The organism is Lactobacillus sp. ESL0785 (assembly GCF_029395455.1).
GTDB lineage: Bacteria > Bacillota > Bacilli > Lactobacillales > Lactobacillaceae > Lactobacillus.
The window spans coordinates 1,614,490-1,672,160 of record NZ_CP113916.1 but is presented as its reverse complement, the minus strand read 5'-3'; the positions used below and the strand labels follow the sequence as shown (position 1 = coordinate 1,672,160).

General features: G+C 36.5%; 53 protein-coding genes, 2 tRNA genes, 1 riboswitch and 1 other annotated feature (1 of these 57 running past the window's edge). Of the genes, 31 read left to right on the top strand and 24 right to left on the bottom strand.

Going from position 1 to position 57,671, the window contains the following annotated elements; translation table 11 throughout:
* Positions 1-432 precede the first annotated feature (432 nt).
* The 7 genes from OZY43_RS07915 to OZY43_RS07885 form a co-directional block, all read right to left on the bottom strand.
* Positions 433-912: an Asp23/Gls24 family envelope stress response protein gene (locus tag OZY43_RS07915; protein ID WP_277164748.1), complete on the bottom strand. Its 480-nt coding sequence runs from the start codon at positions 910-912 to the stop codon at positions 433-435.
* A 20-nt stretch (positions 913-932) separates the two neighbouring features.
* Entirely contained in the window at positions 933-1,112 is a 180-nt protein-coding gene (locus tag OZY43_RS07910) for a DUF2273 domain-containing protein (protein ID WP_277164746.1), read from the bottom strand.
* Between the two features lie 11 nt (positions 1,113-1,123).
* A complete protein-coding gene (amaP, locus tag OZY43_RS07905) occupies positions 1,124-1,678 on the bottom strand; it encodes an alkaline shock response membrane anchor protein AmaP (RefSeq protein ID WP_277164744.1) in 555 nt (184 codons plus the stop codon).
* Positions 1,679-1,830: 152 nt separating this feature from the next.
* Complete coding sequence (locus OZY43_RS07900; RefSeq protein ID WP_277164742.1) at positions 1,831-2,547, bottom strand: glucosamine-6-phosphate deaminase; 717 nt, start codon at positions 2,545-2,547, stop codon at positions 1,831-1,833.
* 163 nt (positions 2,548-2,710) lie between these two features.
* Entirely contained in the window at positions 2,711-5,038 is a 2,328-nt protein-coding gene (locus OZY43_RS07895) for an ABC transporter ATP-binding protein/permease (RefSeq protein WP_277164740.1), read from the bottom strand.
* Between the two features lie 138 nt (positions 5,039-5,176).
* Positions 5,177-7,516 (bottom strand): ABC transporter ATP-binding protein/permease, encoded by a 2,340-nt coding sequence (locus OZY43_RS07890; protein ID WP_277164738.1) that lies wholly within the window; start codon positions 7,514-7,516, stop codon positions 5,177-5,179.
* A gap of 139 nt (positions 7,517-7,655) precedes the next feature.
* Positions 7,656-8,744 carry a YdcF family protein gene (locus tag OZY43_RS07885; protein WP_277164736.1) on the bottom strand — a complete coding sequence of 363 codons (1,089 nt, stop codon included), beginning with the start codon at positions 8,742-8,744 and terminating at the stop codon, positions 7,656-7,658.
* Positions 8,745-8,831: 87 nt separating this feature from the next.
* Here OZY43_RS07885 and OZY43_RS07880 point away from each other — a divergent pair, with 87 nt between their 5' ends.
* The gene (locus tag OZY43_RS07880; protein ID WP_277164734.1) at positions 8,832-9,536 is read left to right on the top strand and encodes a CPBP family intramembrane glutamic endopeptidase; all 705 of its coding nucleotides are present in this window, start codon (positions 8,832-8,834) and stop codon (positions 9,534-9,536) included.
* Here the strand turns inward: OZY43_RS07880 and OZY43_RS07875 are convergent.
* From OZY43_RS07875 to cbpB, 4 genes are all read right to left on the bottom strand, one after another.
* Positions 9,500-10,660 carry a cation:proton antiporter gene (locus OZY43_RS07875; RefSeq protein WP_277164732.1) on the bottom strand — a complete coding sequence of 387 codons (1,161 nt, stop codon included), beginning with the start codon at positions 10,658-10,660 and terminating at the stop codon, positions 9,500-9,502. The genes OZY43_RS07880 and OZY43_RS07875 overlap by 37 nt on opposite strands.
* A gap of 40 nt (positions 10,661-10,700) precedes the next feature.
* Positions 10,701-10,760: a sequence feature (sodium ion sensor (DUF1646 type); this cis-regulatory element may regulate processes involved in with the transportation of sodium ions), on the bottom strand.
* A 50-nt stretch (positions 10,761-10,810) separates the two neighbouring features.
* Complete coding sequence (locus tag OZY43_RS07870) at positions 10,811-12,679, bottom strand: heavy metal translocating P-type ATPase (protein WP_277164731.1); 1,869 nt, start codon at positions 12,677-12,679, stop codon at positions 10,811-10,813.
* Between the two features lie 165 nt (positions 12,680-12,844).
* The gene (locus OZY43_RS07865; RefSeq protein WP_277164729.1) at positions 12,845-13,414 is read right to left on the bottom strand and encodes a hypothetical protein; all 570 of its coding nucleotides are present in this window, start codon (positions 13,412-13,414) and stop codon (positions 12,845-12,847) included.
* 296 nt (positions 13,415-13,710) lie between these two features.
* The gene (cbpB, locus tag OZY43_RS07860) at positions 13,711-14,196 is read right to left on the bottom strand and encodes a cyclic-di-AMP-binding protein CbpB (RefSeq protein WP_277164728.1); all 486 of its coding nucleotides are present in this window, start codon (positions 14,194-14,196) and stop codon (positions 13,711-13,713) included.
* A 555-nt stretch (positions 14,197-14,751) separates the two neighbouring features.
* Between cbpB and OZY43_RS07855 the strand changes: the two genes are divergently transcribed.
* From OZY43_RS07855 to OZY43_RS07820, 8 genes are all read left to right on the top strand, one after another.
* Positions 14,752-15,090: a hypothetical protein gene (locus OZY43_RS07855; RefSeq protein WP_277164726.1), complete on the top strand. Its 339-nt coding sequence runs from the start codon at positions 14,752-14,754 to the stop codon at positions 15,088-15,090.
* A 99-nt stretch (positions 15,091-15,189) separates the two neighbouring features.
* Positions 15,190-15,342 carry a teichoic acid D-Ala incorporation-associated protein DltX gene (locus OZY43_RS07850; protein WP_277164724.1) on the top strand — a complete coding sequence of 51 codons (153 nt, stop codon included), beginning with the start codon at positions 15,190-15,192 and terminating at the stop codon, positions 15,340-15,342.
* A gap of 14 nt (positions 15,343-15,356) precedes the next feature.
* A complete protein-coding gene (gene dltA / locus OZY43_RS07845; protein WP_277164722.1) occupies positions 15,357-16,871 on the top strand; it encodes a D-alanine--poly(phosphoribitol) ligase subunit DltA in 1,515 nt (504 codons plus the stop codon).
* Positions 16,871-18,109, top strand: a complete 1,239-nt coding sequence (gene dltB, locus OZY43_RS07840) for a D-alanyl-lipoteichoic acid biosynthesis protein DltB (protein WP_277164720.1) — start codon at positions 16,871-16,873, stop codon at positions 18,107-18,109. The genes dltA and dltB overlap by 1 nt, the downstream gene beginning before the upstream one ends.
* Before the next feature lie 28 nt (positions 18,110-18,137).
* Positions 18,138-18,377, top strand: a complete 240-nt coding sequence (dltC, locus tag OZY43_RS07835) for a D-alanine--poly(phosphoribitol) ligase subunit DltC (RefSeq protein WP_277164718.1) — start codon at positions 18,138-18,140, stop codon at positions 18,375-18,377.
* Positions 18,370-19,677, top strand: a complete 1,308-nt coding sequence (gene dltD, locus OZY43_RS07830; RefSeq protein ID WP_277164716.1) for a D-alanyl-lipoteichoic acid biosynthesis protein DltD — start codon at positions 18,370-18,372, stop codon at positions 19,675-19,677. The genes dltC and dltD overlap by 8 nt, the downstream gene beginning before the upstream one ends.
* Positions 19,677-20,651: a serine hydrolase domain-containing protein gene (locus OZY43_RS07825; protein ID WP_277164714.1), complete on the top strand. Its 975-nt coding sequence runs from the start codon at positions 19,677-19,679 to the stop codon at positions 20,649-20,651. The genes dltD and OZY43_RS07825 overlap by 1 nt, the downstream gene beginning before the upstream one ends.
* A gap of 240 nt (positions 20,652-20,891) precedes the next feature.
* Positions 20,892-21,635 (top strand): DUF975 family protein, encoded by a 744-nt coding sequence (locus OZY43_RS07820; RefSeq protein ID WP_277164712.1) that lies wholly within the window; start codon positions 20,892-20,894, stop codon positions 21,633-21,635.
* Between the two features lie 54 nt (positions 21,636-21,689).
* Here OZY43_RS07820 and OZY43_RS07815 read toward each other — a convergent pair whose 3' ends face one another.
* A complete protein-coding gene (locus OZY43_RS07815) occupies positions 21,690-21,932 on the bottom strand; it encodes a hypothetical protein (RefSeq protein WP_277164710.1) in 243 nt (80 codons plus the stop codon).
* Between the two features lie 138 nt (positions 21,933-22,070).
* Here OZY43_RS07815 and OZY43_RS07810 point away from each other — a divergent pair, with 138 nt between their 5' ends.
* The 6 genes from OZY43_RS07810 (at position 22,071) to OZY43_RS07785 (ending at position 32,507) form a co-directional block, all read left to right on the top strand.
* Positions 22,071-23,384 (top strand): PTS sugar transporter subunit IIC, encoded by a 1,314-nt coding sequence (locus OZY43_RS07810; RefSeq protein ID WP_277164708.1) that lies wholly within the window; start codon positions 22,071-22,073, stop codon positions 23,382-23,384.
* Positions 23,371-24,234 carry an alpha/beta hydrolase gene (locus OZY43_RS07805; protein WP_277164705.1) on the top strand — a complete coding sequence of 288 codons (864 nt, stop codon included), beginning with the start codon at positions 23,371-23,373 and terminating at the stop codon, positions 24,232-24,234. The genes OZY43_RS07810 and OZY43_RS07805 overlap by 14 nt, the downstream gene beginning before the upstream one ends.
* A complete protein-coding gene (locus OZY43_RS07800) occupies positions 24,234-26,765 on the top strand; it encodes an AAA family ATPase (protein WP_277164703.1) in 2,532 nt (843 codons plus the stop codon). Before OZY43_RS07805 ends, OZY43_RS07800 begins: the two co-directional genes overlap by 1 nt.
* 196 nt (positions 26,766-26,961) lie before the next feature.
* Positions 26,962-29,070: an ATP-dependent Clp protease ATP-binding subunit gene (locus OZY43_RS07795; protein WP_277164701.1), complete on the top strand. Its 2,109-nt coding sequence runs from the start codon at positions 26,962-26,964 to the stop codon at positions 29,068-29,070.
* 446 nt (positions 29,071-29,516) lie between these two features.
* Positions 29,517-30,539 carry a branched-chain amino acid aminotransferase gene (locus tag OZY43_RS07790; RefSeq protein WP_277164699.1) on the top strand — a complete coding sequence of 341 codons (1,023 nt, stop codon included), beginning with the start codon at positions 29,517-29,519 and terminating at the stop codon, positions 30,537-30,539.
* Between the two features lie 570 nt (positions 30,540-31,109).
* Positions 31,110-32,507 carry an APC family permease gene (locus tag OZY43_RS07785; protein WP_277164697.1) on the top strand — a complete coding sequence of 466 codons (1,398 nt, stop codon included), beginning with the start codon at positions 31,110-31,112 and terminating at the stop codon, positions 32,505-32,507.
* Positions 32,508-32,570: 63 nt separating this feature from the next.
* Here OZY43_RS07785 and OZY43_RS07780 read toward each other — a convergent pair whose 3' ends face one another.
* The 4 genes from OZY43_RS07780 to OZY43_RS07765 form a co-directional block, all read right to left on the bottom strand.
* On the bottom strand, positions 32,571-33,188 hold the full coding sequence (locus tag OZY43_RS07780; protein ID WP_277164695.1) for a hypothetical protein: 618 nt from the start codon (positions 33,186-33,188) through the stop codon (positions 32,571-32,573).
* A 296-nt stretch (positions 33,189-33,484) separates the two neighbouring features.
* Positions 33,485-33,558: transfer RNA gene (locus OZY43_RS07775), tRNA-Pro, on the bottom strand.
* Between the two features lie 5 nt (positions 33,559-33,563).
* Positions 33,564-33,637: transfer RNA gene (locus tag OZY43_RS07770), tRNA-Arg, on the bottom strand.
* A gap of 145 nt (positions 33,638-33,782) precedes the next feature.
* Positions 33,783-34,775, bottom strand: a complete 993-nt coding sequence (locus OZY43_RS07765; protein ID WP_277164693.1) for a GMP reductase — start codon at positions 34,773-34,775, stop codon at positions 33,783-33,785.
* 195 nt (positions 34,776-34,970) lie between these two features.
* On the opposite strand from OZY43_RS07765, the gene OZY43_RS07760 reads away from it, so the two are divergent.
* The 9 genes from OZY43_RS07760 to OZY43_RS07720 all read left to right on the top strand — a co-directional run bounded on the left by OZY43_RS07760 (position 34,971) and on the right by OZY43_RS07720 (position 44,483).
* On the top strand, positions 34,971-36,263 hold the full coding sequence (locus tag OZY43_RS07760) for an adenylosuccinate synthase (protein WP_277164691.1): 1,293 nt from the start codon (positions 34,971-34,973) through the stop codon (positions 36,261-36,263).
* Positions 36,263-37,558 carry an adenylosuccinate lyase gene (purB, locus tag OZY43_RS07755; RefSeq protein WP_277164689.1) on the top strand — a complete coding sequence of 432 codons (1,296 nt, stop codon included), beginning with the start codon at positions 36,263-36,265 and terminating at the stop codon, positions 37,556-37,558. Before OZY43_RS07760 ends, purB begins: the two co-directional genes overlap by 1 nt.
* A 151-nt stretch (positions 37,559-37,709) precedes the next feature.
* Positions 37,710-38,165: a LytTR family DNA-binding domain-containing protein gene (locus tag OZY43_RS07750; RefSeq protein WP_277164687.1), complete on the top strand. Its 456-nt coding sequence runs from the start codon at positions 37,710-37,712 to the stop codon at positions 38,163-38,165.
* The gene (locus tag OZY43_RS07745; RefSeq protein ID WP_277164685.1) at positions 38,165-38,926 is read left to right on the top strand and encodes a LiaF domain-containing protein; all 762 of its coding nucleotides are present in this window, start codon (positions 38,165-38,167) and stop codon (positions 38,924-38,926) included. The genes OZY43_RS07750 and OZY43_RS07745 overlap by 1 nt, the downstream gene beginning before the upstream one ends.
* A gap of 129 nt (positions 38,927-39,055) precedes the next feature.
* The gene (locus tag OZY43_RS07740) at positions 39,056-39,265 is read left to right on the top strand and encodes a helix-turn-helix transcriptional regulator (RefSeq protein ID WP_277164683.1); all 210 of its coding nucleotides are present in this window, start codon (positions 39,056-39,058) and stop codon (positions 39,263-39,265) included.
* On the top strand, positions 39,265-39,687 hold the full coding sequence (locus OZY43_RS07735; RefSeq protein ID WP_277164681.1) for a hypothetical protein: 423 nt from the start codon (positions 39,265-39,267) through the stop codon (positions 39,685-39,687). The genes OZY43_RS07740 and OZY43_RS07735 overlap by 1 nt, the downstream gene beginning before the upstream one ends.
* A 170-nt stretch (positions 39,688-39,857) precedes the next feature.
* A complete protein-coding gene (locus OZY43_RS07730) occupies positions 39,858-40,979 on the top strand; it encodes an NAD(P)-dependent alcohol dehydrogenase (RefSeq protein WP_277164679.1) in 1,122 nt (373 codons plus the stop codon).
* Between the two features lie 25 nt (positions 40,980-41,004).
* Positions 41,005-42,648 carry an FAD-dependent oxidoreductase gene (locus OZY43_RS07725; protein ID WP_277164677.1) on the top strand — a complete coding sequence of 548 codons (1,644 nt, stop codon included), beginning with the start codon at positions 41,005-41,007 and terminating at the stop codon, positions 42,646-42,648.
* A gap of 17 nt (positions 42,649-42,665) precedes the next feature.
* Positions 42,666-44,483 carry an FAD-binding protein gene (locus OZY43_RS07720; protein WP_277164675.1) on the top strand — a complete coding sequence of 606 codons (1,818 nt, stop codon included), beginning with the start codon at positions 42,666-42,668 and terminating at the stop codon, positions 44,481-44,483.
* A 130-nt stretch (positions 44,484-44,613) separates the two neighbouring features.
* On the opposite strand, the gene thiE is transcribed toward OZY43_RS07720, so the two are convergent.
* From thiE to OZY43_RS07700, 4 genes are all read right to left on the bottom strand, one after another.
* The gene (gene thiE / locus OZY43_RS07715; RefSeq protein ID WP_277164674.1) at positions 44,614-45,270 is read right to left on the bottom strand and encodes a thiamine phosphate synthase; all 657 of its coding nucleotides are present in this window, start codon (positions 45,268-45,270) and stop codon (positions 44,614-44,616) included.
* 14 nt (positions 45,271-45,284) lie between these two features.
* A complete protein-coding gene (gene thiD, locus OZY43_RS07710) occupies positions 45,285-46,088 on the bottom strand; it encodes a bifunctional hydroxymethylpyrimidine kinase/phosphomethylpyrimidine kinase (protein ID WP_277164672.1) in 804 nt (267 codons plus the stop codon).
* A gap of 12 nt (positions 46,089-46,100) precedes the next feature.
* The gene (thiM, locus tag OZY43_RS07705; RefSeq protein WP_277164670.1) at positions 46,101-46,889 is read right to left on the bottom strand and encodes a hydroxyethylthiazole kinase; all 789 of its coding nucleotides are present in this window, start codon (positions 46,887-46,889) and stop codon (positions 46,101-46,103) included.
* 84 nt (positions 46,890-46,973) lie between these two features.
* Positions 46,974-47,075, bottom strand: a riboswitch (TPP riboswitch).
* 103 nt (positions 47,076-47,178) lie between these two features.
* Complete coding sequence (locus OZY43_RS07700) at positions 47,179-48,144, bottom strand: AEC family transporter (RefSeq protein ID WP_277164668.1); 966 nt, start codon at positions 48,142-48,144, stop codon at positions 47,179-47,181.
* Positions 48,145-48,462: 318 nt separating this feature from the next.
* Here OZY43_RS07700 and tenA point away from each other — a divergent pair, with 318 nt between their 5' ends.
* Both tenA and OZY43_RS07690 read left to right on the top strand, forming a co-directional pair.
* The gene (tenA, locus tag OZY43_RS07695) at positions 48,463-49,125 is read left to right on the top strand and encodes a thiaminase II (protein ID WP_277164665.1); all 663 of its coding nucleotides are present in this window, start codon (positions 48,463-48,465) and stop codon (positions 49,123-49,125) included.
* A gap of 89 nt (positions 49,126-49,214) precedes the next feature.
* The gene (locus OZY43_RS07690) at positions 49,215-50,126 is read left to right on the top strand and encodes a DMT family transporter (RefSeq protein WP_277164663.1); all 912 of its coding nucleotides are present in this window, start codon (positions 49,215-49,217) and stop codon (positions 50,124-50,126) included.
* Positions 50,127-50,467: 341 nt separating this feature from the next.
* Here OZY43_RS07690 and OZY43_RS07685 read toward each other — a convergent pair whose 3' ends face one another.
* Entirely contained in the window at positions 50,468-50,968 is a 501-nt protein-coding gene (locus OZY43_RS07685; RefSeq protein WP_277164661.1) for a hypothetical protein, read from the bottom strand.
* A 607-nt stretch (positions 50,969-51,575) separates the two neighbouring features.
* Here OZY43_RS07685 and lepB point away from each other — a divergent pair.
* Entirely contained in the window at positions 51,576-52,151 is a 576-nt protein-coding gene (gene lepB, locus OZY43_RS07680) for a signal peptidase I (RefSeq protein ID WP_277164659.1), read from the top strand.
* 39 nt (positions 52,152-52,190) lie between these two features.
* Here the strand turns inward: lepB and OZY43_RS07675 are convergent, their stop codons facing one another.
* Complete coding sequence (locus tag OZY43_RS07675) at positions 52,191-52,856, bottom strand: cobalamin biosynthesis protein CobQ (RefSeq protein WP_277164657.1); 666 nt, start codon at positions 52,854-52,856, stop codon at positions 52,191-52,193.
* Positions 52,857-53,014: 158 nt separating this feature from the next.
* On the opposite strand from OZY43_RS07675, the gene OZY43_RS07670 reads away from it, so the two are divergent.
* A complete protein-coding gene (locus OZY43_RS07670) occupies positions 53,015-53,608 on the top strand; it encodes a hypothetical protein (protein WP_277164655.1) in 594 nt (197 codons plus the stop codon).
* A gap of 58 nt (positions 53,609-53,666) precedes the next feature.
* Here the strand turns inward: OZY43_RS07670 and thiD (OZY43_RS07665) are convergent, their stop codons facing one another.
* Complete coding sequence (thiD, locus tag OZY43_RS07665; protein ID WP_277166396.1) at positions 53,667-54,482, bottom strand: bifunctional hydroxymethylpyrimidine kinase/phosphomethylpyrimidine kinase; 816 nt, start codon at positions 54,480-54,482, stop codon at positions 53,667-53,669.
* Positions 54,483-54,618: 136 nt separating this feature from the next.
* Between thiD (OZY43_RS07665) and glpK the strand changes: the two genes are divergently transcribed.
* The 3 genes from glpK to OZY43_RS07650 are packed head-to-tail and all read left to right on the top strand — an operon-like array spanning position 54,619 to position 57,429.
* Complete coding sequence (glpK, locus tag OZY43_RS07660; protein WP_277164653.1) at positions 54,619-56,121, top strand: glycerol kinase GlpK; 1,503 nt, start codon at positions 54,619-54,621, stop codon at positions 56,119-56,121.
* Positions 56,122-56,155: 34 nt separating this feature from the next.
* Positions 56,156-56,929 carry a tyrosine-protein phosphatase gene (locus OZY43_RS07655; RefSeq protein WP_277164651.1) on the top strand — a complete coding sequence of 258 codons (774 nt, stop codon included), beginning with the start codon at positions 56,156-56,158 and terminating at the stop codon, positions 56,927-56,929.
* Positions 56,929-57,429 carry an O-acetyl-ADP-ribose deacetylase gene (locus OZY43_RS07650; RefSeq protein ID WP_277164649.1) on the top strand — a complete coding sequence of 167 codons (501 nt, stop codon included), beginning with the start codon at positions 56,929-56,931 and terminating at the stop codon, positions 57,427-57,429. Before OZY43_RS07655 ends, OZY43_RS07650 begins: the two co-directional genes overlap by 1 nt.
* Positions 57,430-57,484: 55 nt before the next feature.
* Here the strand turns inward: OZY43_RS07650 and OZY43_RS07645 are convergent, their stop codons facing one another.
* Positions 57,485-57,671, bottom strand: the end of a protein-coding gene (locus OZY43_RS07645) for a P1 family peptidase (protein WP_277164647.1). The gene runs 887 nt beyond the window's last position; only the last 187 of its 1,074 coding nucleotides appear in the window; its start codon lies off the right edge, out of view; the stop codon is at positions 57,485-57,487.

Below are 57,671 nucleotides of genomic sequence, written 5' to 3'. Positions count from 1 at the left end.
GTTGTTTCATGTGGAACAAAGCTTAATCAACAATAAAAACTAATTGTTTAATTAGATAAAACCAAATTTAATAATTATCCAACTGTAAAAATTCATTTGTTTTTGATAAAAATAAATAATAAATCCAATTAAAAGATAGATGCAGAAAATTATACTCAAAGCCAATCTTAAAGAATAACTACTTATATTTTTATTTAACAAATCATTTTTTACTTTGAGAATGATGATCCCAAAAGGAAAAATAAATGTCAAGGCAGTAATTATCTGTCAGGTTACAAACAATTTTTAATATTAATATGGTGAAAATAATTTTAGAGGACAAGCAGAAAAATTATATTATGTGGAAAAATAAATTATTTCCTAGGAAATAATTTGAGTTATAAAAGCAGGACAGTGAAATGCTCACTGTCCTGTTAAAAAGCCAATCAATAATTATTTAACTCTTTTTGGTTCTTTCTTTTCGTCTGGTTTTTGTTCACTGATTTTATCTTTGGTATCTTTAGTGGCACCAGTGATGCGGTCTTGTAGACTAACAGAATCTTTTTGGTGCTGTTGCTTTGTCTTGATATCAACAACGGTAACGCTAACTTCAACTGTATCTAATCCCGTCATTTCTTTGACTTTATTAAAAATCCGTTCTTTGATTTCATCATATAGTTTAGTGATTTGAACACCATATTCTGCGACAATATCAATATCAACAGCTACTTGTTTTTTACCAACTTCAACGTTGATACCGGTTGTAACATCGCTACTATTAACGATTTTATCAGTTAAATTGGAGAAAAATCCACCATCTACGGTTAATAAACCCGTAACATCAGATAGTGCGATGCCAATGATCTTTTGAATAACTTTAGAATCATATTTCAAATTACCTTTAACTTCTTGTTTTGGATTTGCTTGTGTCATTTTAAAGACTCCTTTGATACTTACTTATTCATTAATCTTTTAACTACTGGCCAGTAATGACCAATTATAAGACCACATATTAGCATTACGATTACAAAAACTGTTTTGAAGAAACCTAGTCCTAAAAAGCAAAATGCTAAAAGAAGGCCGCTGAGAGCACCACTTAACTCGGAAAAGTGTTTTTGTAAAAATTTGTTCATGATTGCCTCCTTTATTGCACACGCTGTTCAGACTTAGTTGCTTCTTGAAAGTTATTAAATTTGATTTTGATTTTAGGCTTTTGTTCAATCCCTAAAGTCTGTTTAAGATTACCCTTGAGTTCTTCAAGATAAGTTTTAAGAAGGGCAGCAACATTTTCACCGGCTCCTAAATCACCACTGATTTTTATTTTGATATGGTGCTTAGTTAACCTAGAATTAACCTTAGGATTATTTAAATATGGTAAATCTGTCAAGGAACTCAGAATATAACCATTAATTGCTTTACTAGTAACTTTAACTTGTCCGCTATTTTTATGAATTAAGTTAAAGCTTTTTTGGGTAGGCCAAAATATCAAGGTAATGAAGCTAAAAATAAGAACTATAATAACAATTGTACTAATAATAATTAAATACCAGGTAAAGATAGGATTGATTTTTTTGATTTGTGGTAAAGACAATTTTAAATATTTTTGCCAAAAATTGCTATTTTCCCATAATAAATAGATTGGTGGCGGCATTAGTAGTAATGTGCTTAATACTAACAACCATTTTTTGCTACGTTTCAATTGATCACGTCCTCTCGTAATTACACTTTAATCATAATACGGAGGGATACAAGAACTTAATGATATGCACTGATAAGTATATACTTTTTTATTAATACACATTATCAAAAAAGCAATGCATACATGCATTGCTTTAGGGGGTTTATTGAATTCTATTTTTGCTTTAATTTACTTGCAGCTTCTTTATCGATAATCACTGTAACATCAGGATGCTTTTGTAAAATAGATGCTGGAACCTTTTCTGTAACAGGTCCTTCAATCATTTTTTGAATAGCATCAGCCTTGTTAGCCCCGAAGGCCATAATGACGATCTTTTTAGCTGACATAATGTTTGCTATGCCCGTACAAATTGCGGATTTTGGCACATCATCAATGTTACTAAAGAAACGTGAATTTGCCTTGATTGTGTTAGCAGTTAATTTAACCTCATGTGTAACAGAATTAAATGATGTACCAGGTTCGTTGAAAGCAATATGACCGTTTTGTCCGATACCTAAAAGTTGAACGTCAATTGGATTTTCTTTAATAATCTGATTGTAATCGCTCGCTGCACCTTCAGGATCTTTGATCGCTTTAATTCCGTCAGGAACATATGATTTTTTGAATGGTTTTTTGGCAAATAAATTTTTTTGCATGAAGTAATGATAACTTTGATCGTTGTCAGGGGTTAGGCCAACGTATTCATCTAGGTTAATGCTGATTAAATTGTGAGTATCAACATCACTTTCAGTCCATTCTTTATATAGGGTTAGTGGTGTAGATCCAGTAGCTAAACCAAATACTTTGCCGCCGTGATCAATACTGTTTTTAAAGATTTTAAATGCTTCAGTACCACCTTGGGCATTATTATTGGTAATGATAATTTTCATAATTACTCCTCCTTAATTTATTAAATTAATTATAAATTGGTATATGCCAATTTGTCAATAAGTAAATTAGGTAAGTTACAATATAATGCTTTTGTTAAATAAAAAGCCTAATTAGTGTTACACATGAAACACTAATTAGGCTTTATGAATTATTATTTAGTTATTATTCACTTCTTAAGGCAATTGCAGCATCTTTTTTGGCAGCCATACGAGCAGGAAGATGACCACCGAGCAAAGTTAAAATTGTTGAAATAACAATTAAAATCAGTGCATGTATCGGATCAAGTTGTGCAATATTACTTAAGTCAGTTAAATTGTAGAGTATGCTATTAATTGGGAAGGTAAGTAGATAGGCAATAACTACGCCAAGGACACCGGAGAAAATTCCTAAAATAAAAGTTTCAGCGTCAAAGACACGGGTTATATCTTTCTTACGAGCACCTAACGCCTTAAGAACCCCAATTTCTTTGGTTCGTTCAAGCACCGAGGTATAAGTTAGGATACCAATCATAATCATTGAAGTGACTAGCGAAATTGCGGCAAAGGCAACTAAAACGGTTGTAATACCGTTAAGTAGGCCACCGGTCATTGATGTAACAGCGCTAGACATATCTGTGTAAATAATCTTGTCTTTTTTATTCTTGCCCTTGTTCCACTTGTCAAGATAATCTAAGACTTTGTCTTTAGAATCAAAATTGTTGGGATAAATCATGATGCCCATCGGTAAAGTTGAACCACCAATGGTTTGCATTAGTTGCTTCTTTTCAGTTGAGTTCATGTTTTGTCCGGTCATTACGTTTTGGCTGGACTTCTTCTGGGCCTTAACAATTGCCGAATTTTGATTAGCTTTAATGATATTTTGAGTTAGTTGGTCACTGTAAGTAATTCCGGGTGAAAGTAAGGATAGTGAATTCTTATTTTTAGGACGGATGATACCAACAATGAGCAAAGTAGTTTTACTATTATTATACATTGCAGTATCAGCTTTTTGGGGGACAAACATTCCTGTTGGTAGCTCTTGGTAGTAATCATCATTGTTAATAACCTTATATTTTTTACCAATTAATTGCTTAAATGATAATTTATCACCGGTTTTAATTTTATAACCTAAATTCTTGAAGACGTTGATATTGATCGTGTTCCTGTTGTTAGTTACTAAGATCAGGTCAGTTGCTTTTTTAGGCCAAGTACCATTGAGTAACTGATAATTGTCCTTTAAGAATGAAGTCTTACCAGATTTAAGTGTTGTCGGGAAAACTGCTGAACCAAAACCACTACTTTGCTGAGCTTTTTCTAGAGCTGTTTCTTGGCCGCTGGTAGCACTGGCTGAAAATTTAACCTGTTTGACTTTATTGCCATCTTTGGCAAGTAAGTTAAGGTTGACGCCGCGTTGATAAGAAATATTGTTGGCATAATCAGGATTGATTCGCTTAATGTAATCAATATATTTGGGCGTAATTTTGTTTTGGTGTGTAGATGATTGCAGTTCACTTTCTTTAGCAGTGATGTAGCCGCGATTTTTGACATTTTTGTCAGAATCATCATCTTTAGTACTTGTTTCATTAGTTGCCGTTTGACTGATTGAAACAGGATATTTAGCTAATGCCTTACTCATAGTAGAGTCAATTTGTTTTTGGAAACCGTTGGATAACGACAAAACAACTGCAATTGAAATAATACCAATACTTGAGGCAAAGGCGGTTAAAGTAGTACGGCCTTTTTTGGTCATAATATTGGTAAAGCTAAGTTTGATAGCATTCCAATAAGACATTTTGGTTCGCTTAAGCTTAAAAGCATCTTGCTTGTCTTTTGGATTATAGGGGGCGGAATCGTTAAGAATCTTACCGTCTTGGAAATTGACAATTCGTGAAGCATATTCTTTTGCTAGTTCGGGATTGTGCGTCACCATGATTACTAAGCGATCCTTAGAAACGCGCTTAATTAGCTGCATGATTTGCTCAGAAGTTTCAGTATCAAGCGCACCAGTAGGTTCATCACATAGCAAAATATCTGGATTATTGGCTAAAGCACGCGCAATGGCAACCCGCTGCATTTGACCGCCAGATAATTGGTTGGGGCGTTTGTTAAGATGCTCTTTTAGACCAACTTCAGTTAAAGCATCAATTGCGCGCTTATGGCGTTCAGCCGCCGCAACTCCAGATAAATTCATTCCTAATTCAACATTGGCAATGATCGATAAGTGTGAGATTAAATTATAATTTTGAAAAACAAAACCGACAGAATTATTGCGGTAAGCATCCCAGTCGGTTTCTTTGAAGTTTTTAGTTGACTTACCATTAATGATTAAATCGCCTGAATCATAGCGGTCAAGGCCACCAATCACATTTAGCATTGTTGTTTTACCAGAACCACTTGGACCTAAAATTGCAACAAATTCTTGATCACGAAATGAAATCGAAACATCATTTAACGCGTGTGTGATTGTATCACCTACATGGTAAGATTTGCGTAAATTTTTTAATTGAAGCATACTGTTATCCTTTTCTGTAATAAAGTAATGATTAATAATTTAGTTTAACATTGATAAAAAGAGTAATCTAGAAAAAGTTAATACAAAAAAGGTCTTGATTACAATTCTAGTAATTAAGACCTTTGTATACTAATAAAATTATTCGCTGCGTAAAGCAATTGCCGCATCTTTTTTAGCAGCAATTCGTGCAGGGATGTGGCCCCCTAGTAAGGTTAAGACTGTTGATATAATGATTAGACTAAGAATATGTAGTGGGTTAGGCTGAGCAACATTGGTCAGACCCGTAATTTTGAGGAAAATATTGTTAATTGGGAAGGTAAGGATATAGGCGATAGCAATTCCTAGAATTCCTGAAAAAATGCCTAAGATAAAAGTTTCGGCATCAAAAACGCGGGTAATATCTTTTTTACGTGCACCCAAAGCCTTGAGAATACCAATTTCTTTGGTTCTTTCAAGAACAGATGTATAAGTTAAAATCCCGATCATAATCATTGAAGTAACTAAGGAAATAGCTGCGAAAGCAATTAAAACTGTGGTAATACCATTGATAATACCACCTGTCATTGAAGTTACAACACTAGACATATCCGTGTAAATAATTTTGTTAGCTTTTGACTTACCTTTGTTCCAATTATCAAGATAATCAAGTACTTGATCCTTTGACTTAAAATTATTTGGATAAATCATAAAGCCACTAGGCAAAGTTGAGCTACCTAAGGATTCTAAGACACGCTTTTTGCCGTAATAATTAACACTTTGACCAGTTAAGACATTATGGCTAGAGTGTTTTTGGGCCTTAATAATATCTGAGTTTTGATTAATTTTGATAACCTTTTGTGCCAAATTGTCACTATAGGCAATACCATCAGATAGAAGTGACATTGCATTTTCACTTTTAGGTCGAATAATTCCTTTAACTCGTAAAGTGAGGGCACTATTATTATACATATCATCGCTGACTTCTTGAGGAACAAAAATACCAGTAGGTGTTTGCTCATAATAGTCATTGTTTGAAACAATTTTAAATTTTTGACCAAGTAATTGCTTAAATTTTATTTTGTCGCCGATTTTTAGTTTATAACCTAAATTTTTAAGGGCATTAATATTTACTGTATCTTTATTGTTAGTAACTATGACCAAGTCTGTAGCTTTATGTGGCCAATTTCCGGATAACAATTCATAATTACTCTTTAAAAATCCCTGCTTGTCAGAGCTAAGAGTAGTTGGAAAAACAGAAGATCCAAGTCCAGTTACGTTAACAGTTTGCGCTCTAACTGCATCACTGTTTTGCGCATTATGAGTATCGTTAGGTGAGAATGAGACACGTTCGACTTTTCCTTTAACCTTGGCGATTAAATTCAGGTTAGTTCCACGCTGGTAAGAAATATTATTTGCATAGTCAGGATTTATCTTTTTGATATAGTTGGTATATTTAGAAGTAATCTTGTTGATATGCAGTGATTGCACCATTTTATCTTTTTCTGCTTGAATGTAACCACGACTTTTGACATTCTTTTGTGATGCTTTGCGGTTAGTGACTTCATTTAGATTGGTAACTGATTCATTGACAATAACAGGATATTTTGCAAGTGATTTACTCATTGTCATGTCAATCTGTTTTTGAAAGCCATTAGAAATTGCTAGGACAATCGCAATTGAAATAATACCAATACTAGCAGCAAAAGCGGTTAAGGCAGTTCGGCCCTTTTTAGTCATAATATTGGTAAAACTAAGCTTAATTGCGTTCCAATATGACATCTTAGTGCGTTTTAGTTTAAAATTATCTTCTTGTTCAGTATGATTATAGGGATTAGAATCTTTAATAATTTTCCCGTCTTGAAAATTAACAATTCTAGTTGCGTATTTTTGGGCAATTTCAGGATTATGTGTAACCATAATAACGAGCCGCTTTTTTGATAAGCGCTTGATTAATTTCATAATTTGTTCAGAAGTTTTAGTATCGAGCGCACCGGTAGGCTCATCACAAAGTAAAATATCTGGATTGTTAGCTAGTGCTCGAGCAATCGCAACGCGTTGCATTTGTCCACCCGATAATTGCTCGGGGCGTTTATTAAGATGCTTTTTAAGACCAACTTCTGTTAACATGTCAATTGCTCGTTGATGCTTTTCTTTTGCAGGAAGACCAGAGAGGGTCATGCCTAGCTCAACGTTGGCAATAATTGATAGGTGAGAAATCAAATTGTAATTTTGAAAAACAAAACCAATAGAGTTATTACGGTAGGCATCCCAATCAGTATCTGTAAAATTTTGGGTAGATGTACCGTTAATAATCATGTTTCCCTTGTCGTAACGATCAAGTCCGCCAATGATATTTAGTAAGGTTGTTTTGCCAGAACCACTAGGCCCTAAAATCGCAACAAATTCATTATTACGAAATGAAACAGTAACATTATCTAGCGCGTGAGTGGTAGAGTCGCTAACATGGTATGATTTGTAGATATTTTTTAATTGCAACATATCCTATTCCTTCTATTAATGTGTAACCTATTTTTATATTTATCCTGTGTTCAATAATATTTATAACACAATATATAGTTTAGCATTTGTATAAATTATAATCTAGAGGCAATATATGGATACAATAATATTCAAAAAATTATAATATTATAACTCCCATGGCGGTAAGAATTGATGCAATAACAAATAATATTAAAATTAATGAAATAATAGTAAGATGACGTTTTTTGTTCATAACAAAAATACCAGCAAATTCTCTAACAATTGCATTAGGAAGAAAATAAAACCTAGTATAGCAGCCTATACCATTGGCATTGAGTCCAGCAGACTTAGCAAATAGGGATGCTCGAAAAATATGGTAATTGTTACTAAAGAATTTTGCCCGAAAATCTTTACTGCCATAATCTTTGGTAGCTATTTTGGCAGAAAATAACATGTTTTGATATGTGTTCTGTGACTTGTTTTCTTGCAGAATATTGTTAGGGTTGATACCGCGAGCAATAGCATATTCAGTCATTGCTTGCGCTTCTGCAACTTTTTCGTCGCTACCTTGGCCACCAGACATAATAAACTTCGGCATTTTTCGCCCCTTGGCAACTTGTTTTTGTGCAAATTGAATGGCGCGGTTAATGCGGCTGGCTAAGAGTGGGGTCACAGTTTCTCCATTGTATAAGCCAGCTCCTAGAACAATGAGGTAATCTTGATTATATTGTCGAGGTACTAATTGATACAATGCTAGATTAATGAGAAAGTTGTAGGCTACTAATAGTAAATAAAGGACAACAGCTGGTGTTGCGTAAAGCAAGACTTTAAGCCAATTCGGTGCAGCTGTGAACGGTCCAGTTAAGACAATTAGCCACATAATAATTAATGCTAGGCCAATAAAAAGGGTTAGTAGATTAGGTAATGTGTGACTTTCTTTCTGCCAAACAAAATAAGCATTCCAGAGAAAGAATAACCACGAAAAAGCAACAATTAAAGCGACAGCTACCACTATCAGGCCCAGTAAAGTAGCATAAATGATAAGTAAAGCATGTAAATTAGTTGCTATAACAAGTACGGTCAGCCAAATTCCTAATAATAGAATAAAAATAGTAAATAAAATTCCATTTAGTAATCGCCGAGGCTCCTTGAACCATGCAGCTAAGAAAATGATCAGTGAAATTAGCAGTATAACCGATATTATTGTAAATGGTCCGTTTGAACTAAGTAATCGAAAAAAGTGCATAATGATTTCTCCAATTTAGGTAATACGAGATAAATCTATTATAATAAAAACAAGCATGAAAGTCATAGTAGATTAGGGTGGAGCAAAATGAAAAAAATATTTTATTACATGAGTTGTGCAGCCAGTATTATTTTGGCTTTTGCAGCATATCAATTTTTGCAGTGTTTTTATTTTTTTCCTAAGCAAGTGCAAAAATTACTGCATCTTAATCAGACAGGGCTGGTGCTAGTAACAAGTGGAGTAACATTCTTGGTTTTGGGCTTCATTTTTTACTTGTATAAGCGTCAGCTGGATGAAGAAAATACTTGGGGCTTCAACCAAAAACCGCATTGGGATTATCGTCGGTTATTAATTATGATTGTTGGTGTCATTTTAATCTTACTTGTAAATTTTATAATGGTTATCATCCTCGGAATCACGAGTACGAAAACGTCGGCTAATCAGGCAAGTTTAAACAAAATTTCACTGCAAGCGGGTGTGTTTTATGCTCCAATGGTTTGCTTAATTGCACCGATTTGTGAGGAAACGATTTTTCGCGGATTATTTTTTAATACTTTTTTTATACAAAAAACGCAATTAAATAAGTGGGTAGGGATTATTTGTAGCGGCTTTTTGTTTGCTTACATGCACGATCCCAAGGTTACTAAATATATTTTACTTTACTGGGCTTTGGGCTGTGTATTAGCGTGGGTTTATATGACAACTAAAGATCTTCGGTATTCAATTATGACCCATGCACTATATAATTCTATGCCCTATTTATTGGGCGCTGCTTGTATCTTGATAAAGTGATTAAGAATAAATGGTGACAAAATAGTCGAGATAATAATTACAAAGATGAGGCTAGAATAAACATCTTGGGAAAATAAATGCTGGCTCTGTCCTAATTGAGAAACTATAAGGGCTACTTCACCACGTGAAATCATACCGGCACCGACAATGTTACCCTCATTTTTACTAAAGCCAAAGAGTAGACTACTGTATTTACCAGCCCAAAATTTAGAAACAATGGCCAAAATAGTCATGATACAGATGAAAATCAAATCATGACCTAAGCTATTGAAGGTAATCGCTAAACCGATATTAGTAAAGAAAAAAGGAATAAAAATCGAATAACCGATTGTGCTAATTGTATGAGAGATTTTTTTATGTTGCGGTGTTTGTCTGAGTGCTAGGCCGCCAAAGAAGGCACCAATTACTGCCGATAAACCAACATATTCAGCGCACCAAACTAAAGTAAAAACAAGAATTAGGGCAATGATATTGGGCGCATGAGCAATGGTCATTTTATTAGCCAGATGCATAAGTTGAGGAGTTAGCCGGTAAATCAGCCAGAGAAAACCCAAGAAACCAATTTCTAGACTAAAATTTAAAATTGGGTTGTTAGTAGGGCCGCTAGTTTTACCTTTTTGACTGCAAGCTGTGAATAAGCTGAGAGCAATGACAGCTAAGATGTCATCGACAACGGCTGCACCTAAGATTGCTGTACCTGCACGGCTATGAAGTTGCCCTTGTTCTTGTAAGACAACAACGGAAATAGAAACACTAGTTGCTGCAAAAACGATTCCAATAAAAATTGCTTCCTGTGGTCGTATTCCCCAAAAATAACAAGTTAAGCCAATAAGAATAATTGGCAGAAGCACTCCAATTGTTGCTATTGTAAAACTTAACTTAAAATATTTTTTGAGAAGAGTAAGATCACTTTCAAGGCCAGCCAAAAACAGTAATAGAATAACACCTAACTGTGAAAAAATATCAATTAAATTACTGGGCTGGATCCAATTGAGGATAGCTGGCCCGAGAACGAAGCCGCAAACAAGCTCGCCAATCACCGCCGGCATATTTAGTCTAGTAGATATTTGACCAAGAATAAGGGAACTAAGTAAAATTAAAATTAAGTTGCCAATAAAAATCATAATTTTGCCTTTCTAAAGTAAACAAAAAAACTTCCAAGTCGCTCTTTGACCCAAAAGAGCAAATCTTGAAAGTTTTTATTTTGGTTATAAAACTCCAACCACTAATAATATTTAATTATTTATTTAATTATTTTAAGTTTAAGCGAATGATTAATTGTTTGCAACTAAGCCTGTTTGTTTAGGACTTTTAGGTTTAGTTTTAGCAAGCAGTGCTAAACTAATAGAAATCATGTCGACACATTCTTGAATGATTGCTCCCCAGAATGCAGGAATAACACCGGTAAAGGCAATCATTTCAATAATAATGACAATCGTGATGGCAGTTAAAACGTCAACGTTAGCAACTTTCATTGTATGCTTGGAAATTGCAACAGCATCGTTGACCTTAGATAAATCGTTAACCATAATAACGGCGTCGGCACTTTCGCTGGCAGCTGATGCTCCTTTAGCACCCATGGCAATGCCAACGTCAGCGGCAGTTAAACTTGGCGCATCATTAACACCGTCACCGGTCATGACAACAGGACGATTTTCTTTAGGTACTTCTTGAATTGCTGCAATTTTTTGAGCTGGTAAAAGTTCAGAACGAATATCATCAACACCGACAGCTTGACCGATTCTATCAGCAACATCCTTGTGGTCACCAGTTAACATCATGATATGTTCGCCGCCTTGACGCTTTAAGCGCGCAATGGTTGTGGCACTTTCTGGTCGTAATTGATCCTTAAAAGTAATATAGCCAGCATAGACATGATCAATGGCAATATAAACGGCAGTAGAATTAATGGTATTAACTTGTTCATGAGGTGCAACATAAGATAGTTTACCCACTTTAACAGTGTGGCCTTCTACGTTGCCGCTGATGCCTTCGCCAGTAGTTTCTTTAATATCTGTTGCAGGTTGTAACAGCTTTTTATCAGTAGCATCAACTAATGAATTAGCGATAATATGGCTTGATTGTTGCTCAACACTGGCAGCGTAACTTTGTAGAGTTTGTTGGCTAACCGTACTTTGATCTACTGGTACAATTGCATCAATGACTAATTGGTTTTCAGTTAATGTTCCGGTTTTATCAAAAGCAAAAGTTTTGGCAGCTGCTAATTTTTCGAGAGTTGGGCCAGACTTAACAATGATATGGTGCTGCGACATCGAACTCATGCCGGAAACCAAGGCAACTGGTGCGGCAATTAAAAGTGGACATGGGGATGCAACAACCATCACTTCAGCAAAGTTAACCGGATTACCTGAATGAATCCAAGCTGCAATTCCGATAACTAAAGAAATAATAGTAAAGGGAACAGCGTAACGATCAGCCATTTTAACAAACTTAGCGGGCTGTGCTTGCGAAGATTTAACTAGAGAAACGATTGTCTGATATTCAGAATCGCTAGCCTTTTTGGTAACAACCATTTCAACAGCATCGCTGCCGTTGATTGCGCCCGACATTAATTCGTCACCTGGATTTTTGTTAACCGGCACGGATTCACCAGTCAATGAAGATTGATCAAAGTTTGATATTCCTTTAATAACTTGGCCATCGACAGGAACCTGTTCGCCGGGTTTAATTAAAACATGGTCGCCAAGCTGCAATTCGTCAACAGCAACAGCGACCAACTTCTCGTTAACAATTTTGTTCGCAATACTTGGTGAATTGCTTAGCAGCGATCGTAATTCTTTGTCTGCTTGACCAGTTGCGTAATCTTCTAAGGTTTCACCACCGGTCATCATGACTAAAATCATCCATTCAGCCCATTGATCACCGATTAAAATAGTTGAGACTACGGCAATGACAGCTAAGATATCGACGCCATAGCGTCCAGTTTTGAAATCACCAACAATTTCTGTTAATAAGGAAATTGCCATTAAAATACCAATAATATCAATTAATATTGTTTGGATTGGAAATTGTAAGCTGCCAATTTGGAATAGGCTCTTAGTTTGCAGACCGAATTGGCAGATTAGTCCGATAGCTCCAGCAACTAGTACAAGGATAAATTTCCATTGACGTCGTAAATTCATTACTATAATGCCTCCATGAATAAAAAATATTTTTATGTTATTAATTTTAGCACTCATTTATTATTTTTAATTAGAATAAGTCTAAATTGGCTTAAATTTAATTGTGACCTTTAATTGGTATTCAAAGTAAAAAGGTTGAATTCATTTAGAATTCAACCTTTTTAGTTAATAATCACTTAATTTGATAATTTTACTAGTTTCTTCTTTAGCTTGCTTAACTACTCGAGGTCCAGTTGGAATTATGCCTTCTTCTTTGTCATCAATTGCCTTGTTAATTGTATGCAAGTGTGCGGCTTTAGCTAACCTGATAGCATCGATTATATCGGAAGAGGACATAGTAACAAAGTTATCATTATTACCATAATCGTTGGTTTCCTCAAAGTAGTGATTGATTTTGGTAACACTATTTGCTGAAAAATGTTCTGCTTGTGCTAGATTCAATAGTAGGGCATGCAGACGAGTGGCAGACACCAATTCATGTTGCAGCATTTCAAAGACCCAGGAAAAATTGATATCCATTGTTTTGAACTGTTTAGCAATGCGGTCCTCATAAAAGGCATGAGTAATCCGCATAATTTCGCTTAGATGACCAGACTGCTGGTCTAGCTTCTTCAGCTTGTCAACTAATTCTTGCTTTTCCTGTAGAGATAATTCATTATCTTGAGGATAAGAATAATTTTTGATGATGGTTTTAACCAAGTAAGTTAAATCATCATTGTTTGTCTTATTTGTCATTTTAGTTTCTTCCTATTCTAACTAATTAAATAAGATGTTATCTTATTTTATGACGCTTAATACAACAATATTATAAAAATGTTATCTAATTATTGCTAAGCAATAGTAATAATTATAATTGTGTATATAACTCATAAAATGTATATTTAAACCAAATTATTTATGAATTATGTACTAACAAAACCAGCATATACAAAAGAACTTAAACTAATTTACTCTTGTTGTTAGTTATTATAATACAGTTTAAATAAAAGTGCTAAAAAAAGTTAAAAATAAGCAAAAAATATTTTGTAGTTTTAAATATCACTATTTTTTGTGATAGATGTTACTTTATATTTGCTATCAAAATTATGTGCAATGTAATTAAATACTTTGATCCATTCACGTCTAGTTAATAATCCTTGGAAGACATCATGATCATTAACAACAGGCAAAAAGGCATTGTCGACTAAGAGGTGCAATTGGACTTCTAAAGTTGTTTGGGCAAAATTAATCTTAGGAAAATCTACCTGCATCACATCCTTAACCTGTAATTCTGTTAGCGGATCAAGTGAAATCTTATCTGTTTTCATCATCTTATCTGTAATCATTGCTAAGCTAAGTAAGCCAACAACATGATTTTGCTGGTCAAGAACGGGGATTTTGGAATATTTTACACGTGTTAAAATCAAAAATGCGTGGTAGAGCGGATTATCGTCGTAAACGAAGGCAATTCGTGTTGCGGGAATTAAAAACGAACCTGCTTTTTCTTGAATTAAACGTTCAATTACTGGTGAGAACATTATTAAAATCCTTTCACTATTGTTAAAAAGTACCAAATAAAAGGGAAAAGGCTCGCAAAAATTGCGAGCCTGTTAGTTTTCATCTACTTTGAAGGAGTAAGAATGAATGAAATAAAAAAGTGGGAGTATATAGTAAGTCTTTTGACTTACTATATTATCTATAATAACCTCAAATTGTGAAATTAGCGTGTAAAAACTCTTATGAAAGAGTAAAGAATTTCTTCAGAACCATTAAAGAGAAAGAAAAACTCACGCAACACACGTGAGTCGAAAGGGATAGATATGAAATTGACTTATAAAGTCATTTCGGTTTTTTCATTATTATTTATACTTGGAGGAGTATGAATGAAAAACAAAAAAGTTGAGTTGTAATGTAATGAGAATCTTAATTCTTATTAATTACTCTTTTAGTATAACTGTTAAATGTGAAAAAAGTATGACGAATTTTATAAATAAGCAATTTTTCTATTACGTAAAATGGTTCACTGGCATTGCAATGTTATAATGATAGTAATTTGCATAGAATTGTTATTTGAAAGTAATTAAGGAGCAAAAATGGAACAGCAAAAAGCCCGTAAAAAAATTATTTTTTGGCTGCGATTTTCCGGCTGGTTTTGCTTAATTCCGGCTTCTGCTTGGTTATTAGTTATTCAAACGGCCAAGCAGATGGGATTAGCTGATTATACATTGTGGTTTGGGATAGAATTAGGTATCATTGTGCTGTTTGCAGTTTATTTGTTAACGACAGCAAACAACGTGCGCTGGCAACAGCCGCGTAACCTAATGCTGCTAGCGATTTTTGCGTTAATTTTTATTTCGCTAATTGTATTTATTTCACTGTGCTTTGCTTATAACGCTTGTTGCAAGATGAACAAGCAACCACCAGATAGATAAATTGTTTAAATTTGGTAAAATATCCGTTCGAAATATTGGGTTATTCGGCATCTGTAGTACTATAGTCAATAGTATATTTATTGTTATTGAGGGAGACATATGGATAAAAAAGAGAAAATCGATTCGCGCGGCAAACGAATAGGAAAGTTTGTTCTGACGACAATTATTTATTGTGTTATCTTAATGGCACTAATCTATTTGTATCAATATAGCGGCCTTACTTCGGTTCACTTTATTTACGACGAATTTTAAGGTGGTGTATAAAAATGATTAAAGATGTAATTAAGAAAATTGATGAAATTGCCGCAGCCGATCCTAAGCGGATTGTTTACGACTATCTCGGTCAAACTAACACTTATGGCGACCTCAAGAAACGTTCAGATGCCTGGGCACATAAAATTGCTAACTTAGCTATTCCTGCAGGCAGTCCAATTATGATTTGGGGTGGTCAAACTTTTGAAATGATTGCCAGTTTTTTGGGTTGTGTTAAGTCAGGACATGCTTATATTCCAATTGCTAGTTATTCTAATGCTGAAAGATTGGTGATGATCCAAGACGTATCACAGGCACAAGTAGTTTTGGCAATTGATAAACTGCCTGAAATCAATTTATCAAATTTGCAGGTTGTTAGTCCTAGTGATGTTGAAGACGGCGATTTTGCTATTGATCCTGCTAACTTTGTTAAAGGTAAAGATAATTTCTATATTATTTTTACTTCAGGAACTAGTGGCAAGCCTAAGGGTGTTCAAATTAGTCATGACAATCTGCTCAGCTTTGTTAATTGGGAAATGACAGACTTTGCTTTGCCAGAGCACCCAAGTTTCTTAGTTCAAGCTCCGTATTCGTTTGACCTTTCGGTTATGAGTTTGTATCCAGCATTGGTTGGTGCGGGCAAGCTAGTTGTTTTGCCACATGAGGTAACGCAGAATTTTGCACAATTATTTGTAACAATGCCAAAATTGCAATTTAACGTATGGGTTTCGACACCATCATTTGCACAAATGTGCTTTTTGGATAAGACTTTTGACGGCGCGCACCATCCAGATTTGACGCATTTTCTGTTCTGTGGAGAGGAATTACCGCATACAGAAGTCGCAATGCTTAAGAAGAAATTTCCCAATAGTAAAATCTTTAACACTTATGGTCCAACTGAGGCCACGGTTGCTGTCACGCAAGTTGAAATTACTGCTGACGTGCTTGCCAAATATGACCGTTTACCAATTGGTAAAGTTAAAGAAGATACTAGAATTACAATTGATAAATCTAAGGGAGATCAACCTAATGAAGGTGAGGTTTTGATTGAAGGACCTAGTGTTTCTCGAGGATATTTGAATAATCCAGAAAAGACAGCTAAAGGGTTCTTTAAAGATCCAGCTGACGAGTACATGACGCACCGTTCTGGTGATGAAGGCTTCTTTGACGGTGATATGCTCTTTTATCGTGGCCGTATTGATTTTCAAATTAAGTTTAACGGTTACCGTATTGAACTTGAAGAAATCAATCATTACCTTGGTAAAAATAAGTTTGTTGATCATGGTGTTGCTGCGCCAAAATATAATAAAGATCATACAGTTAAACAGATTGTTGCCGAAATTGAATTAAAAGATGGTGTTAAAGAGCAATATTCAGAAGATGAAATTACGAAAGCAATTCGCGCTGACTTGGCTGCTGGCTTGATGCCATACATGATTCCGCAACGTTTTGTTTACCGCGACCAATTGCCAGTTTCACAAAACGGTAAGGTCGACATTAAAGCTGTAATTAAGGAGGTTAATGAGTAGTGGGCTTTAACTTCATTAACTTGCAGCCTTATGGGAATCCGCAGTATTTTATCTACTTAATTATTGGTTTGTTGCCGATGATTATCAGTTTATATTACGGCCACCGGTTAAAAAGCTACGAAGTTATTTTTTCAGTAGTTTTCTTATTCTTAATTTTTGACGGTACTAAGTGGCAGCAAGGTGTCAGCTTATTAATTTATCTGGCAATTGAATTACTACTGACGTATGGCTACTTGCACTATCGTAAGGTGGGTAAAAATAAGACGTGGGTCTTTTACCTAGCTGTAATTGTAGCAATTATGCCGTTAGTGTTAGTTAAGATACAGACGGCTTTTCCGAAGGCGCAAATTCCGGGTGTCCTTGCCTTTTTAGGAATTTCGTATATTACCTTTAAAACAGTGCAAGTTATCATGGAAATTCGTGATGGTGCAATCAAAGATGTTAATCTTGGCACGTATCTGCGTTTTCTATTATTCTTTCCGACACTTTCATCAGGACCAATTGATCGTTATCGTAGATTTGCTAAAGATTGTGATACGGCGCCAAAAAGAGAACAATATGTTGATGACTTAGCACATGCTGTTCGTTATTTATTTCAAGGATTTTTGTATAAATTCGTTTTAGGCTGGTTCTTTGGGACATATTGGCTGCCGCGGATTAGCAAGTTGGCCTTAATCGCCGGTACTGCTGCAGGTGGCTTAAAATTATCCTGGTGGGTTGTTGCCTATATGTACTGCTACAGTATGTATTTGTTCTTTGATTTTGCTGGTTATTCATTATTTGCTGTATCGATTTCCTATTTTATGGGAATTCATACACCAATGAACTTTAACAAACCATTTATTTCGCAAAATATCAAGGAATTCTGGAATCGTTGGCACATGACTTTGTCCTTCTGGTTCCGTGATTACATTTATATGCGGTTCACTTTCTTTGCAATGAAGAAAAAATTGTTCAAGAATCGGATTAGATTATCGCAAGTATCATACTTTCTGTTGTTTTTAATCATGGGTTTTTGGCATGGCTTGACATGGTACTACATTGTTTATGGTGCCTTTCACGCAACGGCAATTATTATTAATGATTATTGGATTAGATTTAAGAAAAAGCATCAGGGGCAATTGCCATCAAATAAGTTTACGAAATGGTTTGCTATTTTCTTAACATTTAATGTTGTTTGTTTCAGTTTTCTGATTTTCTCTGGTTTTCTTAGCCAATTATGGTTCGGTTGGAAGTAGAGAAGAAATTTAATTAAGAGGTTATATTATGGATACCAAAAAAGAAGTTTTAGCTATTTTACAAGATTTAACTGGCGAAGATTTGTCAGATAAGATGGACGAAGATATTTTTTCTAATGGCTTAATGGATTCAATGGCTAGTGTACAAATGTTACTTAGCTTGCAAGAAAAATTTGAAATTGATGTTCCTGTTTCAGAATTTGACAGAACAGAATGGAATACACCAGCTAAGATTGTGGCAAAGGTGGAAAATTTAGAAAATGAGTAACAAACGCCGCTTATGGCAAATTTTTGGCCCGGTTCTCTGTGCTATAATTTTGCTGTTGGTGATCTTACTTTTGCCTTGGGAGAGAACTTTTTCTAAAGCTTCAATCTATCAGGCAGCTAATTCACAGACAACGACGATCTTCAAAGGCTCGCGCATGAAGCAAAATGCTTTTGATGATGGCTACGTTCCGTTCTATGGTTCAAGTGAATTGTCGCGGATGGATCCGCTCCATCCTAGTGTTTTGGCAGAAAAGTATCACCGCAATTACCGCCCGTTTTTGTTGGGTGGGCCAGGCAGTCAATCTTTAGCTCAATTTTTAGGGATGCAGGGAACGGCTCAACAATTAAAGAATAAAAAAGCAGTTGTTATTATTTCACCTCAATGGTTTACGAAAAAAGGGCAGGATCCCAATGCCTTTGCTCTCTACTATTCACCGCTGCAGGCATGTAACTTTTTGCTTGGCGTAAAGAAAAACAATCTAGCTAATCGTTATGCAGCCAAACGCTTTTTGCAGATGCCTGAAGTTAAGGGTGAGATTAGGTCTGGAATGGATAAAATTGCGGCAGGTCAAAAATTAACCTCAATGCAGCGTTTAATTTTAGAAAATCAGCGGCAAATGTTAAATAATGAAGATAAGTTCTTCAGTACTTTTCAATTACGTGATCGAATTCAAAAAATTCATGAACGGGCTAAATTGCTACCTGCTAATTATTCAATTGCGGAACTTAATCGGGTTGCTGACCAGCAAGCTGCAATTCATACTAATTCTAATGATTTTGGAATTAATAATAGTTTCTTTAGGTCACGACTTGATAAGAAAAATTTACGGAAGCTAAAGAATAGTCAAATTAGTTTTGACTATACAAAGTCAGCTGAATATAGTGATTTTGAATTGATGCTACGTCAATTTGCTAAGCAGCATACAAATGTTCTGTTTATTATTCCGCCAATTAACCAAAAGTGGTCTAATTATACTGGTTTATCACAAAAAATGTACCAAAAATCAGTTTCTAAAATTAAGTACCAATTGGCTAGTCAAGGTTTTACCAATGTTGATGACTTATCGAGATTTGGTGGCAAAAAGTATTTTATGGAAGATACAATTCACCTTGGTTGGCGTGGATGGGTTGCAGTTGATCGGTCAGTTAAGCCATTCATGGCGAAGGCAAATTTACCGTATAACTACAATCTGCATAATTATTTTTACACTAAAAAGTGGCAAAACAAGCCATATGCAGTTAGTGTAACCAATAGAACACCAGTGAATACTGATCGAAAAGAATCTTTAAAAGAAAATTAGTGCGCCAGAAAATTGCGGCTCTGGGAATTAAAGGCTCAGTTTTAGTTATCCAAAATGGCAAGACTTTGCTGGACTATGCAACAGCTAACACAACTGACACTAGTTATTTAATAAATTCTGTTCAAAAGTCAATGACGGCAGCAATGGTTATGCGAGAAGTTCAGGCAGGCAAGTTGAGTTTACGTGATCGTCTTAGTGAATTTTATCCAGAAATTCCGGGAGCAAAAAAGATCACAATTAGAAATTTGTTGACGATGACTGCAGGATTAATGCTTAAGCCAGGAGCTCAGCTAGGTCGCAAGCATTTTGTTTCGGACAGCGATAATATTCAGCGAGATATTACAAAAACTATCTTTGAAAATAAGATGTTAGGTAAGTGGTATTACAGTTCATTAAATTATGTGTATTTATGTGGTATTATTTCTCAGATTACAGGTAAAAGCTATGAACAATTATTCCGTGAAAATTATGTTAAGCCGCTAGGCTTGAAGCATACCGAGTTTCTGTGGTCAAAGCCAAGCAAGATTATTGCTAGTTGCCTTGTTCCAGGCATGGATTATCAGAACGGTCGACTGAATGTAATTAAGCATAAGGTGGCTCTACGCGCGGCTCATGATGAGCTAGGTGCAGGGTCAGTGGTAATGTCTAATCATGATCTAGCCAAAGTAATTCGTTATATTTTAACTGGTAAAATGTTATCGAATAAGAGTCGTAAGCTGCTTTATACAGCTGAACCGCCAAGTTACTATAATGGTGGCTTATATAATGATGAAAAGCACAAATTAAAAACAGCTAATGGTGCCGGTGAAGGTTACTATACTTTTATGCGGACAACAAATAATGGGCAAACATTAATTGTGATTCAGTCTAACCAAACTAAGGATGGTCAGTTCGATTTTCTGAAGCCAAAAATTGATCAGATCATGATGCAGTTGATTGGTTATAAAACAAGTAATGAAAATATGACAGGTTAAGCCTTGTCTTTTGGGTAATTGCATGCTAAAATTTTGTTGTGCCGCCACCGAGAAAGTAATCATTTTCTCCGGTAGCGAAAATGCTAATTTCTATATGTGGTCAGTAGTGACGGCACAACGCTGTGTGAGCTTAGTTCCGATGTTGGTGGAACTAGGCTTTTTTTGTATCATAAATGTACTTGACTTAGACTATAAGGAGAGTATAATGCCTGATATAAATAATTGGAAAGAAGGCTGGCAATGACTAGAGTAGAATTAAAACAAGAAGCAAAAAAGCAGCTGCATGGCAATTGGCTGTGGGCTGCGGGAGTAGTTGCAATTGTTTTTATAATCAGTTCACTTATTTCAAGTTCAGGTATTTTTACAGCTAACATTGATTTTAATGATATATCCAAATGGTTGTTAGACCTGCTGCTTGAATTTATTTTAATGATTTTTGTTAGCTTTTTGACTGAGAGTTATGCAATTACTTTTTTAAATTTGCGTGATGGTAAAAAAGATGGTGTTATTAAGTCAGCTTTTTCGGTCTTTGCTGCTAATTTATTTGTTCCTGAATTATTGAATTATCTGATGCAAATAATCTTTGAATTGTTGTGGACTTTGTTATTAATAATTCCGGGAGCAATCAAGGGGTATTCTTATGCGCTGACACCGTATATTGTTAAAGATATGGCTGATAGTGGTAAAAAAGTTAGCTTTACTGCGGGTATTACAGCTAGTAAAGAGTTGATGCGCGGTCATAAGTGGGAATTATTTGTACTTGATCTTAGTTTTTGGGGTTGGTATATCCTTTTATTTGGTTGTGGAATACTGATTGGCTATCTTTTTGGTCTAATTATTAATTTAAATTCCTATTATCCGGTTGTATATTCGATTACTGGTAATTTATTTATGGGGCTTGGTGGCTTAGTGTTAGCACCGTATGTTCAAACAACTAAGGCTAATTTTTATCGTAATTTAGCTGGTGAACAATTTAGTAAGTAAGAATTTAAAATTAAATAAAAAGGGTAGGAATTATTCCTACCCTTTTTTATATCATTAATAGCGATTAAGATCTTCAATATTGCTATTAAATAAGTGCTCTGAATACTTAATACTTGCACTACTGTTACTATCAGTATCTTGCAAAGCATCTTTAACTTGATTGGAGCTTAGATGATCAATAAGAAAAGCTTGCAGTGCCTTATTAACTAGGTCACTCATATCAGTTTTAGTTACTTCAAGATATTTTTCTGCTAATTTCTCTGTTTTTTCATTTAGTGTTATTTTCTTTTTGCTCATTTTCTCACCTTTCAGAAATCATTTTTATTATATCATTTTTTAAAATTAGTAGTTAAGAAATCACTAATTACCTTAAATTGCTACCTGTAAGCGTATAATAAAGTATCAATCTAATTAATCTAAGGTAAGGTTTATATAATGGTCGATTTTACTACTAAAGTTGTATTATGGGTGCAAAAGCGCTCTTTCTTTCAGGGGGTACAAAATACATTGATAATGTTGATGCCTGTTGCTGTTATGGGTTCATATTTTCAATTGCTGTTTGACCTCGTTTTTTCACCTAATGGAATGATTTATAATATTTTTGACTTGGATAAGATTATTTCTGATCATCTCTGGTATGCTGGCTCCTTTGTAACACGTGGAATGGTGGCAGTTACTTTTGGCGTATTTGGTGTTTATGCAGCTTATTTTATGGCGCGCTATACTGCTAGAATATACCATCGGGATTCGACAATGGCTGGAATGGCTGCGGTATTGGTAATTTTATTTTGTTCATATGCTTCAAGCAGCGGCAAAGATAGTCGGATGCCTTTTACAACTGGCTTACTGCAAGTTGATGGTGTTTTTATTGCCTTAGTTATTGGTTATTGTGTTGGTCAAGTCTTTCGCCTGTTAGGTAAAGAATATCAACCTGTTGCTGCCGAAAACTCAAGTTGGATTCGTCACCGGGCTTGGCTGAGTGTTGAACCAATGATTGTTTCGCTTTTTTTGGGAATTATTTTAGGAATTATCATTTATGAGTTGCAATTAAAAATGTTGAATTCGGCTAGTTTTAGTGAATTAGTGAGTCGCTTGCAGACAACCAATAATTTAGCAGAAGTGCTGCTACTTTCGGCAGTCGTTACTTTTTTGAGTTGGCTGGGAATTGGGTACCCGTTGCGCTCACTTTCAGGAACAATTAATAATGCCTATACTGCAGAGAATTTAACATCCGCGTTACGTCATGGCAATTCGTGGAATGTACCGTATAAGTTTTTGGGGAGTTCATTGATTAACAGCTACGGGACGATGGGCGGAGCCAGTATTGTCTTAGCGCTTATTGTTTTACTGCTTTTACGACGTAAAAATCATGAAATTGAGTCAGTTGCGCGAATTAGTTTGCTGCCAGTTGCCTTTAATTCAACGCTGGGATTCACGATTGGGCTGCCATTAGTTTTGAATCCCTTGTTTATGTTACCCGCAATTATTTTACCGCTGATTAATATGTTACTGGCTGCTTGTGCGATTAGTTTACATTTTTTGCCAGTCTGTGTGTATCCAATTTTGAAAGGGACACCAGGAATATTAATTCCATTTTTTGGGACAAACGGTAATTGGCTAGCGTTAATGTTTACAATAATTTTGTTTATTTTGGATCTGTTGTTGCTATTGCCCGTTGTTAAGGTTGATGAACATCTAGAAGAACTGTTGCGTATTAAACAAGGAGACTTAATTGATGCAAAAAAATAATAATTATAAGTGGTTAATTTTCTTACTGCTGATTATGGTTGTCCTGTCTATACCTAGCTATTTTTGGATGAAAAAATCTAATAATGCTCGTGCTGAGCGCAGTAAGTCACTGTTATCGCCAGTAATTATGGTGCCAGGCTCAAGTGCAACAACAGAACGTTTTAACCAATTAATTGATCAATTGAATAAGACAACGTTGCACCATCATAGTGTGTTGAAGGTTAACGTTTCACGTGAAGCAAAATTAACATATAGTGGGGCAATTGGCAAAAATGACCTAGAACCGTTTATTATTATTGGCTTTGATAATAATAAGGATGGCTATAGCAATATTAAGAAGCAAACTAAATGGCTGGATGTTGCCTTTAATTCGCTCATGCATAACTATAAATTCAATAATTTTAAGGCTTTTGGTCATTCTAATGGGGGACTGATCTGGACTTACTGGTTAGAGCATTATTATTCGCAATATTCTAATGAGACAAAAATGAAGTGTTTGATGACTTTGGGCACACCGTACAATTTTACAGAAAATAACTTAAATAATCATACGCAAATGTTGGCTGATTTTATTAAATATCGGTCGCGATTACCGCAAAAGCTGCGCGTTTATTCATTGTCTGGCGGCAAAAATTATGAATCTGATGGCATTGTTCCAGAATCTAGTGTGGCGGCTGCTAAATTTATTTTTCAAAATCAAGTTAAATCTTACACGGCAATGACGGTTACGGGAAAAGAAGCCGATCATTCTGATTTGCCACAAAACAAACAGGTTGTTCAATTAATCCGGCAATATTTGTTAGTGCCGGAGAAACAACCTAAGCTGAATAATAGAAAGGACGGACAATAATGCAATATGAAAAGCAGCCAACTAAAATTGAAGTTATTGGTGGTCGCGTTAATAACTTAAAAAATATTAATGTTGCGATTCCATTGCATCGATTTGTTGTAATTTCGGGACTTAGTGGCTCAGGTAAATCCAGTTTAGCAATGGGAATTCTCTATTCTGAAGGTGCAAGACGGTATCTTGATTCACTTGCGACCTATACAAGACGGCGAATTAGTCAGGTTGGTCGTGCAGAGGTTGATGAGGTTCGGCATATTCCGTCTGCTTTAGCGTTAAGACAACGTCCGCCAATGCCAGGTGTGCGGTCAACAGTGGGCACGGTAACGGAAGTTTTTAATATTTTACGTCTGATTTTTTCAAGATTGGGTTCACCAGTTTGTCCGAATGGCCACCGGATTAAGTCAACAATTAAAATTGCGCAGGCAATGGACTTATCTGGCGCAGCAATGGGTCAGATAACCTGTCCTGTCTGTGGCGTGCATTTTTATGCTTTTAGTGCGGAAGACTTTGCCTTTAATTCAGATGGTGCCTGCAAAGAATGTCAGGGACTAGGAACGGTTGAACAGATTGATGATAGTAAAATTATTGCTGATGAAAATTTATCCTTAGAGCAAGGAGCAGTTGCTACTTGGCAAATTCCTGGACGGAACTGGATGTGGCGGATTGCACGTGAATTGGGAGTGCGGGTCGATGTTCCATATCGCGAATTGAATACGAAAGAAAAGCAAATTGTGTTGCATGGCAAAGAACGTAAAATACCGGTTGATGTCCCAACATCTACTGGTCGTGTGTATCATCTTAATGCCTTGTACGAAAACGCGTATCAGGCAGTTGCTAATTCACGCAGGACGACTAAGTCTGAGCGCGGTTTAGCTCGGATTGATGCTTTTTATCGTTTTAATACTTGCCCACGTTGTCATGGCTACCGTATTGATCCTAGTCGTTGGTCACAATTAGTTGCTGGTAAGAATATCGTTGAAGCTGAACAGTTGACCTTAGGTCAATTGGATAAGTATATGCAAGAGATATTAATCGCATTGCCAGCAAATATGCAGGCTTTGGCACAAGATTTAACTGGTGAGTTGATGCATCAAGTTAAGCCACTACTTAAGTTGGGCTTAGATTATTTAAGTTTAGAGCGGCAGGCTAGCAGTCTGTCAACGGGTGAACTGCAGCGAATTCAGTTAGGCCGGACGTTGAGAACAGAAACTACAGGTGTACTTTATGTCTTGGATGAACCATCAGTTGGCTTGCATCCAGACAATGTTGCTGGACTAATTGAGATCTTTCATGAGTTAGTTAATCAGGGAAACTCGCTTGTTGTGGTTGACCATGAAACCTCAATCATTAATGCCGCTGATTGGATTATTGAAATTGGTCCAGGTTCAGGTGATAAAGGTGGTCAAATTATTGCGCAGGGTACGCCTGAACAGGTTAAGCAAGATGCAGTTTCGCATATTGGTCCTTACCTAACAGGCACTGCAGTACTGAATGTGCGGCCCCTAGCAACGTCAACCGATTTATTTAAGCAAGGAGAAATCTCATTTACAATTAATCGGCGGTTTAATTTAAGAGATGTTCATGCGCGAATCCCAGTGGGACGGTTAACATCAATTACTGGCTTTTCTGGTGCTGGTAAGACAACAATGATTCTTGATTCGTTGCTTCCAGCTCTTAAGGCACACAAAAAGCAAGAGTCTGGGCCATCTTGGGTAAGGGATTTAACTAGTGGCGGTATTACCAACGTGATTAGTGTTGACTCTGCCCCAGTTGGTAAAAATCAACGCTCAACGGTTGCAACGTACACTGATATTATGACGAATTTACGTAAGTTATTTGCTAAGCAGCCGTTAGCTAAAAAACTGCAATATCGAGCAGCGCATTTTTCGTATAATAATAAAGAAGGTGCATGTCCTGCTTGTGGTGGTACTGGAGTAATCGCACTAGATATTCAATATTTACCTGATATGGTAGAAACTTGTTCGACTTGTGGCGGGCAGCGCTATAATTCTGACGTATTACGGGTAAAGTGGCATGGCTTAAGTATTGCTGATGTTCTGGCTTTTTCTGTTGATGAGGTTCTTGAGCAAGAATTATTTGCCAAAATACCAGCAATTCAGAAAACCATTGTGACTTTGCATGATATGAGCTTGGGCTACTTGCATTTGGGTGAATCAACGCCAGCTCTATCTGGTGGTGAGGCGCAACGTTTAAAGTTAACTAGTCATTTGCATCGCAGACAGACAGGGAGTTTATTTGTTTTTGATGAGCCAACAGTTGGCTTGCATCCATATGATGTTCGCAACTTATTAGGAGTTTTTCAAAAATTATTAGCTAAACAAGCAACAATTATTACAATTACTCATGATCTAGATATTATGGCTAATAGTGATTATATGATTGACATGGGGCCACGTGGTGGTAAGCAAGGTGGCCAAATTATTGCCTGTGGGTTACCTGTGGATATCTCGAAAAATACCAGCAGTTTAACGGCTAAATATTTGCAAGCACATTATCATCTATACCAAAAGTAAATTAAAATACTATACAAAGCATTGATAAATCAATGCTTTTTGTTTACTAAAAGAAAATAGGTAAATTGTGGAAAAATGAGTTAAATAATTTGCTATTTGTGGATAACCTGCTATACTTTGGGATGTAAACAAGTTAGCACTCGAATGATTAGAGTGCTAATTGATGACGAAAAACTACAATAAGGGGTGTTAATAAATGGCATACTTTGATAATGATTTTGACAATTTATTTAACGAATTAAACAGTTCTTTCTTTGGTAATCAGGATGATCATAATAATGGAGCAGTTCCTATCCATTATTCTGGCAGTATGAATTTTTCACCGCAGAATTTTAACGGTCAGGCTCAAGCAGTGCAGCCAAATGCTCAAAAAGAAAAGCCGATTGGTGTGGATTTGGTCGAACAAGCGAAGAATAATAAGTATGATCCGGTAATTGGTCGTGATGAACAAATTCAGGAAGTAATCGAAATTCTGAGTCGGCGTAAGAAGAATAATCCTGTACTTGTTGGTCCCGCTGGTGTTGGTAAAACAGCAATTGTTGAAGGCTTAGCCCAAAGAATTGCAAGCGGCAATGTTCCAGACAAAATGAAAGACAAGCACATCATTGAAGTTAATGTTAATGATATGGTTGCTGGTTCTAGCTTACGTGGTAGTTTTGAAGAACGGCTCAAGAAGGTAATTGATCAAGCGAAAAAAGACCCGAATATTATCTTGTTTATTGATGAATTACATAATATTGTTGGCGCTGGTTCAACAGATTCTGAAAATAACAGCGGGGATGCTGCTAATATCTTGAAACCAGCCTTAGCAAGTGGTGACCTGAACTTAATTGGGGCAACAACAACAGGTGAATACCGCAGAATTGAAAATGATGCTGCATTAGCACGGCGGTTCCAACCAGTCCAGGTTCCAGAACCATCAGCTGATGTGACAGTTAAAATTTTACAAGGACTTAAAAAGAAATATGAGGACTATCATCATGTTAAATATGATGATAGTGCATTGCGTTTAGCAGTTGAATTATCGCAACGGTATATTCAAGGTCGGCATTTACCGGATAAAGCAATTGATTTAATGGATGAAGCTGGTGCTAAAAAAGGCTTGGATACTGTGCCTGAAGACGAAGCTAGCTTGCAGGAGCGCATTGCTAAATTAGAAAAAGAAAAGAAGGCTGCTGCTGAAAAAGAAGATTATGCCAAGGCTGACACTTTAAAGAAGCAAATTAAGGAATTAACAGACAAAAAAGATCACGTTCACGATGTTGCTTCACCGCGGGTTACGGATCAGGATATTTATGCTTTAATTGAAGCTAAAACTAAGATCCCAATGAGTGAATTACATGCAAGCGAGGGCCAACACAATATTGATTTGGCTAAACACCTGAAGGAAGCTGTCATCGATCAAGATAATGCAATTGACATTATTACCGATGCGATTGCGCGTAAGCAGGTCTTTAAGGATACTGATCGGCCAACGGGTTCATTCTTGCTTACTGGTCCAACAGGAGTTGGTAAGACCGAACTTGCTAAACAACTAGCGATTCAATTATTTGGTGGTGAAAATCACCTGATTCGACTTGATATGTCAGAATATCAAGACCAAATGGCAGTTAACAAGTTAATTGGTTCTGCTCCGGGTTATGTTGGCTATGGCGAAGGAGGTCAATTAACTGAAAAGGTTCGTCACCAACCATATAGTCTGATTTTGCTTGATGAAATTGAAAAGGCTAATCCACAAGTCTTTAATGCTTTATTGCAGATTATGGATGATGGGCGGTTAACAGATGCTCAAGGTAGAACAGTTTCCTTCAAGGATACAATCTTGATTATGACTTCTAATGCCGGTTTTTCTGATAAGTTACTTAAGGATGGTAAAGTCGATCATGATAAGATGATTAAGGTCTTGGAAAATTACTTTAGACCAGAATTTTTGAATCGGCTAGACGCCATTGTGCCATTTAATTCTTTGAGTCCAGAGGATATGACTAAAATTATCGATATTTACCTCAAAAAGATGACCAGTGTTCTTGCTAAGAGAAAGGTTAAAGTAGAAGTAAGTCCTGACGCCAAGGCATATCTTGCTGAAAAAGGCTATGATAAGAAATTTGGTGCGCGGCCACTGCGGCGGGTAGTTGAGCAAGACTTAGAAACACCGATTGCTAAATTGCTGATGAAAGAACCAGAAACTAAAGAAGTTAAATTTACAGCTGATAAGCAGCATGTTTATTTAAATGGTGCGGCAATTTTAACTATTAATTCAAAAGTAGAATCTGAAGCTGAAAAAGTCGAAAAAGAAGAAAAATAGGTTTAGTTAACTTATAATAAAACCCCGAAATTATATTAATTTCGGGGTTTTATATTGTTTTAAAGTTACTTTTCAGTTATATATTTTCCAGCAAGACGACCAAAAGTTAGTGCATGACTTTGCTGCAAGCCCAGGTACTCTATCCGGATATGATCCCCAGAAGAAGCCACCAGAGCAGTTTCCCGCAGCGTAAAGTCCCTCAATAGGTTTCTTTTGTTTATTTAGATATTGTATTGATTATGTTAGGACTAGCGCACTGCTAGCAGTCATATTTTTAGTTTTGGGATACTTTGTACTTAATTAAATGTATCCACTTTAAAATATAGTGTTGACAATTAACTGTTTATGAGTTAAATTAGCAGTTAATTAAATATTTATTAAAATATTTTTAGTGTATATAGTTACTTATTGTTTAAATAACAACTTAATAACTGGAGGCAATTTTCATGAAACAAAAATTAGCAGATCTTGATTGGAATAATCTGGGCTTTGAATATCGCGATTTACCTTATCGCTATGAGGCTAAATATAAAGATGGTCAATGGCAGGAAGGCAAGATGATTGAAGATTCAACTCTTACTCTTTCTGAGGGCGCTGAAGTATTACATTACGGCCAAGAAATTTTTGAAGGTTTGAAGGCTTACCGTCGTAAAGATGGGAAAATTAACCTCTTTCGTCCTGACCAAAATGCTCATCGTTTTGCCTTATCAGCTAAGCGATTAACAATGCCAGTATATCCTGAAGATAAATTTGTTGCTGCTGTTAAGCAAGTGGTGCTAGCAAATAAAGAATATGTTCCACCTTATGATAGTGGTGCGACATTATATATTCGCCCGTTTATGATTGGTACCTCGAAGGCTTTGGGAGTGGATGCTGCTACTGAATATACATTTCGAATTTTTGCAACGCCAGTTGGTGCTTACATTAAAGGCTTAAATCCTGCAGCTTATAAAGTTAGTGAATATGATCGAGCTGCTTATGCCGGTACTGGTCAAGCTAAGACATCTGGTAACTATGCTAGCAGCTTGTTACCATCAGTTGAGGCTCACCAAACTGGATTCGCTGATTGTTTGTACCTTGATCCGCGGGAACATAAGTATGTTGATGAATTTGGTGGTGCGAACTTCTTTGGCATTACGCAAGATGGACAATTCGTTACACCAAAATCAAAATCAATTTTAGTTTCAATTACTAAACGGTCATTGTTAGAAGTTGCAAAGCATCAAGGTTTAAATCCGGTTGAACGGCAAATTACTTTGGAAGAAGCCTTTAAGATGAAGGAAGCTGGTGCGATGGGTACTGCTGCCGTTATTTCGCCAGTTGGTTCAATTACTTATCAAGGACAAAAGCACGTTATTTATAGCGAAGAAAAGACTGGACCAGTTACGACCAAATTGTATAATGAATTGATTGCTATTCAGTATGGCGATAAGAAGGGTCCAGAAGGCTGGGTTCAAACAATCGATTAAAAAAGATAGAATAATTAAAAAGGACACGGAATGTTGCAGTGTCCTTTTTTGGTGTCGTCATTTAGAAACTAAAATATTTGAAAGGGCTAGATTTTCAGTCATATTTTTAATATTGTTGAAAATTATTGATGAATTGTTTAAGAGAAAAAATTAAATAATAGGTAAAAATGAAACAAGTGACAAGTCGGGGTTTAGTGCTTCGCGGGTGCTAGAAGCACCGGCCCGTGAAAAGTGGTGCCTGAATCTTTAACTAAAAGAATTTGGTAACTGATATTGTCAGTGCTGTAGATTATTTTGGTCGCATTTTTGCTAGTTGAGTATAATTGGTAGGTTCAGTTTGGCTTAATTGTTGATGGTATTAATTGGTACGCTATTTTTGCAATAACTTTAGTTTTTATTATTATATTGGCTAACAAAAATCGAAATTCGAGCAAAGAAATAATTTGATAAAATCAGGTGTTTATTATGAGTCTAGCTTGATTTGATAACAATTTTGGTATGGAATTTAGATAAAAACTTCCATATAATAGAATTGTTATGTCAAATTTGTAGTTATAGATAGGATTGAAAATGAAAAATAATAAACAGGGAAGTGACAAACTAGGCTTTGGTGCCATGGTTTTTCTGGCAATTAATTTAATTATTGGGTCAGGAATTTTTTTGACACCCGGAAGTGTAGTTAAGCAGGCAGGAAGTAAAACACTTTTTATTTATTTGGCTGCTGCATTTGTTGCTTCAATTCTTGCGTTGCCTTTTGCTGCCGCATCGAAATATGTTAATAAAGCAGGTGCCTCGTATGCATATTCAAAGGCAGCTTTTGGTTTTAAATTTGGCTTTTATATTGGTGCAACTTGTTATTTTGCAACCAGTGCTGCTTGGGGCGTCGCTTCAGTTGGAATTACTAAATCGGCGCTATCTGTTTTGGGAGCTAACTCTAATAGTATACTTAATGTGACAGTCGGCTTAGGGGTACTAATGACGATTATTACGATCGTTAATTTATTTGGCCAGAAGTTCATCAAAAAGGTAATGAATATGGCTACGCTTGGTAAATTATCTACGCTACTATTAATTATTGTTGCTGGGGTTATTTTGCTGCTTGTAACTGGAGTTTCACACCGATTAAACGAGGTTGATCAGATTAGAATTAATGGTCAGCAAGTAGTTCCAGCTTTAACAATGAGTGGCACAGTGATGGCCGTTGTCTCGGCCTTTTATGCTTTTACGGGTTTTGAATCAGTGGCATCAGGTGCTGAAGATATGGAAAATCCTGAAAAGAATTTGCCACGAGCAATTCCGCTGGCAATTTTAACTGTTGCTCTGATCTATATTGGCGTTTTAACTGTTGCCTTAAAGTTGAATCCTGACGTCCTACTTAAAACCAAGCAGGTTATTGCTTTAGCTGCAATATTTAATAACGAAATTTTGCGGGATGTTGTCTTGATTGGGGCTTTAGTGTCAATGTTAGGGTTGAATTTTGCTTACAGCTTTAGTACACCACGAATTTTGGAAGCAATGGCTCGCGAAAAGCAAATCTCTAAGAAATTGACTAAGAGAACGGAGAAAAACTTTCCCCTCAGAACTTACTTTATTTCTGCTATCTTGGCAATTGTAATTCCGTTATCATTTCAATATAATATGACTAATTTGATTACATTAAGTGCAATCGTCCGTTTTTTAGAGTTTACAATTGTGCCGCTAGCAGTGATTTGCTTTTACTTTGATAAAAGTAAGGAACAGGTTCTTGCAGCCAATAAGAATATTTGGACAGATTTGGTATTGCCAGTTTTAGCAGTAATTTTAGTTGTTTTCTTGTTAACTGAGTATAATTGGCGTGAACAGTTTGGGGTAATTGTGAATAATCGGGTAATTGGTGTTAATTGGTATGCGATTATTGCGATGATCTTTGGCTTTTGTATATTACCATTTATTATGTATCTGATCTCGCGGTCAGAGTGGGAAAAGTGACATAATTTATTTTAAATTAAATAAAAAGTGAACATTTTTAAAATGTTCACTTTTTGCGTTGTCTTATTTAGGGTACGATCCAAGCAAAAGGGTTGGTAAATTAGCAAAGGAATTGTAGTTGCACCAAGCATTTAATTCTTTGATAGAAGTTTGTGCAATTTGTTTATTTTTGCCAGTTAGTTTGTCCGCCGCTGCTGTTACTGCTGCCATTTTTGCTTGTTGCTTTTTTGCATTAGTTTCACTGGTAACTGCAAGTTCAGCTTTGACTAGTGGGGTTAAGGCCCTTTTGCTTGCTAGGGTATTTGTAACACCATTTAGAAAGTTAACCCATGCTTTAACTTGGCCATCTCTGGAAACGATTTGGATCTGACAACCATTTTTGATAGCGTGAACTTGATCAATTTTGTACATAAGGTTTTTCTTAGCAATTCTGCGGACATGCTTATTACTATATAATTTACCGCCAATTTTATTTGCCATCCAAAAGTTAGTATTGGCTGCATCAGGACTAAGTTTGAAAACATAACCAGCGTGAGCTAGCTTTTTGGTCCAAGCTTTGTTTGACAGACTCTTACTTGTGTTAGCACTTACTTGTGTGGCTGTTATTTGTGAAGGCGCATAAACTGCAGTTGCTAATAATGTGCTGATAAGTGTAATTTTAGCTATTTTTTTAAGATTCATTTTGTTACTCCTAATAATATTTAAAAGTATTATTACATTTGTGTAACAATAATGCAATATTTATGTAAAAATATAACTAATTGAGAGCTCCTAATATGAAAATAAAAACTGCTACTCAGCTGTTAGCAGAAATTACTGCCCTGCTTGATAGTCTTAAAAGTAAATAACGCCCAATGGTTGCAAATTATATTATGATTTATTTGCGCTACAGCCTAGTGATCGCAATTTGGGCGGGGATTGACACAAATTTTTTATTAAAAAAACAGACTAGGTATCTAGTCTGTTTCTAACAATTATCGGGAAGACAGGATTCGAACCTGCGACCCCCTGGTCCCAAACCAGGTGCTCTACCAAACTGAGCCACTTCCCGTTTCATGCGCCCTGAAGGATTTGAACCTTCAACCTTCTGATTCGTAGTCAGACACTCTATCCAGTTGCGCTAAGGGCGCGACAACATTATTTTGAGTATAACATAATTATGCAGTTATGGCAAAATAAAAAGTCTTAGCACTGACTACCTAACAGCGCTAAGACAATTATCATTTTAACGGAAAAGCCGGGTTATTTCTACAAGAAATTATCATTTAATGAATTTTATTGATCACCATTTAAGATTGTGTTCTTAACGATCACGTAATCAACAAGTCTGATAGCATTCAATTTTTGTCCACCAGCATAAGAAATTGCTGATTGAAGGTCTTCCTGCATTTCAGTCAACGTATTAGCAATTGATCCACGATAGGGAACTAGCATTTGCTTACCTTCAACATTACGGTAAGCACCTTTTTGTACTTCTGAAGCTGAGCCCCAATATTGCTTATAAGTTTTACCATCGATTTTAATAACATTGCCGGGCGATTCTTCGTGACCTGCTAACATTGAACCAATCATGACCATGCTGGCGCCGAAGCGAACGGATTTAGCAATATCACCGTTGTGGCGAATGCCACCATCAGCGATAATTGGCTTACTGGCAACTTTACTACACATTCTGAGAGCAGCTAATTGCCAACCACCAGTGCCAAAACCAGTTTTGAGCTTAGTAATACAAGCACGACCGGGCCCAACACCAACTTTAGTAGCATCAGCACCTGCATTTTCTAACTCGCGAACAGCTTCAGGAGTAGCAATATTGCCGGCGGTTAAGAAAGTGTCTGGCAATTTATCTTTAATATATTTAATCATCTTGATGACGTAGATGGAATGACCATGAGCAACATCAATTGTAATGTATTCAGGAATAATGTCTTGTTTAACAAGTAAATCGATAAAGTCGTATTCACTATCTTTAATACCAACAGAAATTGAAGCAAAAAGTCCCTTTTCATGCATCATTTTAATGAAATCCAGCCGCTTCTCAGGCTGAAAGCGGTGCATCACATAGTAATAACCATTTTGGGCTAGCCAAATTGCTAAATTATTGTTAATAACACTTTCCATATTAGCTGGAACAACAGGAATCTTAAATGTTCGACTTCCAAACTTAATACTGGTATCAGCGTCATGCCGACTCTTAATAATTCCCTTGTTAGGTACAAGTTGAATATCATCGTAATCAAAGGCTTCCATACTAAAATAATTACTCATAATACAATCGACTCCTAAATCTTTATCTGTCTGAACGAGAGTAACTATAAGCGAATTTTTGGCACTTGTCAATATAAAATGCGAACTATTTAAAATTATTTGTTAAAAATAATTCGCATTTTAAATTGACTAACTTATTTTAAATTGCTAGACTAATTAGTGTGATATTTAGATATTTTTTATGAGGTGAACAAAATGACAGCAGTTGCAGTTGTTGGTAGTCAATGGGGCGACGAAGGTAAAGGGAAAATTACTGATTTTTTGAGTAAAGGAGCAGCATATGCAGTTCGCTCAAATGGTGGTAATAATGCTGGTCATACAATTGAAATTGACGGCCAAACTTTTAAGATGAGGTTAATTCCGTCTGGAATTTTTGCGGCAGACAAAGGTGCTGTAATCGGTAATGGCGTTGTAATTAATCCTGAGGTTTTGCTAGGTGAATTAGAAAATTTAGAAAAAAATGGGATTGACACTAGCAAGCTGCGAATTTCTAATCGAGCACACATTATCATGTCGTATAATATTAAACAGGATGAATATCAAGAAGAAGCGAAGGGTGCTAATAAAATTGGTACTACGAAGAATGGAATTGGACCAACTTACATGGATAAGGCCTCACGCATTGGCATTCGGGTGTGTGATTTATTAGAAAAAGATACTTTTGCTGAAAAATTACGGGCTAATTTAGCAGAAAAGAATGCTTTGTTTACTAAAGTTTATGGTAAACCAGCACTTAAATTTGCTGATATTTTTGATAAGTATTATGAATACGGACAAAAGATTAAGAAGTATGTTACTGATACGTCAGTGTTGGTTAATGATGCACTGGATAATCATGAAAAAGTTTTGTTTGAAGGGGCACAAGGGGTCATGCTGGATATTGATGAAGGTACCTATCCTTTTGTAACCTCATCAAATACGATTTCTGGTGGAATTGCTAGTGGTATTGGGATGGGTGCTAATCGGCTACACACGGTAATTGGCGTCTGCAAAGCTTATACGACAAGAGTTGGTGCTGGTCCATTTCCAACTGAACTACTCGATGCTACTGGGGATCGTATTCGTGATACAGCACATGAATATGGTACAGTTACTGGCCGGCCACGGCGAGTTGGCTGGTTTGACTCTGTTGCTTTGCGTCATGCTAAGCGCGTTGCCGGCATTAATGCTTTGAGCCTTAATCTGCTAGATATTTTTAGTGGTTTTGATACTGTAAAAATTGCAACCGCTTATGAGTTAGATGGACAAAAGATTGATTACTATCCTGCTAGTCTTAAGGAGCTTTACCGCTGTCAGCCAGTATATGAAGAATTACCAGCATGGCAAGAAGATATCACTGAGGCAAAAACATGGGCTGATTTGCCTGAAAATGCCCAAAAATTCTTAAAGCGCGTTGAAGAAATCGTTGGTATCCCGCTAGTGACGGTCTCTGTTGGCCCTGATCGTGAACAAACGATTGTTTTGAAAAATCCATGGGAAATTGACTAATGCTTGAACGTTACACACGTCCTGAAATGGGACAAATTTGGACAGATGAAAATAAATATGCTGCTTGGCTGAAAGTAGAAATTGCAGCAACTAATGCGTGGAGTGAACTTGGTGAAATTCCTGAGGCTGATGCCCTAAAAATTGCTCAAAATGCTAAATTTACACCGCAGCGAGTTGCTGAACTTGAAGAAATAACTCATCATGATGTAGTTGCTTTTACTAGAACCGTGTCAGAAAGTCTCGGCCCCGAAAAAAAGTGGGTTCACTTTGGTTTAACATCAACAGATGTAGTTGATACGGCCCAAGGTTATCTGCTGCAGCAGGCTGATAATATTATTCGCCAAGATTTACTGACACTAAAAAAGACAATTGCAACCAAAGCCTTGAAGTATAAGAATACGGTAGAAATGGGTCGCACGCACGGAGTCCAAGCTGAGCCAATAACTTTTGGCTTAAAATTGGCCCGGTGGTATGCCGAGATTAATCGGGATATTGATCGCTTTGAACATGCAGCTCGCGGTGTTGAATCCGGTAAAATTTCCGGTGCTGTCGGTACTTTTGCCAATGTGCCGCCAGAAGTTGAAGCTGGCGTGATGAAGCAGCTAGGCTTAACCCGTCAGCCGATTACTAGTCAAATTTTGCCTCGGGACTTACATGCAGAATATATTGCTACTTTGGCACTAATTGCTACTAGTATTGAAAATTGGGCCACGGAAATCCGCAGTCTGCAACGTTCGGAAATTCATGAAGTTGAAGAACATTTCCGTGCAGGGCAGAAAGGTTCTTCAGCGATGCCGCACAAGCGTAACCCAATTGGCTCAGAAAATCTTTGTGGTATGGCGCGAGTTTTACGCGGTAATATTGTGACTGCTTATGAAGATGTAACTTTGTGGCATGAACGGGATATTTCACATTCAAGTGCTGAGCGCGTGATTTTACCAGATACGACAATTGGTATTGATTACATGCTTGATCGGTTCAATCGTATTTTGACTAATCTTGACGTCTTTCCAGAAACGATGCTCAAGAATATGGATAAGACCTATGGCCTAATTTATTCACAAAGAGTGCTACTAAAATTAATTGATAAGGCAGGTTTATCACGAGAAACGGCCTACGATTTGGTACAAAAATTGACTACTAAGTCATGGCAAGAAGGTATTTCGTTTAAAAAATTAGTTGAAAACAGTCAGATTATGAATTATTTATCAAAAGCTGATGTGGCAGATGCCTTTGACTATCACTATCATTTACGTCATGTAGATGAGATTTTTCATCAAGTTGGATTAGAATAAAAAGACGGACCTATTATGGTCCGCCTTTTTTAATGTAATTGATTAAGGATACTGTGTCACTTGCGCAAGTAAAGTGACCACTTATGTAATTGCACTAGCTTTTGCTGGAAAATGAGTGTTTAATAAAAAACATGAAAGGCAGGTGAGAATCATGAAAGTTAAAATCGACTTAGATGCGGAAGTAAATGAACCGATAGTCACGATTCATGCCAAAGATTTGACGCCAGAAGTTGAGCGTGTTTATCGCCAATTGCAAGAAGTAAGTCAAAGGCCGGAGCAGCTTGAGTGTTACAAGGATGATGTGTCGTATTACCTGAATTTGAATGATATCTTATTCTTTGAAACAGAAGGTCGACAGGTAATTGCGCACACGCAGCGGGATTCATTTAGTGTTAACTATAAATTATATGAATTGGAAAATTTGTTAAGTAGCCAATTTACACGTGTTTCTAAATCAACGATTTTAAATTTAAAGCAGGTATACGCGTTAACTAGATCACTTTCAAATTGCCAAGTGCACTTTCATGATACTTATAAGACTGTTTATGTTTCCCGTCATTATTATCATAGTTTAAGTGATCGGTTAAATGAGAGAAGGTCATTGTAATGAAAAAGCAAAAGATCAGAGAAATATTTTGGGGTATTGGTTTATTAGGAGCAGCGGCTTTCTTAGTTGTGAATCAGCTGAATCTGTTTTCATTTCGATTAAGTTTCTGGACAATCTTTTGGACCATCATTTTTGGGGCATGCTTAATTGAGGGATTAGCTAATCGCAGTATTGGCGGCAGCGTTTTTTCAATTGCATTCTTATTAATTATTTATGCTAAACCACTTAAAATTACGCGGATTGTACCGTGGACGGTTCTTTTAGCGGCGTGTCTGATTACGGGCGGCTTACATTTGTTGTTTGTACGGACTTGGCATCACGCACATGTGTATATAAATGGTCATAAAGTTGATGGCAGTTGGTCAAAAATGAATACCGAAAAGTCCTTTCATGCAGATCATGTTTTTAATAGCAGCAGTCAAGATGTTGATGAAGAAGATGTTGTTGTCAACCAAAAATTATCAGATGTTTCGCGTTATGTGCACTCACAGAATTTGCAAAGTGTTACGATTAACTCACTAATGGGAGATGCTAATGTTTATCTTGATGCAGCGCAAGCTGCTACAGATACAGTACTGGTAAATGTTAATGCTTCAATGAGTGACGTTTCAATTTATATTCCGTTATCATGGTGCGTTGATGATCAGATGATGTCAACTTTTGGGGATGTTGAAATTAATGGTACTTCAAATGGTGGCGGTCCAACTTTGGTATTGACTGGTAATAGCAAATTTAGCGATGTAAATATTAATTATGTTTAAATAATAGCTGTTTGAAAAAAACAGCTATTTTTTAATACTTCAATACTTGCGTTTATTTTATTTTTATAATAATATGAAGTTGGCTTCACATGAAGTACACTTCATATAAAGACTTTAGAGATGAAAATTATGCCAAATTTGGTTAAGAAATTACGTTTAGAATATAAAATGACTCAAGAAGAACTTGCTAATCAAGTTGATGTTACTCAACGAACAATTATTTCAATTGAAAAGGGAAAGTATAAGCCGTCATTACTGTTGGCATATAAGTTAGCAGTGTTTTTTAATAGCAGTATTGAGGATTTGTTTTGTTTAAAGGACTATTTGGAGAATAATTGATGAAGAAAAAATTATTGCGAAATGTTGCCTGGGAATTATTGTTTTTAATTGGCGGTTTAAGTGAAATATTTATGGGAGTTCAGGATCATGATGGCCTTTTTATAGCTAAGCATCTTATTTGGGCAGTTGTGTGCTTTATCTGTGCTGCTGGCTGCTATTTCAATGCGAAAGATATTAAAAAAGGTAAGCGTGATGAGTGGGATGATGACGAACGCAATCGCTATATTAACAATATTGTTGATGCACGGGTACATAAATGGATGACCAGGTTAGCTTTATGTTTTTTTGCGATTTTTGTTTTACTGTATAATCAGTATAAAAATACAGTTTGTTTAGGAATTGCTGCTATTTCACTCATATATTGGAATATCGATTGGATTTTGCAGGTGATTTTTGGCATAATTGAAGAACAAAAAAATTAACTTAAATTTTTTAAGCACAAGTAATACTTATTTATAAGTATTACTTGTGCTTTTTATATTTGGTTCGAAATATATAATCTTAAATTATGTTTTATTGTAAGCGGTTATGTGATAAAGTAAACTTGTCTAAAGGAAAAATTATTTTAATTTATATCGAGGAGGTAATTATCATGAAAATTAAAGCAGCTGTTTTAAATGAACAAGGAAAAGATTTAGATTTAGAAGAAGTTATTTTAGATGAACCTAAGAGCAATGAGGTTTTAATTAAAACTATTGCATCAGGGATTTGTCACAGTGATATTGAATTTCAAGATGGTGGTTTTCCAATTAAGTTACCAGTGATTTTAGGTCATGAAGGTGCTGGAATAGTTGAAAAAGTCGGCTCGAATGTAACTGACTTTAAAAAAGGTGATCATGTTGCAGTTGGCTTTGCTTCTGATGGTACATGTCGGTTTTGTCGGGCTGGTTTACCGGGATCATGTGTTAACTTTAACAAATTAAATACCAGTGGTGGTCCGATGCGTGATGGAACTTACCGACTGCATAAGCAGAACGGCCAGGATATTGGTAATTTCTTTGGTCAGTCTTCTTTTGGCGATCATATTGTTGCTGATGTTAACAATTTAGTTAAGGTTCCTACTGATCTTGATTTGCGGCTTGTAGGACCTCTTGGCTGTGGCTATATGACTGGTGCAGGAACGGTTATAAATTCGCTAAAGCCAGAAATTAATTCTAATTTGGCAGTTTTGGGAACAGGTTCGGTTGGCCTTGCGGCTATTATGGGAGCAGCAGTTTCTAATTGTAAGCATGTAATTGCAATTGATAAGAATGATCAGCGCCTAGAAATGGCTAAGGAATTTGGGGCAACTGATACGATTAATAATACTAAAGTTGACATGATTAATGAAATTAACCGGATTGTTGGTTCTGAGGGCTTGAACTATGTAGTTGATACTACTGGTGAACCTGATGTAATGAAAGCTGGGTTAACAGCTCTTACAATTAAAGGGCAATTTGCAGTAGTTGCAATGGGAACAAAGACAATTAAAGAACTTAGCCCAATGATTGATTTACTGTCATTTTCAAAAGATATTAAAGGTGTAATTGAGGGTGATTCAATTCCACAAGAATTTATTCCAGAATTAATTGATCTTTACCGGGCAGGAAAATTCCCGATTGATAAATTAGTTAAGTTTTATAAACCTGAAGATATCAATCAAGGAATTAAAGACTCGATTAGTGGCAAGACAATTAAGCCAATTATTGTTTTTGATGAGCAATATCATGTTTAAAGTTGAAAAAGAATAGGATATTAAAATGATTAAAGATGGAATATTTGAAGCAGCAGCTCAAGGGCATAATGCTGCTATTAAGGTCGAAGTTTCACTTGCAAGTAATAAAATAACAAGTGTTAAAGTTACTAAACATCAAGAAACAGCATTGCTTTCTGAAAATGCTTTGCAATTGATCCCCAAAAAAATCGTAGCCAACCAATCAACTGAAGTTGATGCAATTACAGGAGCAACATTTACGTCTAATGGGATTTTGCATGCCACAAGAAAAGCTCTAACAGAAGCTGGCGCAGCTGCTAGTGATTTTACTGGTGCAGAAAAAATTGTTAAGAAAGCTCATGAGCTTAAGACGGATGTAGTAGTTCTGGGTACAGGATTAGCTGGATTAAATGCTGCAATTACAGCCAAAGAAGCTGGTGCTGATGTTGTTTTAATTGAAAAAACAGGACGAATGGGCGGTAATTCAGTAGTTTCAGGTGGCTTTATGTATGCTACTGGTAGTAAATTTAATAAAGATCAAGATAATGATCCTGAAAATTTACTGCAATTTTATGAAGATTTTGCTAAAAAAGATGGCGGGACAGTTAATCATGATTTAGTAAAGACAATTGCTGATCATTCAGCAGCAGCAGTTAACTATTATGCAGATAAATATGGTGTCGAATTTACTGCAATGCCACTAGGAATTTCTAAAAAGCCGCGGACACATATTAACTTTAAGCTAGGACCAGTAGCGATTATGGCACCAGTTATGAACCGCATTAAAGAATTAAAAATTCCGGTTTTATATAATCAAATTCATGAGGAAATTGTAACAACAGCTGGTAAAATTGCGCAAGTAATCACAACAGGCAAGTATGATGATTACACAATTGCCTGCAAAGCAGTTGTAATTGCAGTTGGTGGTTTTGATGGCTCGCGAAAAACTCGTGATAAGTATGCGCCAAGTGCTAAAGGTACTCGGTCAATGTCAACTCCTTATAATGATGCAGATTATCTTGAACTTACTAAGAATTTACATGCAGCTTCTGAATTTAAAGACGGTGTCATGGGGATTATGACGGCTAATTATTTGTCAGTTGGTGGCGCTGCAAATTCATTAGTTGTTTTAGGTAAGGCTTTGGCTGTGAATAATTTAGGTAAAAGATTTACTAAAGAGGGCCAGCATTATTCCTTAATGTATAATGATGCGTTAAAGTCTACTGGAAATAAATTCTTCTGGATTTTTGATAAAAATAATGCTTCTTACAAGGCAGCCAGTCAAATTCCAGAGGCCAAGCAATGTGCCACACTGGAAGATGCAGCACAAGTTATTGGCTGTGATAGTGCAACCCTTAAGGCAACCATTGATCGTTATAATTCTTTTGCTGGTAAGAAAGACACTGATTTTGGTAGAGAAGATATCCAATCTGTAGCTAAAGAAGGACCATATTATGTAATTGAGGGTTATCCAACAACCGTTGCTGGCTTTGGTGGTTTGAAGATTAATCCTGCCGCTGAAGTTTTGGATACTGCTTCTAAACCAATTGCCGGTGTTTATGCAGCTGGAGAATCTGCAACTGGGCAAATCTTTGTTCATACTTATCCATCAACGGGAACAATGTTGACGACGTGTACAGTCTTTGGTCAGATTGCTGGTAAAAATGCTGCTGCGTATGCCAAAAAATAGTAATTGAGGTTATAAATGTGATTGTTAATAAAAATACATATTATGATGCAAGTTATGATGTTATTGTGTTAGGTTTTGGTGGTGCTGGCGCAACTGCTGCCCGATTTGCTGCTGATGCTGGGGCAAAAGTATTACTTGTTGATTCTGCTCCTGAAGGTCACGAGGGTGGTAATACAAGATATGCTGCTGAATTAGTTGGTTATAGCAGTAATGAAGCTGATTATCGTGCTTATTATGAAAGTTTAGCGCAGCATTTTACAATTGATTCTAAAATTGAAAATACCGTTGTTTACGGTATTACTCACATGAAAGAATATTTTAAACAATATTTAGGTGTTGATCACCCGGTTAGTTATCGGAAGATTCTAGGTCTACCTGATGAAGCTGTGATTGCTGATCACTCTGATCTTCCGGGCGCTAAAAGTTATGACATGATTACGTTGAAACCGGGAATTTTTAATGCTTCTTTGTGGAATGTTTTACGGCAAAATGTATTAGATCGTAGTGATCAAATTGATGTTTGGTATTCAGCACCAGTTAAACATTTATTGCAAACGCCCAATCGTAAAGTCGTTGGTGCTCAAATTGAACGCGATCACGTCTTGTTAAATATTTTTGCGAAAAATGGTGTGGTCTTGACAACTGGTGGTCTTGAAAATAATCCACAGAAGATTCAAGATTATATTGGTTCTCATAAATTGGTGCCTTTAGGCTCACTTTATAATAAAGGTAAAGGGATTGATTTAGCTCATGAAGTAGGTGCTGATATGTGGCACATGTCAATGTATGCTGCCGGTGGGATGCAACAGAGTTTTGCTTTCTATGAACCGGGAATGAAGCGGGCTCCTTTTTATATGGGTAATCCTGTTTTTAACTCTGGCAGTATTTTTACAGTTGGGGATGATGGTACACGTTACTTTAAAGAGGATCAACTTGCTCGTGAAGGTTACGTTGAAAATCATGGTTCATGGTATAAGCCACTCAATCCAATTCATCCTTACATGGTTTTTGACCAAAAGCAATATGATAAAATTAGTGCCATTAAGACTTTCCCTGATAATAAAGCATTAAATTCAGTTGTTAAAGCAGAAACAATCGCTGATTTAGCAGCTAAAATGGGTGTTACAGGTGAAAAATTGCAAGAGACAGTTACTGAATTTAACTTCTTTGCCCAAAAGAAGCATGATTATGCCTTTCACCGTGCACCTGAAACTCTAGAAGCATTTTCTGAGGCTGGTCCTTATTATGCTGTTCCTCTTGTACAGACAATTGGCTGGTCACAAGCTGGTCCAAGAAGAAATGCACGTGCCGAAATTCTTGATCCTGATCAGCAACCATTGCCACATTTATATGGTGCTGGAGAATTAGGTAGTAATATGTCTAACCTTTATCAAGGTGGGTCAGATTTAGCAGATTGTTTGATTTTTGGTAAAATTGCAGGTCAAAACGCTGCACATCCTAAGGATGATTTTGAAGAGTGTGTTGGTAATTGTGAAACTGCTAAATTAGAAAGAGCAGTACCAATACAGACCTTAACTTCAGATATTAAAAAAGAAGAATATCCTACAGGACCTAACCAATATATTGGTAAGTCAGCTGAAGGTATGGGTGATGAAATTGTTGTTCGCGTAACTGCTGATCAACAAAAGAATTTGAAAAAAATTGAAGTATTGAAACAAGCAGAATCGGACGATTACGGTCAAAAGGCGATTAAGGAATTACCAAGTAAAATGGTTAATGAAAATACAGTTGATGTTGATGCGATTTCAGGTGCGTCTAATACTACACGTGGCTTGAAAGCAGCGGTAAATGATGCGTTAGCTAAAATTAATTAACTGTATATTTTAAGAGAAAATAAAAAGATCTAATAGAGTAAATGATATGAATCCCAAAATCAGTTGTCCTAATTTTAGAGTTCAGATCAAAATCTATTAGATCTTTTTTTATAAATTATAATTAATTATTCTAATATTGCCATGGTGCAGTAAGCATAGCCTTAACTGTTTGCTTAATATTTTTGCTTTGAGCAATCATCGAAATGACGCTAGCTCCAGCAACCCCTGTCTGAGCAATTGCCGGTAGGTCTGGAACTCTGATTCCACCGATAGCAACAATTGGCCGTGAAGTATGGTGAATTAGTTGGCTAAGTCCAGTTGTCCCAATTTCAGGATCAGCATCAGCTTTTGAATGAGTAGTAAAAATTGGGCCGCTGCCGTAATAATCAATTCCGGTAATTTGATTAGCTTGCTGGACTTCGGCTAAAGTTGAACAGGAATAGCCCACAATCATTTGTTTACCAACTTCGGCGACTACTTGGGTAATAGCCTCATCACTTTGCCCCACATGGATACCTTCAGCGTGGACTTTTTGGGCTAATTCGACATCGTCATCAATGAAAAATGGTACCTTGTATTTTTGACAAAGTTGGTGCAATTTCTGCGCCATAGGTAAGCGGTCTTGAGGTTTTAAAGTTGAACCAGCACCTTTATCACGAAATTGAAAAGCTGTAATGCCGGCTTTTAAGGCTTCTTCAACGATATCTGGCAGTGTTTTGCCAGCTGGTAGATCTTGACTACCACAAATAAAATAGGCGTGTAAAATTTTAGAATTAAATTTTGACATAATTTTTCCTTTCTTTATTTAGCCCAATGATTGAGCGGGCCGTGACCATGGCCAACTTGAATTGTTTGTTCAATGGTTTTGGTAACGTATTGTTTGGCTAATTTAATTGCTTCAGGCAAAGTATGGCCTAAAGCCAGCTGAGACGTGATGGCTGCGGCTAGTGTGTCACCAGTGCCGTGTGTTCGCTTGGTATGTGTTCGTGGACTGCTGACCCAAAAGCTAGAACCGTCCTCTAGCAAGGCAAAGTCGCGAACTTGTTCATCAGTTGAGTGACCACCTTTAATCAAGACATTTTTAACGCCTAGAGCTTGTAATGAATGAGCTAAATTTGGATATTGTTGCTCATTAGTGACTTTTATGCCAGTTAATACCTGTGCTTCTGGTAAATTGGGTGTTATTAAGTTGGCGAGAGGTAAAAGTTCAGTTTTTACGGTTTCAACTGCATCTGCACTTAACAAGTGGGCTCCACCTTTAGCGACCATGACTGGATCGACAGTAATCGGTCCAAAGTCATATTTTTGCAAGTTTAAGGCAACTTGGTGAACATGTTCGGCATCACCGAGCATACCAGTTTTAGTCGCGCGAATATTAAAGTCTGCTGCTAAAGATGCACATTGTGCGTCAATCATCTCAAGCGGAAGCAAGTGTGATGCCTGTACACCGAGAGTGTTTTGTGCGGTGACAGCTACTACGACGGCAGTGCCGAAAACGCCTTGCATTTGAAAAGTTTTCAGATCGGCCATAATTCCGGCACCACCACCTGAATCAGTTCCGGCAATTGTTAGAACTTGGGGAAATGAATTAATTTTGGTTGCCATAAGATACTTCCTTTAATCATAATCAGCAATTTTTTCAATATCAGTAGTTTTTACTTTAGCTAAATAGTCCATTAAGTACATGCTAAAACTACCAGGGCCAACATTAGGATGGTCTTGAACTAATAATTGTCCTGTTGCTCCAAAAATTAAAGTGGCAACTTGAGCAGCTTCAAAAAGGTTGTTAGTTACAGCACTAAAAGCAGCTACAATACTGGTTAGCATGTCGCCTGAACCAACGTGTACCTGGAAGAGAGGGGTGCCATTATGCACATGAACCAGATTGTGACCATCACTAATAGTGTCAGTAGCGCCACTGGCAATAACTACACAATGGTATTTCTGGGCTACTTTTTTGGTAATTTCATCAAGGTTGCCAGTACCAGAACCAGCATCTATTCCTTTAGCATGCCAATTAAATTCACCTAAAGCAGCAATTTCACCAGCATTACCGCGAATAATTCCGACGTGAAAGTTCCAGAGTAGATCTTGAGCGATATTCAGTCGATAACGTACAGCACCGATCGCTACAGGATCAAGCACGATCGGCTTACGATATTCTCGAGCCAAATCACCCATTTTTTTCATGTGAGCAATTTGCAACTTAGTTAAGCTGCCCATGTTAATAGCCACAGATGAAGCCATGTTGACCATTTCATCAGTTTCATCGATTTCATTACTCATAATTGGGGAAGCACCAATTGCATTTAAGCCATTAGCAACATCTTGAACAGTCACAAAGTTAGCTGCATTGAGTACAACAGGATTTTGCTTACGTAATTTATCTAATAATTCTAACTGCATAATTCTCTCCTAAAATTAATTGGAGGAGTGCTTAGAACTACTGTTAGCAAAATAAAAAGCTTTAACGCAGAAAACGTCAAAGCTGAAGTTAGTTTGACACGTTCCTTGCGCAAGTATTGGCTTACAGGTTCAAAGGGTCCGAAATAAAATTTCATCTCAGCCTAAAAGGCACCCCTCGTGTTATCGCTTTCAAGTATAGACGATTTTATTAGAGAATACAAATAAAAATGTCCAACTTTATTTAAGTTGGACGGTCATAAAATTTATAAATGTGTAAATGCTGATGAAGTTAGATAAATTGTAAAATAGTCATTAAAATTGGGACAACGATAATAAATAAAATGGTGCTTTCAACTACAATATTAGTTGCATACTTAACATCACCGTGTGATTCGTTAGCTAAAATTGGTAAAACAGCTAGCATTGGTGTTGCTGATTGCACAATTAAAGTCTGTCGCATCAAGCTTGGCATGTTAAAGCCGGCGCTCATTCCGATTTTAATTAAGGTAATTAAAATGATTGGTGAAAGGATAAAACGGCCAATTAAAGCTAAGATTGAATCACGGTCAAACTTAACATTTTTAATTCCAGCATCGTGCAAGACAATGCCAATATAGACAAGTGAAAGTGGAGTTACTAAGTTGCCAACGTAAGTTAGGGTAGAGTTAAGGAAGCTTGGTACGGGGATACCTAATAACATCCAGACTAAAGCAACCACAAAGCCAACAAGCGGCATAGGCAATAATTTTTTCCAATTAATTTTGTGGCTGACCTTCTTATCCTTAGTGGTTGGGTCATCGTTTTGAATTAAGAAAACGCCGAAGGCCCAAGTAGAAACGGTATTAATAATATAGTAAACTAAAAAGTACGACATTGCCTTGTCGCCAAACAGAGCCATGTTAAGCGGCATGCCAATAAAGATTGTATTGGCATTAACCACGGCGTTCATGAAAATTCCCCGTCGTCCTGCTTTGATCTTGAAAACCTTAACGCAGAGCCAAGCAATGATGTAACCGATAATTACGCCTAATGCTGGGAACAATAATTCGGTTGATAATTGCAATAAGCTGTTACGACTTAGGTTCTTCATTACAGCAGTAAAGATTGAAGCTGGTAAGGCAATTTTAGTAATGATACTTGAGATTTCTTTGCCAAATGAATCATCAATCCAATTGAATTGTTTGAGTAAAAAGCCTAGAGTCATGATTAAGATAATTACGACAACGCTTGATACAGATGTTAAAAAGACTTGCATTAAAAGTTTCCTTTCTCTGTAGTTGAATTAATATTTAGGTACCCATTTTGTCTTTTGAATGGCTTTTTAGGATATTGGTGATATTTAGTGCCAGGTCAATGGCAGTTGGGCTGCCTTTACGCCAATTAAGTTAGAAAAATTTTGCTTAAGAAAACATAATTCCAATTTTATAATTGCCTATTAAGTATAATACAATAAGTATTTTTAATAGCAACAATTTTACATTTTGGAAGGTCAATGAAACATTATCTAAAGATAATAAGTATTACTATTTTACTTAAAACGGTGTAACTTTTAGATTGTTAAGAAGGTAAGAAAATGGAAAAATTTACAGATCAACTTTATCAAATTGTAAGTGGTTTATGGCATCAAAGTATGGTTCATCCATTTGTTCAGGAATTGAGTAGCGGGCAACTTCCACTGACTAAGTTTCGTTTTTATTTACTGCAAGACCAGTATTATTTGCATGAATTTAGCCAGTTTCATCAAGCAATTGCAGCGAAGACGGATAATAAGTTGGCAAAAAAATTTTTGTTAGCTAGTGTGCAGGACTTGCATGATTGTGAGTTAACGATACGTACACACTTTTTTAAGCAATTAAAAATTACAGCAGCTGAAGTTGCGCAAACGCCAATAGCACCAACAGCGTATGCCTATGTTAATCATTTAAATATGACTTTGAACCATGCTGGGATTGGTCCAGCAGTGGCAGCAGCGGTGCCATGTTATTGGTTGTATCAAAAAGTAGGTCAACAACTAGCAGTTGCTGGTTCACCAGTTTCTTATTATCAAGAGTGGATTGATACTTATGACGGTGATTGGTATGCGATTAACGTTAAGCGAATTTTAAGGTTGACTAATATGCTGGCAGAATCGGGTACGGCAGCTGATCGGCATGAAATGCAGACAGCTTTTGTTCGCAGCAGTTACTATGAATTGCATTTTTGGCAGATGGCATATGAAGAAGAAAAATGGTTGTAAATAAAAAGTTCAAACCACTGGTTGTTGCTGGCTTGAACTTTTTGGTATGATAGATAAGATTGAAAATAGAAAAGAGGAAAGCGTACAAAATGGTTACAAATAAGCAGCGTCATCTGTGGGCTTTCTTAGCAGGATTAGCTTGTGTGATGTGGGGAATTTCGGGCCTATTTGCCAAGTCACTTTTTAACCTTAGTTCAGAAATTACGCCGATTTGGTTAACACAAATTCGGATGGTTGTTTCTGGCTTTGTGTTATTGCTGGTAGCAGGAATTGTGAGGCAAAAGCCGATAGCGACAATGAAGAACAAGCATGATGCGGGTATAATTATTGCATACGGCATTCTTGGCTTGTTACCAGTACAATTGTTTTATTTTATTACCGTGCAAAAAGCAAATCCGGCAATTGCAACTATTTTACAGTTTATTGGGCCCTTCTTTGTAATGGGGTATTTAATTATTAGACACCAACAAACGTTACGGCGACTTGATTTATTGGCAGCAATTACTGCATTTATTGGTGTTGCCTTACTGGCAACACATGGTGATTTTAGTCACTTAGCAATTACACCTGAAGTATTAATGTGGGGAATGCTAGCCGCAATTGGAGTTGCGACTAATACCTTGATTCCAATTAATGTATTGCAGCGCGTTTCAAGTTTAGTAGTTACGGGTTGGGGGTTACTTTCTGCCGGAATTTGTCTGACGATTATTCATCCTGTGTGGCCGCATATTAGATTAACTGCACAAGTTTGGCTGTCAGTAGCAGTGGTAATTGTGATTGGTACTTTGATCCCGTTTCAATTAATGACAAATTCGCTGCGCTTTATAAAGGCTTCGACGGCTAGTTTACTTGATGCTTTTGAGCCATTTTCGGCAACAATTGGTTCGGTTTTGTGCTTTGGCTTAATAATGACACCACTTGATTGGCTGGGGGCAGTGCTGGTAGTAATTGCGGCAATGGCACTGAATATTACACCGAAATCAAAAAATAAAATTGAGTAGCAATTTGTAAAGTGTGAAAAGTTAGGCAACAACCTAGTTAGTTGATGTCTATTTTTTTACTTTTAATTTAGAAAATAAAGTTAACTATTGAAATTTACAAACTAATGGGAAAAGTATATTATTGTTTTCGAGGATGTTGATATAGCTGGGATCTTTTACTGTATTCCCCACGTGTGTGGGGGTGATCCTACAGTTAAGCGAGCTCAAACTTTGGCTAAGTTGTATTCCCCACATGCGTGGGGGTGATCCTACATCAGCTGTTGACAAAGGCACTGGGATTACAAGAGTAACATCTACAAGCATTAACCAGCTTGTAAAGTTCTTGTCAAAGGCTTTTTTAATTATTTAAGGGATGAATTATCTTTGAAGTAACGAGCAAGACCATTATCTTTTATTGTTCCATACATATTATTTATACGATTTAATTGTTTAATGCTTCTAGAAATACTCAAGAATTGTTTACCGCCTATTGTTGCAAGTCGAGTATACCAATATTTATATACAGGAGGATTCGGTAGTGGCCCATTAGAAAAGGCATAACTAACCCTTAAACGATAAAAGTTTTTATAGTTGGGTATTTTTTTAACTGTCACAACCTTGCCAATGTATTCGTCAGTTTGAAAGTGGCTCATAATTATATAGTGCTTGTTTATTGTTGTGACCATGCAAGATTTAAATTTCGGCTTTTTTAATTTATAAGAATAACTAATATCATTTACCCAAGTTTTCCTTAGAATTCTAGGAGTAGTAACTGTAGCGCTAACTTTATTAGTTGGAAAAAGTATTCCACCCATTAATGCTATGCTCAAAGCTACAGTTACTATTTTTATTTTTAATTTCATTTGATGAACAAACCTCCTGTTAGACAGTATATTCTATTTACTAAATTCGTTAAAAATGGTATGCTTAAATTAATAAGTATTAATTAATATTGCTAGTAAAAATAGCTATGATTAAAGTGAGGGAGTATCACTTTTATATGTATCAAGTATTGCTTAAATAAGATTTATAATTTCGCCGCTACTGTACCGGCAAAAGCATTACGTTTTGAAAAAATATATGTACAGATTTTTCTCAGAGATTAATTGATCAGGGTGGATATACTACTGAATTTGAAGGTGTTCAAGCTATGAGATATAAAGATATTTGTTTAACAATTTTTCATCATTGTGATAATGAAGATTAAATTAATCGTTTAAAAGAAGCATAGGAGTTAATTTAGCTACATTAAAAAGCTCAAGTTTTCCTTGAGCTTTTATTTTCACATGATAAATAGAGTTAAATTTATTAATATTTTTTGCTTGCCTTTGCTATTTTATTAATGTTTTTGAAGTATAATATTTTGGTAGGAATAAAGCTATTGATGGTTGGAATGTAATGCCCGATACTCACCGTCAAAAAGGTATCAAATTAATTCTACTAATTTTTGAATAAAGGAGACAATAAATAATGGCTAAAAAGGTAAATAACCAAACTGCTGATGAGGAAAGTTGGGGGCAATTTTTCTTAAAACTTGTGGCGATGATGGTGATTATTTCAGGCGCGACGTTATTGATTTTTTCGTATTTTCTTTCAAATAATCGTGTTTCTGGTGCATCAATGCAGCCAAATTTTGAAAATAATGAGCGTCTGATTTCACAGCGTCATTTTACACCTCAGCGGAATCAAGTAGTAGTTTTGCGTGCACCTAAAGCAGCGCAAGATGTCCCAGGTACCTTTTATGTTAAGCGAATCATTGGTCTTCCGGGTGATAAAATTGTTTCTAAAAATGACAAGATGTATGTTAATGGTAAGCTTTTACCAGAGCCATATTTAGAGAATAATTTTAAAAAGATTGATAATGATGCTGGGACAACTTATACTACTAATTTTACTTATCATGTACCTAAAGGTACTTACTGGGTAATGGGAGATCATCGTGATATTTCAAAAGATTCGCGCTTTTTTGGTTCAATTAAGCGAAGTGCATTGATTGGTAAAGTCACGGTTAGATATTGGCCACTTAATCGAATTCAGCATTTTTAACTTATGAAAACAAAAAGCCTGAACAAACTTAGGCTTTTTTTATTTAGTTATTCGTTCATGATGCCAGTCTAAGACCATCTTGACGATTGCTTGTGCTACGTTCAAGTTCCGCAAAATCGGGCCGTGAGAATAGGTACCAATGAAATTATGATAATGTAATCCTTCAAGACCATCTTGAGGATTGTTGCCATAACCGGCAATCATTTTACCTAAAGGCTTTAGCGTAGGATCATCGAAATAGGTCTGACCTGAATGGTTTTCAAAGGCTGTAACTTCACCCCATTCAGTCGTGTAATGAGTATCGCCAATCATGCGCTTATCAGCTTTGAAGACAGTATGGAAGGGTAAGATATCTAGCCCTTTAATCATGGTGCCACCAATGGTTTGGTAATAAGTACCGACAAGTTGGTAGCCGCCACAAACGCCCAACATGGGGTGACCAGCGTTAATATAAGCAGTCAGAGTTTCTTTATGGCGCGGTAAATCCTTGGCGACAACAGTTTGTTCAAAATCTTGCCCGCCGCCAAAAAAAACAAAGTCATAATCAAAGGCATTAAACGGATCGCTTAAGGAAACATTGTCGATTTGGGTGGTATAATTTTGCTTTTTTAATAAGTAACGGATGATTTTAACATCGCCGGAATCACCGTAAGTATTCATTAAATCTTCGTACAAGTATGCAATTTTAATTGTCTTATCTGCCATGCGTTCTAAACCTCTCATCTTGCTTTCAAGTATATCTTAAAGCCTGGCTGAGAGCAAAAGAAATATTTAGGCTTGCCATGCTTAATCTTGAAGATAATTAATGTGTTAATTTTTGGTAGTGGTATAATTAATACTATAGTAAATAAAAGGAGGATATTATGAAACATTCAAAATTAATGACAATGCTTGCAGCTGCTGCAGTGATTGCAACAACTGGTGCTGGGTTAGCAACTACAGTTCAAGCCAAAACTGTTAAAGTTGTCAAGCATAGTAAAACAGGTTCACATTCTTTCCCCAAGAAGTGGGACGGTAAGTGGTATAGCAGTAGTATTTTAACTCCTGATCCATTGGTGATTAAGGCCGATAGCTTTAATTCACTAGGTGCTGAGGAAACTGTTAAGATGACTAAGGTCAGTGATGCAGCAAGTACCGGCAAGGCTACTGCACAGATTACTAACGTTAAGCAAGATCCAAGTTTGGCTGCTTTGAATGCGGCTGCTACTGGTACAAAGAAAAAGATTGGTAACACAACATGGTCAATTGTTAAGCCAGCTGGTAAAAAAACAACCGATGATACTGCTTTTACAATGAAAGTAGAGAAGATTAATGGCAAGAAAGTTCAAGTTTTGCTTGAAGCCCAACCAGATACTGGTAAGGTATATAACCAATATTTCAGATCTAAAAAGTTAGCCAAAAAGTATGGCAATCGTCATTTTAAGAATATTAGTTATACGGAAATTAATTATAGATAAACAAAAAGCGGCAATTAGTAGTTCAGCTATTAATTGCCGCTTGTATTTTAATATCAGGTTACTTAACATCTTGTTGTGCAGCAAAATGATTAATTGGGCCATACTTTGACCCAACAGCAATTGGGTGGGCAATTGCTTCATAAGTAAAATCTTTAGCCGTGGCAACACTAGCCAAGATTGACTTGCCTTTAGCCAGTTCTGCGGCGATAACAGCGGAAAGGGTGTCCCCGGTTCCGTTAATTCGGTCAGTGTTAATGTATGGCTTACTGAATTCGTGGAATTGACCATCTGCAGTTAAAAGTATGTCAGTGACTGTACTTTGTTCGCTATTATCATGCCGGCCTTTCATGAGTACATTTTTAGCGCCCATTTTCTGCAATTTTAAAGCACCTTGTTTAATTTCCGCTTGATTAGCTAACTTTAATCCAGTTAGCTTTTGTTGTTCATAAAAATTGGGTGTAATAATATCAGCAAGTGGCAATAACTCAGTTAGAAATGCTTGGTAGGCATCATCGTCAAGCAAGGTATTGCCATGCTTAGTCATAATTACTGGGTCAAGTACAATCTTGCCCATCTGATACTTGCGTAAGTTGCTGGCTACACAATTAATCACTGCCTTATTGGCCAACATTCCCGTTTTTAGGGCATTAATCTGAAAATCATCGTTTAAGACATCAAATTGTTTTTGGATAAAAGCAAGTGGCATTACTTCTTGAGCATAGATACCGGTAGTATTACCGGCAACGGCAGCAGTTAATAGTCCCATGCCGTAAATTCCCCGTGCATAAAATGAATGTAAATCAGCGGTCATACCAGCACTGCCATCACTGTCATTTCCCGCAATTGTTAAAGCAATAAGTTCTTTTTTCATAATACTGCCTTCTTTTTAATCAAAGTCTTACCACACAGTATAACTTAAAATAGGGTTAATGCTATAATTATTTCTTGTAAAAACACAATTGGATAAGTAAAATTATATTAAAACCGCTTTCTTAAGAAAGGATATAATTATGTTAAAAAAGTATGTGATGGCAATTGACGAGGGTACAACTTCAACTCGGGCAATGATTATTGATCATCAGGGCAAGAAAGTTGCGTCATCGCAAAAGGAATTTCCACAATATTTTCCCCAACCTGGTTGGGTTGAGCACAAGGCTGAAGAAATTTGGCATGCTGTGCAGACAACAATTGCTAATGCGATTATTAATTCGGGTCTGCGGCCTGAGCAAATTGCCGGTATCGGAATTACTAATCAAAGAGAAACAACTGTTATTTGGGATAAAAAAACAGGTAAGCCAATTTATAATGCGATTGTGTGGCAATCACGGCAAACAACTGCTTTAGCTGAAAAGCTGAAAAAAGCTGGTTACAGTAAGATGATTCATAAAAAGACGGGCCTCATTATTGACCCGTACTTTAGTGCAACGAAAATTCGCTGGATTTTAGACCACGTTGATGGCGCTCAAGAAAAAGCTGAAAATGGCGATTTACTGTTTGGGACGATTGATTCATGGCTATTATGGAAGTTAACTGATGGCGAGATACATGTAACTGACTATACTAATGCTTCAAGAACAATGCTTTTTAACATTCATGATTTAAAGTGGGATGATGATATTCTTAAAATACTGAACATTCCTAAGAAAATGCTGCCAGAAGTTAAGTCAAACTCAGAAATTTATGGTTATACCAAGTCTTATACCTTTTTTGGTGGGAAAGTGCCAATCTGCGGGATGGCCGGTGATCAGCAGGCAGCACTTGTAGGCCAACTTGCGCTAAAGAAGGGTATGGTTAAGAATACTTATGGCACGGGTTCATTCATCGTGATGAATACTGGTGAGGAACCGACTGAGTCTGATAATAACTTATTAACTACGATTGCCTATGGGATTAACGGTAAGGTTTCTTATGCACTTGAGGGTTCTGTCTTTGTTTCTGGTAGTGCAGTTCAATGGCTGCGCGATTCAATGAAAATGATTAAGACGGCGGCAGAATCAGAATCAGCAGCACGTGCATCTAAATCAGAAAATGAAGTATATGTGGTACCAGCATTTACGGGCTTGGGTGCGCCATATTGGGATTCTGAAGCACGTGGTTCTGTCTTCGGTGTTACACGTGGAACAGATAGGAATGACTTTATTAAGGCGACGCTGCAGTCGCTTGCTTACCAAACTCGAGACGTTGTTGATACAATGCAGATTGATTCTGGAATCGATATTCCGACGTTGCGTGTCGATGGTGGCGCCTCTAATAATGATTATCTTTTACAATTTCAAGCTGATATTTTAGGAATTAAGATTGATCGCTCAAAAACGCTTGAGACAACAGCAATGGGGGCTGCCTTTTTAGCTGGTCTTGCGGTTGGCTATTGGAAAGATGTTGATGAACTGAAAAATATTTTTGTTGTTGGTAAGACTTTTGATGCACAAATGCCTAAAGAAGAACGTGAGCGACTTTATGCAGGCTGGAAGCGAGCAGTTAAGGCTACTCAAGTTTATGCCCATGGCGAGTAGCAATGGTGATTTAAGGGAAAAGAAGTGAGAACCAATGGCACATCAGCGAATTGTTGCTTTAGATGGACCGCTAAACTTTAGGGATGTTGGCGGCTACCAGAATTCGGTTGGTCAGACGGTTAAATGGAATAAAATTTATCGCTCGGACTCATTAAGTTCACTTACACCACATGACCAACAAAAACTGGCGGATTTGCACGTTACAGTTGATTGTGATTTGCGTTCAGCATATGAAAAAGAGACTTCTCCTGATAAGTCATGGTTTAAACGCGAATTTGTTGATGTTCCCGTTTACTCCGAGGATATTGCGGATCAGCAAAATGACCGTAAGGTGTACCGCTTTTTGCATCATATTCCAGATATGAAGGATAATTTTATTGGGCGGATATACCAGCAGACACTCCTTAGTCCCCATAGTCAGGATATTTTTACTCAGATTTTTGCGCAATTATTGGAATTACCAGAAGATGAGGCACTTGTCTATCATTGTAGTGCCGGCAAGGATAGGACGGGCATGGTATCTGCTCTGATTTTAATGGCGTTAGGTGTTGATGATGATACCATTGCTCGTGATTATTTGTTAACTAATGAGTTATATGATTTTGCTATTTCGCGACAGTTGCCGAGTAATGACGATATTTCTAAAATGGTTGCTAAGATGAATGTTACTAAAGGTGAAGGAATTGCCATTCGCGGCATTACGGAAACCATTCGTGGCGGTTGGGGCGACTTTGCCAATTTCTTTCAAAAACAGTTGGGTTTTACTGCAGATGATTTGATGCAATTAAGGCGGATGTATTTAGAATAATGACGAAAATCAAAATTATTCAAGCTGATATTACTACATTAAAAGTTGATGCTATCGTTAATGCGGCTAATAAGACTTTACTTGGTGGCTTAGGTGTTGACGGAGCGATTCATCAGGTAGCTGGGCCAGAGTTACTCACGGAATGCCGGAAGTTACATGGTTGTGAAACGGGTCAGGCCAAGATAACGCAGGGGTATCATCTACCAGCTAAATTTGTGATTCATACAGTTGGACCAATTTATTCAGGTAGAGCCAGTGATGATTCGTTTTTACGAACTTGTTACAATAATTGCCTTAACTTGGCTCAAGAATATAATTTACATAGTATTGCTTTTCCGGCAATTTCAACAGGTGCTTATGGCTTTCCTGCACGACGTGCAGCAATGATTGCTTTTCAAGCAGTTAAGGAGTGGCTTAGAAAAAATGATACATACAAAATAGAAGTAATTATGTGTGCTTTTGATGCAAAAACTGCTGCACTTTATCAAACTCAAATATAAAAATAAGCTATGAAACATTTACGTTTCATAGCTTATTATGTTAGCGAGATTATAATTAAAGTCCTAATTGCTCCTTTAACTTGATTGCATCTGGATCGTCACCCAACTCGTTTAATGCATCTGGTAAACCGTAAACTGGTTTACCATCGCAATTGATGAAAGTCTTGCCGTGAGCTAATGAACTTAGAATAGCTTCATTAACAATGTCAACAGTAACTCGGAAGTAGCGGTCAATCTTGTCA

Bases quoted from the DNA above. Each gene is read 5' to 3' on its own strand.
- OZY43_RS07915 (WP_277164748.1), bottom strand. From the start codon at position 912: ATGACACAAGCAAATCCAAAACAAGAAGTTAAAGGTAATTTGAAATAT.
- OZY43_RS07910 (WP_277164746.1), bottom strand. From the start codon at position 1,112: ATGAACAAATTTTTACAAAAACACTTTTCCGAGTTAAGTGGTGCTCTC.
- OZY43_RS07900 (WP_277164742.1), bottom strand. From the start codon at position 2,547: ATGAAAATTATCATTACCAATAATAATGCCCAAGGTGGTACTGAAGCA.
- OZY43_RS07895 (WP_277164740.1), bottom strand. From the start codon at position 5,038: ATGCTTCAATTAAAAAATTTACGCAAATCTTACCATGTAGGTGATACA.
- OZY43_RS07890 (WP_277164738.1), bottom strand. From the start codon at position 7,516: ATGTTGCAATTAAAAAATATCTACAAATCATACCATGTTAGCGACTCT.
- OZY43_RS07885 (WP_277164736.1), bottom strand. From the start codon at position 8,744: ATGCACTTTTTTCGATTACTTAGTTCAAACGGACCATTTACAATAATA.
- OZY43_RS07880 (WP_277164734.1), top strand. From the start codon at position 8,832: ATGAAAAAAATATTTTATTACATGAGTTGTGCAGCCAGTATTATTTTG.
- OZY43_RS07875 (WP_277164732.1), bottom strand. From the start codon at position 10,660: ATGATTTTTATTGGCAACTTAATTTTAATTTTACTTAGTTCCCTTATT.
- OZY43_RS07870 (WP_277164731.1), bottom strand. From the start codon at position 12,679: ATGAATTTACGACGTCAATGGAAATTTATCCTTGTACTAGTTGCTGGA.
- OZY43_RS07865 (WP_277164729.1), bottom strand. From the start codon at position 13,414: ATGACAAATAAGACAAACAATGATGATTTAACTTACTTGGTTAAAACC.
- cbpB (WP_277164728.1), bottom strand. From the start codon at position 14,196: ATGTTCTCACCAGTAATTGAACGTTTAATTCAAGAAAAAGCAGGTTCG.
- OZY43_RS07855 (WP_277164726.1), top strand. From the start codon at position 14,752: ATGGAACAGCAAAAAGCCCGTAAAAAAATTATTTTTTGGCTGCGATTT.
- OZY43_RS07850 (WP_277164724.1), top strand. From the start codon at position 15,190: ATGGATAAAAAAGAGAAAATCGATTCGCGCGGCAAACGAATAGGAAAG.
- dltA (WP_277164722.1), top strand. From the start codon at position 15,357: ATGATTAAAGATGTAATTAAGAAAATTGATGAAATTGCCGCAGCCGAT.
- dltC (WP_277164718.1), top strand. From the start codon at position 18,138: ATGGATACCAAAAAAGAAGTTTTAGCTATTTTACAAGATTTAACTGGC.
- dltD (WP_277164716.1), top strand. From the start codon at position 18,370: ATGAGTAACAAACGCCGCTTATGGCAAATTTTTGGCCCGGTTCTCTGT.
- OZY43_RS07820 (WP_277164712.1), top strand. From the start codon at position 20,892: ATGACTAGAGTAGAATTAAAACAAGAAGCAAAAAAGCAGCTGCATGGC.
- OZY43_RS07815 (WP_277164710.1), bottom strand. From the start codon at position 21,932: ATGAGCAAAAAGAAAATAACACTAAATGAAAAAACAGAGAAATTAGCA.
- OZY43_RS07810 (WP_277164708.1), top strand. From the start codon at position 22,071: ATGGTCGATTTTACTACTAAAGTTGTATTATGGGTGCAAAAGCGCTCT.
- OZY43_RS07805 (WP_277164705.1), top strand. From the start codon at position 23,371: ATGCAAAAAAATAATAATTATAAGTGGTTAATTTTCTTACTGCTGATT.
- OZY43_RS07800 (WP_277164703.1), top strand. From the start codon at position 24,234: ATGCAATATGAAAAGCAGCCAACTAAAATTGAAGTTATTGGTGGTCGC.
- OZY43_RS07795 (WP_277164701.1), top strand. From the start codon at position 26,962: ATGGCATACTTTGATAATGATTTTGACAATTTATTTAACGAATTAAAC.
- OZY43_RS07790 (WP_277164699.1), top strand. From the start codon at position 29,517: ATGAAACAAAAATTAGCAGATCTTGATTGGAATAATCTGGGCTTTGAA.
- OZY43_RS07785 (WP_277164697.1), top strand. From the start codon at position 31,110: ATGAAAAATAATAAACAGGGAAGTGACAAACTAGGCTTTGGTGCCATG.
- OZY43_RS07780 (WP_277164695.1), bottom strand. From the start codon at position 33,188: ATGAATCTTAAAAAAATAGCTAAAATTACACTTATCAGCACATTATTA.
- OZY43_RS07765 (WP_277164693.1), bottom strand. From the start codon at position 34,775: ATGAGTAATTATTTTAGTATGGAAGCCTTTGATTACGATGATATTCAA.
- OZY43_RS07760 (WP_277164691.1), top strand. From the start codon at position 34,971: ATGACAGCAGTTGCAGTTGTTGGTAGTCAATGGGGCGACGAAGGTAAA.
- purB (WP_277164689.1), top strand. From the start codon at position 36,263: ATGCTTGAACGTTACACACGTCCTGAAATGGGACAAATTTGGACAGAT.
- OZY43_RS07750 (WP_277164687.1), top strand. From the start codon at position 37,710: ATGAAAGTTAAAATCGACTTAGATGCGGAAGTAAATGAACCGATAGTC.
- OZY43_RS07745 (WP_277164685.1), top strand. From the start codon at position 38,165: ATGAAAAAGCAAAAGATCAGAGAAATATTTTGGGGTATTGGTTTATTA.
- OZY43_RS07740 (WP_277164683.1), top strand. From the start codon at position 39,056: ATGCCAAATTTGGTTAAGAAATTACGTTTAGAATATAAAATGACTCAA.
- OZY43_RS07735 (WP_277164681.1), top strand. From the start codon at position 39,265: ATGAAGAAAAAATTATTGCGAAATGTTGCCTGGGAATTATTGTTTTTA.
- OZY43_RS07730 (WP_277164679.1), top strand. From the start codon at position 39,858: ATGAAAATTAAAGCAGCTGTTTTAAATGAACAAGGAAAAGATTTAGAT.
- OZY43_RS07725 (WP_277164677.1), top strand. From the start codon at position 41,005: ATGATTAAAGATGGAATATTTGAAGCAGCAGCTCAAGGGCATAATGCT.
- thiE (WP_277164674.1), bottom strand. From the start codon at position 45,270: ATGTCAAAATTTAATTCTAAAATTTTACACGCCTATTTTATTTGTGGT.
- thiD (WP_277164672.1), bottom strand. From the start codon at position 46,088: ATGGCAACCAAAATTAATTCATTTCCCCAAGTTCTAACAATTGCCGGA.
- thiM (WP_277164670.1), bottom strand. From the start codon at position 46,889: ATGCAGTTAGAATTATTAGATAAATTACGTAAGCAAAATCCTGTTGTA.
- OZY43_RS07700 (WP_277164668.1), bottom strand. From the start codon at position 48,144: ATGCAAGTCTTTTTAACATCTGTATCAAGCGTTGTCGTAATTATCTTA.
- tenA (WP_277164665.1), top strand. From the start codon at position 48,463: ATGGAAAAATTTACAGATCAACTTTATCAAATTGTAAGTGGTTTATGG.
- OZY43_RS07690 (WP_277164663.1), top strand. From the start codon at position 49,215: ATGGTTACAAATAAGCAGCGTCATCTGTGGGCTTTCTTAGCAGGATTA.
- OZY43_RS07685 (WP_277164661.1), bottom strand. From the start codon at position 50,968: ATGAAATTAAAAATAAAAATAGTAACTGTAGCTTTGAGCATAGCATTA.
- lepB (WP_277164659.1), top strand. From the start codon at position 51,576: ATGGCTAAAAAGGTAAATAACCAAACTGCTGATGAGGAAAGTTGGGGG.
- OZY43_RS07675 (WP_277164657.1), bottom strand. From the start codon at position 52,856: ATGGCAGATAAGACAATTAAAATTGCATACTTGTACGAAGATTTAATG.
- OZY43_RS07670 (WP_277164655.1), top strand. From the start codon at position 53,015: ATGAAACATTCAAAATTAATGACAATGCTTGCAGCTGCTGCAGTGATT.
- glpK (WP_277164653.1), top strand. From the start codon at position 54,619: ATGTTAAAAAAGTATGTGATGGCAATTGACGAGGGTACAACTTCAACT.
- OZY43_RS07655 (WP_277164651.1), top strand. From the start codon at position 56,156: ATGGCACATCAGCGAATTGTTGCTTTAGATGGACCGCTAAACTTTAGG.
- OZY43_RS07650 (WP_277164649.1), top strand. From the start codon at position 56,929: ATGACGAAAATCAAAATTATTCAAGCTGATATTACTACATTAAAAGTT.